Origin of the sequence: Bacillus sp. JJ1533 (assembly GCF_036965045.1) — a bacterium.
Taxonomy (GTDB): Bacteria; Bacillota; Bacilli; order Bacillales; family Bacillaceae_L; genus Ferdinandcohnia.
Genome location: NZ_JBALOV010000028.1, coordinates 1 through 57671 on the forward strand (window position 1 = coordinate 1; position 57671 = coordinate 57671).

Below are 57671 nucleotides of genomic sequence, written 5' to 3' on the forward strand. Positions count from 1 at the left end.
ATTGAGAAAGATGTACGAATAGAAGAAGCTAAGTTGAAAAATAAAGATGAGGATAATAAGCAAGAAGACAATTCAAAAGTAACTGAAACAGAAAAAAAAGAAGATGACACAAAAGTGACAGGAACAGAAAACGAAGATGGCTCTACAGCAACCGTCGAGCGGTCTACAGTAAACACTCCAACTGCTACGGTAAAAGTAGAGAAGAAGACTGAATCAACTAAATCACCGTCTACATCTACTTCTACTCCTGCTCCTAAAAAGGATAGCATTACAACGAAGACAACAACTGCTACGGAGTCTATCCCATTCCAAACAGTTACACAAAATGATGCTAACTTAGAGAAGGGCAAAACAGTGGTAGTACAAAATGGTTCTAATGGAACGAAGACAATCACGTATAAAGAAACTTACACAAATGGAACGCTAACATCTAAAGATGTGGTTTCTTCAAGTGTAACAAAGCAACCTGTCAATAAGATTGTAAAAGTGGGTACAAAAGTGGTTCAAGCCGCTCCAACTAAACTTTCTGCATCTCAAGCTCATAGCATCTTGGGTGGTTCAGGAATGAGTAAAGCAGGAAACTTCTACTCTCTACGTGATGACTTTGGTGAAATCATCGGAGTTGAAGTTGGTGGTGATGGCGTAAGTAATATCCGTTACAACGGTAGAGCATATCTCTCATACAGTGGCACAAAAGAGCAATTGATTGATTTTATGGGTCCTGAAGAAGGTCCAAAGCAATATGAATTCAACCAATCAAATAGAAGGAAAATCGAAGGGGCTGTGAGAGCTGCGGCGAATGCTGTATATGGTAGTGGAACAGCAAAAGCGAACTCTCTATATAGCCAAATCATTGGTAGCGACAGCTTCGGAAAGAACTTCTAATCCTCATACAATAAAATCCTTCTCCTTCGGGAGAGGGATTCTCTTTTGTTAAAAATTGATAATATAAAAATTAGTACATCTAATAAGACCCGTTACACTCATTAAGTGGTTTCCTTATGTTCATTTATTGGTGGAGGCAATTTAGTTATAAAACGTCCGTAACTTTTACTAGTCTTTAAGTAATTCAATGAATGATATTCAGGAAGGTTTAATAAATCCTCGACTGTATAAGGATGTAGTTCATCTTTTAATTCGTTGAAATTATCCTTATCTGATCCACTTATCAACATGTAGGAAGCATTTGCACCGCTTAATTCCTTTTTGATATGTTTCAACTGGTCTAAATAGTGACAGCTAACAATAGGCTTCAATCTAAACTTAGCAAGTCTACTTAATTTTTGAGCAAGAAACGCTTCTGTGTTTTGGACTTGATACATTTCATCAATGAATAGATTAACCTTCTTTCGTTTATCCTTATCAGGAATTAAACTTGCTCTAATCTGCAACGATAGCCAAATTTTTGTTATCCAGTAAGTTGTATAGATATCCCTTTCGTTATCTGTGTTGAACATATGCTCCGGCATTTTTATACAAATTAATTGATTCTTTTCCATTTCTTCAACTAAGTCAATATTATCCTCAGTAGACTTTTGTAGCATTAACTCCATGTAAGGATTTCTTTTTAACTTGCCTAAACGGTCAATGATTCCTGCAATTAGGTGTAATTTTGTTCCCATTACTTCACCAGTTTTTGAATCAATATCATCCAATTCATTAAGGCTTTCAATATATTCCTCTAAATACTCATACTGTTCATCTTTTACCCCACTGATAAAAATTGCCCTTTTTCTAAAGTTATTTAATACGGTAAACACATCTTTAATACTACCACCTTGAATAAATACAACGTTTGCTGCACTTTCAAAATACCTCTCCATTTTTGGGGCTAGTCTCTTATCATCTGTATTTATTGCATTAATTAAGTCCATTAATTGAGTAGTTTGTTCTTTTGCATTGGTATATTGTTCAAAAGGATCATCACTCATTCGTACTTCGTTGTAACCTAAACCCTGTGCTTTATCTTTATTGTCGCATACAATATTCAATACTTGGTCTTGAGGAAATAATGAAGCAACTTCTGTACTCATTTCACAATTCTCAATGTAATCAAATAGGATTACACACTCTCCAGTTTTTACTGCATCATAAGACAAATTACCGATTAAAGTTGTTTTTCCGCTTCTGGTGGGGCCGATTAAAAAGAGCGACAAATACTGATACTCTTTATGATTAGTCAAATACGCTTCTTGTTTGTTTCCTCTGAAAGTATTGACACCAATCCTCATAGTACCCTTCCGTAAATCTTCAGGTACTTGAGTCTCTTTTGTGTCTACCTTATCAATAAAGTTGTATTTTTCTAAGATGTCACGTCCTGCAAGTGATATAAAATTCTGTACTTCCTCATCACCAGTTTTATTTATTTCTGCACCAGGTAATGAGTAATCGGTAAATTCAAATCCTTTTTTATATGGTTTTGCAACCAGTCGATTATCACCTATTATTGTATCAAAACTTTGTGAAAGGCTTTTAGCATTATTTCGTTCTCTGAATTTATCCTTAGATTCACTTAATACGACAATTTGAGTATTTACTATGGTTGAATTAGCTTTTTTAGTTGTAGATGGACTGATTTGCTTACCACCGTTCATCCGTTCAAGAGTTCTTTCAAATAATAAGAATTGAGACTTTTCTTTTTTGGATTTGTTTTCACCTCCAATTGCTTCACCTAAAGAATCAACAATGGAAGATACTAACTTGATTACCAATCTTAAAGTATAACTAATTCCCATTTTATTACGGTCTACAGGGGCATTGTCCTTTACTTTGCGAACAGTATTTTCATAGGATGCCCTCCACGAAAATTGAGAAGTGGGAATGAAATTATAAAACACTCCCACACGGTCATCTTGTTCAAGAATATCGACAACGTTTAATTGACTGTTTAATAAATCGTTATTAGTTCTGTCTGTAGCAAGACTTAATCCGTCCTCTTTTATATAAGATAATTGATACTTAGTTGAGGATTCATTAAAAGTTGGTATCTGTTCAACCTGTTCGACTGTGACATTTGACCATACATCGCCAAGTTTCTCTTTTATAATGGATAGGTAATGTTTTGGTACAATGAAATAAAACTCCACTTTTTTCTTTTCGATGTAGATGTAATAACCTACTTTACTACTGACTTCAAATGAATATTTTGTTCCTAGAAAAAACTCTTTACGAAAAACCTTAATCATATTATGCTGCTCAGTTTTAATATTTTGGATTACATTTCGATATAATGAGGAAATTGTTTTCGCTATTTTATGAGTGGATTGATTACGGATTGAATTACTTGGAGTAAGCTTGAGATAGACATATTCAGGCTTAACAATACGAACAACTTCACTTAATCTAATATTCTTCAAGTTAATACACCCCAAAAAAGAATTTTAACAATACATTAGCAACTTGAAGCATTCCAAACCACTTTGTACCATCTTTATAACCACCTATTCTAAGTAGTATTAGGACACCTCCACCTATTAAGGCAATAGCACCTATTGATTCTACAATTAGATCACGTAGTCCCTCAAGGACACCTATTACTATTTCCTTTGTATTTTCCTTTGCTGTTTCACGAACTCCCTCAGTGCTTTTTACAATTAACTTGGTTAAAATACCTTGTGAAACACCATCGCCACTTATTGATGCTAATTGTACCGCTATTGGTGCAGGATCAACATACTCACCATTTTCTTTTAAAGCAAAATGCAAGTGACTGCCTGTAGAGTTGCCTGTATTACCACTTAAACCAATAACCTCCCCTGCATTTACATGTTCCCCTACTTTTACCTTAACCTCGTTTAAATGTCCGTAAATTCCAGTCGTACCATCCTCAAAGCGAATAGAAATACCTTTTCCAAGTGAACCTTCACCAGTATAAATTTTTTCAACTACACCTTCTTTTAAACTTCTTAATGTTGTATTGTCTGGCATGGCTAAATCAATACCAGTGTGGGGCTGCCAGTTTCGGATAGGAGAAACTTCACCAAATGCTGATGTTAGTTTGAATTTCATTTGTGACACTCCTTAACTTTGCATACTTCTGAAAACTTGATCCACTTTATCCATGCCGTAAGGAAGGCCTAGAAGGAATAGATAGATTAACAGATAACTAAAGAAATGCTTTTTGGCTGAATCAAATTCACCATTAGAAACTGACTTAATAATATCGATACCGCCCTTGAACACAATCAACCATTTTCCTATTCCAATTAATTCGTAATAAAGTTTTTTTGCTTCCCTGTCTATCCCACTACTCGCAAAAGCATAATCAAAACCGCCACCGCCTACAAAGATGATTATTGTAGTTCCAACAATCTTATAAACAATCCCATACTTGTCAAAGTGTCGTTTTAACTTTGTAAGGACATCTTCCTTCTCATTTCGGACGAACTGACCAATGGACATGTATTTAGTTTTTGAAAACATAAATTTTCCTCCTCAGATTCTCGATGTACATGCAAGTTTTCTAAAAGTCTCGCATAATCTGACATAGAAGAGTGTCAGATACCTAGCCAAACTCTTTTCTTTTTTTGCCTATTTTTAGTTCGGAAGTAGATAAGAAATAGATAGGAACTATTCAACTTTAAAACTAATACTACCTTGATTACGTATGACAGGCTTAGTCTGCCTAATTTTCTCATTTTGATATGCTCTATCTACCAGGAGACGGAGAAACGCTGAAGAATTACGTTTCTTTCCGTTTGGTAGATTTTTCACGAATTTATACAATTCTGCTTGTTCTGGATCATCAACGTTCAAGACTAAAGACACCTTTTTCAATCCCATCTCAAACCCTCTTTTCTACCACTGCTTTTTTAAGGAGATTTTTCCCTTCCTTAGATAGAAAAATTTTTCCGTTTAAGTTACCTCTAAGCAACTTCTCAGCATTACCGACATTTACCTTAATCTTTTTAGTTTTCATAGAACAAACTCCCTTTCCGAATTGGTTAAGAAGTAGGTGGTAAATAGTTCTTAACCCGCTTCTTAACATCAATATATGGGCATTCGCCTAAAACTTGCCTGTCTATCACAAAATTAGTTAAATTTCTTTACAACTATTTTTTGTAAAGGAATTTAACTAATTTTGTGGAATATTTGATAGGGGGAGTTGATAAGATTGTTAATAAGTAAGATTGGAGACTGTATTAAAGAATCACCTTACAGTCGTGAATATATTCGAAAAAAAATGAAGGTATCAACAAACACTTTAAGCAATTGGTCTACAGGAAAATCAATTCCATCGGCAATACAGTTATTTAAGCTATCGAGACTACTAGGAAAAACAGTTGAGGATTTGTACGAATATATAGAAGATGAGGAGAATAGATAATGTTCCTTGACCAAAAAATAGAATTTTTTTTAATACCAAACAAGACATATATAAGAGTAGATGTATACGATTTTGGGGATTGTTTTGAAGCACATGCAAGTTCTGATTATGGAATGTGTATTGAACGTGGGGAAACTAAGAGTGAATGTGTTAAAAGAAGTATAGAAAGAATAAAAGAGTTAAATGAGGGGAGGTAATTAAAATACGTAAAGGAATATTTTTATTATTTATAATCGCTTTACTATCAGCTTGTTCTTCAAGCCAAACTAATTTAAGCCCATCAGAATTAGATAGTGGAGAATTTGATAAGTTCATTAAAGATACGAAAACAATATTATCCCATTTACAAAGTGCCTACAATGATGAAAGAGAATTATCTTTTGCTGAAAAAAGTGATTTAGATGATTACTACATTTATTATGATAGTGAGAGTGACTTTTATAAAAAGGTTAATGCTGAAATAAAACTCATCGTATCAAAAACACTTTTACTTAGACATGATATTGGTGGAGAAAGTATTGGTGTCCAAGATGAGTTTGTAGAAAATTTAAGAGCAGTTCATGATGATATTAGGAAATTAGAAAGTGAAAAGTAAAAAAAAGAACATTACTAAGTCAATCAAGACTCGGTAATGTCCTTTGTATTTGTTTTGGTAAAATAGAAAGTTTAATCAACTGATTACGCCTTCTAAATTTACTACCCTTATTTTCTCCTCATTTTGAATCAAGTCTTTCCCATATGCTTCAATTTGAGTTTTTATTTCCTCGTCTGAAATTGCAGGTTCAAATTCAAACACCTTGGTATGATTGATATTTTGTTCTGCCGATGTATAATTCACCTTTACTGCTAAAATAGTAGACTCTCCAGTTTCGCTTTTTACAGTTACAGTTTGGGAGTCAATTACCTTATAAATCAATTATCTCCACCCCACAATTAATAAATCAATTTGAGCGTAGAACGCACTTCCGACATTTACATTATAATAAGGGCTTATGCGTAACTTTATCTTTTCTAAATCTCCACCCATTACACGCCCTCCTAAAACTTCATAAGCATAGAATTCACGATGTATTGACTGCGGTATGATGACTGCTCTTTCGCTTAACGCCACCCTTACATAGTCGGTAATGTTAATTGTTTTTTCAATATACCCACCTTCACTACTGAGTCCTCCAGCCTTGTAACTACCTGAAGGCACGTATATTTCCACCCGTTGCATATATATTTTTCCATATCCTAAAATTGCTGGGTCTACTTCGTTCCCATCATACAACTCTGTTAAAGTTGAGTATGCGTCAAATAGCTTCCTGGTGGAGTTATTGCTGCGTACATAAAAATCACTGCCCTCTATCTCCATATACGTGTTTGAACCATAACTTTGTAGCCTTTGAGTATATACTCCGCTACCAGTAATAGCTGTTTTATAAGTTTTTCCACCGTCAGAAGATATTCCCACTCCACCGGATGTGAATTTAACTCTTTCCAACGTATTTGACGGATTAATCGCCACAAATCCTTCAGGTGTCCATTCAAAACTAGATGATTGGTTGATAATGTCAGCTTTGTTCCATGTTTCAACATAAGGGTCAACTTTATTATCAGTGTATTGTTGAATATCTTCAGGTGCTGGTGTCCATTCTGTTGCTTTATTTCCTTTTTCAAGTTGTACGCCTGTGAAGTACGCAATAGTATTTGAAGCTGAATTTGTTTGACCTAAATAAATGTTAGTAAAATTATCTCGAGCGATAAATTGGTGTTCAACTCTATGCCACTTACCTATGACTTGACTTGTAGTTTGGCTATAAGAAACCGAACCATTGCCTTCTTGTAATTCAATTCCACCACTCTCAATTTTCACCCATGCGGAAAGTATATAAGGCTCTCCCTGAATAGTTGGAAGGGAATCCTGAGCATATCCCCACTCATTACTTGTATTCGCAACTATTTTAAATCCTTTTAAAAATCCAGGTAAATCTGTTATATCAATTAGTTCTCTCGTACCCCTGTTGGATTGCCAGTTTCTCCAATGTGTTAAAGCGTTAGAAAAGTCTCCGTTTCTCACAAGGTTTCTTCCACCGACTTCAATTTTAGTAGGATCATACCCATCTTCGTAAACCGTATCGGGGCCAACTTCAATTCTATTCGCTTTAAGACGACCGCTAATATGGGCATCAGTAATTTCAACATTTGCGATTTTTGCGAAGTCAATCTTTGCTAGTGGGGATATTAATTCATCCGTGATAATCGCCTTTTTAATTTGAGCAAAATCAATAATACCTTCACCCAGATGGAAGTTCTCAATTACTCCATTTGCTATGGCAGCCGTTCCAATTGCAGCTTCTCTAACTAACAACTGCCCATTGACCATTTCCATGTCTCCAGTAATAGAACCATCTGCCAACAGTTGAGCAGTCTTGCTTAAATCTCTTAGTTTAGCAGCCATTTCCTCACCGAACACCATGTCATCGGTCAATATTCTTTGAGTGTTGGCTTGAACTTCCACAGTGAAGGGACTTGGTGTTCCATGGTGATTTATAGTTCTTGCTCTAAAGTACCATTGTTGGTCTGTATCAGCATTAAAAACATAACCACCTGTCTTACCTCGATAAGTTAAATTAGATTTATCAGGTACAAATCCCTTTATTTGAGAAGCATACAATTCATAAGCAGCTATATAAGACGATAAGGCATAATCCCACTTTAAAGCGATTGCTTTAAAATAACCCTCAGCTGTAAAGTTTGTTGGTGTTGGTGGTACAATATCAGGATAATCGCTATCGTCTATTGGCTCTGCACCTTTATCCCATACTCCACCTTTGTCATTTAACTTTGATTCAATCTCATCTAAACGATCATCATCTGTAAAAAGTGAAATAAAATCACCTAAAACAACTTCATTCCGCTCAGGCTCGTTTATGTATTTTTTAATTTCTATTATTCTAGCTTCAATGAATAATTCAGGAGTGAACTCCTTATCTGAGATGAAAACAGTGTCACCTAATCTTACTTTCTCATGATCTAGTCCTATAATACTTGCTAAGTCAATAACTTTTAAGGTGTATTCAACAATTGGATACTTCTTTTTTTGTAGATTATTCCATGTTACCTCAAGAAGTGTTTCAGGGTCATCAATCTCAGGATAATCAATAAATGCGTATACGTGTTGTCTTTCTCCATCTTTTAATTTCCCTATACGTTGACGTACTTCCTCGTCTCCTACCCACTTTTGACCTAGCGGTTTATCGACTGGATCACCGTTTGCTTTAATCCAAGAAACATCTTCAAAATTAGTCTTACGAGTAAAACCACCTTCATCTGTAGGTAGAGATTTACCACGACCATATATAGCGGAAACAGGATTTGATAACACTCTTTTTGTTACAGACTTAATATCCTTACCAATTTCAAAACTCTTACCTGTGTCCGAGCCACGTCTCATAAGAATATCAATGTACCGTCCAGAAATTTTACCATCTGTAACTACAATTCGGTCTTTAATCTCACCGCCCCAAATTGTAAGTATCTTTTTAATGGCGGATACTACATTCTCAAAATAAAAGTTGGTACTAAATAAACCTAGTTCACCTACTTTACCAGCACTCCACCTTGTATTCTCTAAAATAGTTGTAAGTACTTCAAGGGCTGTTTTATTTTGAGGTCTTAAATCCTCTAATGGAGAACCACTTAATTCTGCTATCCAAGCCGCTTGACAATAAACTATTTTATATAAATCATCATTATGAATTTCATCCAATTCTTTAATTACAAACAGTCTCATTTCCCCATCATCATCTATAAATGCAACCATATTTTCCTCAATGATAAATTGACTATCGGGATGATTTGCAGGTACTTCAAATTCAAAATGATTTACATTGTTTATTTGTTCAGTATGTTTAGCGTCATAATAGGAAAGATTGCCTTTTGAGAGAAAGTTAGTCTCCCATGCGTAATAATATTCTCCAAGCAATGAAACAAGCCATTCTGTATCTACGGTAGATTGATCATCTGGTTTCAATACAGTCAATAATTCCTCGTCTTTATTAAAAATAAATAATTCTTTCAATTTCACACCACCATTTTTTACAAATAAAAAAAAGAAACCTATATATATCTAGGTCTCCAAAAGACTATTGTTTCTACTGCTTCTGCTGGTTCAACCCTTATTAATTGATTACCGATATCAAAACTGAATTGGTTACTATTGAACCAATCATAGATTTGCATTGTAATTTTTCCATTTAACAAGATTTTCCCATTAGAAAAGTCAAATTCTAGGACATCGCCTGCACTGAAATTTCTAATTAATCTTACGTATTTTCCAGTATTTTCATGGATAATTTTAAGTTCATCTGAGGGATTGAGGAAGAATACTCTAAATCGAGGTTGAGTTTTGTAAGTACCTTTTATATCAAGAGCAATTGGATCACCAGGATAATCTGGATCATGTTGGAACTTATACGAATTTTCAATTCCGTACCCAAAGGGATCAGGACAAACAAATACTATCGTCCCTTCTCCAAATACAAATAATTCATCTAAATCAACTGAGTTATCTAATACAGCAAAATAAGTAACATCACGCCTATTGGAGAAACTTAATTCACATTCCCTTTCTGTAAATAACCATTTTTTAATGTTATCTTTCAGTTCTTCGTAGTTATTAACACCATTTGAAATTAGTGTAATATTAATCTCAAAAACTTTTACACCTAAATTAGTGTTTCCTAAATACGCACCGGCTTTGCCAGGAATATTAATATAATTTCTTTTTATGTTGGGAAGTAGTGATTGTTTTACCTTATTAACAATTAAATATTGACCACTATCAATACCGTTAAAATTAAAAGTTCTCAAATTATACCCCCTCCTTGCCTTCCTTGAGTTGTCCGTTTTCTACTTTTGTATCTATCTTGATAATAAGTAACATCTTCATAGGTTGCTTTTGCAACTTCTTTACCATCAATTGAAACGGATATTGGTCTATCACTTAATGCAATTAATTGTGAGATTAATGTATCCATAGAATCATAATTTGGAGTACCAGATTGGTTTGGTCTCGATATTCCGGCATCAATTAACCTCATTAAATTTGCTTGTTGCGCTTGAGTTAATACCATTTCATCTTTTAACAAACGCACATCTACTTCGTTATGCATTGGTGTATTCATTTGCATCACTTGTGAAGCAAGACCGCCAGTATGTAATTTAGGCATTTGATTTAATGGATTTTCTCCAACAATTCCACCAGTATGATACGTCAAATAAGAACCTGATTTAGTTCGCTGAGTAACATAGACTGTTTTATTTATATTCTTTCCTAATTCACTGTTAAGAACGGATGCATCACTAATGATTTTCTTAACCCTGTCACGAACAGTTTCTAATGAACCAATTTGTTCATCAATCGCTCGAATCCCATCTTGATATTCGGTAGTATTCTTGAAGGCTTCATCAGTATTTGCAATCATGCTGTCTTTCTTGTGCTTTAATTTAAGAATCTCATTTTCAACTGTCTTTAGACCTTCACCCTTTTTAGTATTTAATCCAGCTTGAGCAAGTTCTAAGTCAATCATTTTATCTTTAACTTCGTCTAATTGTTTCAATTCTTCTTGAGTTAATCCAAGTTCGTCTTTTTTCTTCTTTAACTTATCAAGAATTTCTATATTTTGATCCTTTAGGATTTTAATTTCCATATTTGCACGGTCAATTTCTTGCTCGTATAAAGTGATGTATTCTTCTTTACCTTGCTTTTTGGCTTCATTAATTTTTCGAGTCTGGTCAAAGATAATCTTTTCGTATTCAGTGATTTCCTCATCGATTTTTTGACGGTCTGATTCTAATTTATTAATATCTTCCTTCAACGACTTTTCTTCTCTTAATAAGTCAGCCATTTTGGACTCTGCTTTTGCTTGTTGAATCTCTAACTCTAACCGAATGGCTTCAAGTTGTTCCTTGTTGAACTCCTTCACTTTATCAGTGGATTCAAGATAAGCATTACCTTGTTCCGATATTTTGATATTTGCGTCAGGAACAACTTCGATAATTTTTCCATTAAGGTCTACCATTCGTTGAAGTTCATCGGCAGATAGTCCTGATTTCTCAGCTAATTTTTCATGCTCTTGTCTTAACGCTTCTAAAATCTGTGGATCAGTTGTACGGTTCATTTCATCACTAATATCTAAGAATCTTGCAAACTCATCATTAGTTAGTTGTGAGCGAAGTTTAAGGTTATCGAATTCTTCAGTCATTGAAGATAATTCTTCTTGTTGTTTCATCATGGCTTCAGCATTTTCAAGGCTTACTTTATTAAAATCGTCATATTGAGATTTAGCACCTACAACAACACCTGCTAATAATGAAAGTCCTGTAATAACTAATCCAACTGGACTCAATGAAAGACCCTTCAAAGCAGTTACAACTTTCATAAGTGAAGTAGCTGCTAGTGCCACTCCGACAGATGCTCCTGCCATTTTTATACCTGTATCGTATACTTCAGGATTAAGTTTTCCTAGACTTTCAAATATTTCTGTTCCAGTCTCGACAATTTCTCTAAATTTAGGTAAGAACTCATTTCCTACTTTGATTCCAAGTGTTTCTAATGCTCCTTGAAACTCTTCAAAAGAACCCTTAAGATTATCCTTCATAATATCAGCAGTCTCTTTTGATGAACCTGCTGAATTTTCTAGTGCTTTAGTAAAGTCATTAAACTTTTCCGGGCCTGCCCCAATTACGGAAAGCATACCACTAGCCGCTTCAGTTCCAAATATGGTACTTAACTCTGCTACTTTTTGAGCATCTGTCATATCATTTAGACCATCAACAAATTGAGGTAGTATTTCGGATAAATCTAAAAAGTTCCCTTTTGCATCAACAGTGCTTACACCTAAGTCTTTTAATGCTTCTTTCCCTTCTTTTGTTGGGTCTGCAAGTCGTTGTAATGCCATACGTAATGTAGTCCCTGCTTGACTACCTTCCATTCCGGCATCGACCATAATTCCAGTAGCACTCGCAAGTTCTTCCATGCTTATTCCTAGTGTCTGAGCGATTGGTGCTGCATACTTAAACGCATAACCTAAATCATCCATACTCGCTGCTGAAACGTTAGCAGTCATTGCAAGAACGTCTGCTACACGATTAGCCTCACTAGCTTCTAAGTGGAATCCGTTAAGTGCTGCTGCAACTATACTTGCTGTCTGTGCTAAGTTTGCTCCCGCTGCTTCTGAAGCTGAAATTACACCAGGCATAGCCGCCAACATTTCATTAACATTGAATCCCATTGCCGCTAGGTCTTCAAAGCCTAATGCAACCTCAGAAGCACTCTTACTTGTGGAAGCACCTAAATCAAGTGCCGCTTGTTCTAAGAGTTTAAATTCAGCATCAGTTGCTCCTGAAATAGCTTTAACTCGACTCATTTGTTGTTCAAAGTCTGCTGCGATTTTTGTTGCAATTCCCACTCCGACAGCAACAGCAGTACCAATCGCTAGTGATGCTCGTTGAATTCCATCAATTGCCTTTTCAGTATTCTTTGCAGAGTTTTTCGTTTTATCAAGTTCTTCTCTTGCTTCGTTCATTCCTTTGTTGAAACTACCTTTGTCTAAGACTAATCTAGCCCTAATTTCTCCAACTTTTGCCATTTCCTCACCATCCAATTCATAAAAAAATAGGACGTTTAGAAACTAACGTCCTACATCTGGTTAATTTTATTGGTAAACGCTCTAAGTTCTTCGAACTTGTCACGATTGAATTCATCGTCATTGTTAAAATCTGAATATTGCTGTATAAATTTTGAATAACCTTCTTTGTCTAATGATCTGTCATTCGAAGCTATCATTAAATTCAGTTGCTCTAATTTTTCTATATTTTTTCTTTCTCTTTTTCGCTTAAGATAAATCGGAATATCAATCATGTAATAATTATTTTCAATCTCAAACTGACTAACATTTAATTCAAGGGATGCATCAATTAAAAAATCATCTAATGTATACGGTTTGTCCTCTACTCGTTTGGAGTTTCTTGTGGTTTGATTTGTTTTAGTAGAGGACTTAACATGTTTTTTATTGTTTCATCCAAATTATTCTTTTTAACTGTTTTGAATAAATAATCTACCATTTCATCAATACCAACATTCTTTTTTATGTACTCTTCGTCAATTCCACTAAGGATGGAAGTAACTTTTACAATCTCATCCATTACAAAATCACCAGCTACTAAAATCCATTCAAAAACATTCTTCTTCTCTTCACCAGAATAGAATTTAAGCATGGCATCAAATAAAATCCCAGGTAACATTTCAACCGAATTCATTACCTCTTTGTAAACATAAGGAGTTACTTTTTTAATTTTCACTTTCTTATTTCCAAGTTGGTGTACACCTTGTTTATCAAGAAATAGTTTTTTGATATTCATTTTTTAACCTCCAATTTAATTAAAATAAGGCTGAGTTCTCACTCAACCTTAGTGTTTTTGCTATTATCTACTCAGAGGGACTATCAGGATATGGTTACTAAAGAATCACCCATGAAGTACAAGAGTCCTTTTTCATCTGGATACGCAACGAAGGTAACATTTGCGATACGCTCATTGTCTGAGTTGTAAGTGTATTCAATATCTGCCATCGGTGCTGCAAGTGGGATAGTAACCCAATCGTTTTCGCTAGTACCCTTTGCAGTTGGTTTAATAACTAATTTCTTTGCAGTAGATGTCAAATCATCTCCGGCATTAGCGTAAACCTCTAATTTATGCAAAGGTTTTTCAGGGTCAACCACATCTTCACCAAACTTTGAATTAGGTGTGACCACAGATAATTTCTTGAGATCATATTCAGCCATTGGAACAGTAACTTGAGCAGTACGACCTTTGAAAATTGACTTTACTGGTGTATCACCGTATTGGTCAATTGTAATATCTTGCTTTGTACTTGAAACACTGAAGACAACTCCGCCTTTTGTAACATCAAAAATTGTTGGAGTTGAATCACCGAACTCTACTTTTGCAGGCCCGATTGGTACGTTAATCGTCTTTAAAGCCATATTTAAACATCTCCTTATAAGGTTATAAAATAAAAAAATAGTCCACTAAATTAGCGAACTATCATACTAAAATTCAAACTATAGATTGGTCTGTCATTCTCATCTGTGCCTAAAAATAAAGGAACGGAATTCATACAACGAATGGCAACAACTGAATACTCTCCAATCATTACCTCTTCTAAATTAGTTAGGGACTCATACAATTGATTAGCAATGTTCTCCGATTCACTCCAGCCTTCAGGTGTATTAGCACCCCTAACAAGAATTTGAAAGGAAGGTTGTTTAATTCCGGTATCTCTCGTAGGAAATCCACCAGTTAACTTTACGGAAGCACAATCATCAACGGATTCTTTAGGAATGCGATTCTTAAAATAGGTATAAGGAACTTGGGATTCAATAAAATCAATCAAACTATCTAACTTCATTTATTAATCCCCCCTACTACACCTTCTGCAAGCCATTTGAGATACTTCTCACTTTCCCCTTCAAGTGGACGTTGTAAATACTTGTTCCCTGTTTGGTATCCATCTGTTCCAGGTGAAGCTTGAGATTGTTCCCCTAACTCATAATCCATTTCATGAGTCCATAAAGCATAGTTAAACCGTCCCTTTCCATCTTGTTCAGTTGCAGAGAATGATACTTCACCAATGATTTTATCTCCCTCTTGAAAAACTTCCTTGTTGACTGAACGTCTCAAAGTTGTTTTATCAATAGGAGCAATATCAACAGAAATACGTGCTAAGTCATCTACAGAATCATGCATACGTTCAATGGATTCTTTTGTAATGTCACTCACTTTATCATTAAGTAGTCGTAAGAAATCAGAATCATCAAATTCAAAACTCATATAAACACCTCCGTCAAAATTGGCTTTCCACCAATATCACGTTTTACGTTAATCTTCTTGGGAGGCTGTTTAATCGTTTGATTCAATTCATTGGTGTATTCAATATCATCGAAGTAACTAATATCCGCTAATTTGTCATAAAGAATCTTAGCAGTAGCAACTACGGTTTCTTTTGAAGTAACTCCAAGCGAATTATTCTCGACAAGGAATGAACCCTCATCAACACGACAATTTAACCGAATAGTTTTATCAAGTTTGGGAAATCCATTTCTATCTAGAACAGGCTTTCCATTTTCCATTTTCACTTTATGTACAGCTGTCACTTGATTCATAGGAACAATAGCCATTAGATTGTTCTCCCGAATTTACGTTTTAGACTTACACCATTAACTTCTTCAATTAATCGTTTTGACTCGGCAGGAATAAATCTTTCTAATGACTGACCAACTGAACTTTGATTAAATGTATAGGAAGCAACTCCAGTAACGGAATATCCCGCTACACCGTAGTGTTGACCTTTATTAGCATCACTAAATAGAGCAGATAACACACCTGTAAAAGCATAAACTGCATCTTCAGGAATAATGAAGTCAGGATATTTTCTTTTTAGAGTTGTATAAGCTACATTCATAGTTCGCATTTGCTTCTCATAAGAAGAACTTTCCCATTCTTCATACTCTAAAGAATATAAACTGAGATAGGAATCACACATCATAACATCTGGTTCAAAATTTGGCTCTGCCATAATGTTAACACCTACTCTTTATCCGATTTACTTTTATTCTTCTTATCTTTCTTTGATTGATCTTTTTTTACTTCTTCAACTTTCTCAAGTTGTTCTTTTGCTTTTCTATGTCGCCTGAATAACATACCCATAGAAAACACCTCCTAAATAAATAGAGGACTAACTTAATAGCCCTCTACCTTTAAATAATCATTAAATTAAACAGTAGCAGTCATTTTAACTACACCAGACTCATTGTACAGGTTAGTAGTGTAGTATTGGTTACCCGCTAGTACAACAGTACGTGCAAGAATGTCAGCGTCTTTATTTACATTAACTCCACGCTTGTAAACAATTTCAACTGCATCTTGCTTTTGAAGGTAAGAAGTACCTTCTGGTAAACGTTTTGTTCTCACAATGTCTTTAACCCCAACAAGTTCAGAAACCTGTCCTTTAGATAATGCTTTATCTTGTGCATCTCCACCAACACTGAATAAAGACTTGACTAATTTAGTGTAATCCTTGTTATTAATGAATAGGATGTAATCCTCTTCGTCCTCGTCTCCAAATACGTCAACTGCATCAATAATGTTTGCAGCTGAAGTTGCAGCACCAGCGAAAGATAATTGTGCTGAAGCTAGAGTAGCTAAATAATCAATTTCCATCTTGTCAGCAAGTGACATAGTGATTTGCTTCTCAGCTTCATCTAGAGTACCACTTAAATTAGTTAAAACAGCCTTCTCAGTAACCTCAACGGATTTACCAGCTTCTTTAATAGTTACTTGAGTAGTAGTCATGCTTAACTTAGCAGGATCCATTGGAACGCCTTCAACTAAATCATCTGCTGCTCCAATGTATGCATAACGAGGACGAGTGATTGTATCACCTGGCTGTCCTTCTAGAGTGTCATCGATTTTCGCAAAAGGTGCGAATCGAATTTTCTGTGGTAAATTTGCTGAAACCTCATCTGCTAGTACCTCTGGATTAATTAAATCTAATGCTTTTGTTTGTGCCATAATATAAAAACTCCTTTATAATTTTATAGTTTGTTTTGCTTTCTTTTTGGCAAGGTCTAAGCGAAAAGACCAAATAAAAAAGGATACCTATTGGTTATCCTCTTAACTTTGCGTATAAAGTTGGATTCTCATTGGCTAGTTTTGTTTTCTCTGAGATAGACATTTGTTTAAATTGTTCTTTAGTGATTTCATTCTTAGTTGCATCGCCATTTGTCATATCACCGATGGCTTTTTGTTCTTTTTTACCGAATAGGCCTTTTGCAATGGCATTATTAATCCATTTGAGTTTATCTAGTTCGCTACCTTCTGGAATCAAATCATGAAATTCTTTAGGAACAGAGTTTAACTTTGTTTCAAAGTCTTGTTTAAAGATTTCTTGATATTGGTTCAATTGCTCTACAAGTGGATCATGTTTTGATTTCAAGTCTGTATAAAGAGACTCGAATTCACCTTGTTTCTTTTTGGCTTCTTCATCTGCTTGTTGCTGTTGCTTCAGAAGTTCCTCATATTTAGTTTTTAACTCGTTTCTTTCAGTATTTACCTTTTGGAAACGGTCATATGGAATCGTATTTTCGTTTTTTTGCGAGTTCGTACTCGATTGATCCCCATTAGTATTTTGATCTGTATTATTTACATCTTGGTTTTGATTTTGGTCTAACATTGATAAAATCCTCCTTAATTACGTTCGTAACGTGAACGATTCGAATTAGATATATTTAACGACCTTCTCAGGTCAAGTTTTTAATCTTCTAAAACTGGATTACGTTTACCAGTAGATAAAGCCTTAGAGCCTATTTCAGACTGTTTATTCGCTTTATCTAGCACACTACTAGGTAATGAATCTATTGTTCTTATAACGCTGTATGTATGCTTACAACGATGGTGAAATATCTGTCCACTCGCTTTTAGTTCGTCATATGTCGGATAGTCTCCAGGTGCTTCAGAAGTCAATTTGATAATTCTTCCCTCATGAAAACGACAAGCATCTTTTGCACCATGAGAAGAAATGACAGCATAAAAAGCCCCTCTTGAAATAGCTTCATTTGTATGGGCTTCATTGTAAATGTCCATCATCTTAGTTCTAACCAACATATCGACATAATCAGAAGGCTTTACCCTTCGACCATCTGCATAAATAATTGAACCTTCTAATGCATCTTTGAGAAGTTTTTCTAATGCTTGAATGGTATCTCGTTTAATCGTCTTGTATCCGTTGATACCAGCCGCCATATTTTCACGCATGGACTCACCAAATGCTTTACGAACCGCTAATCTTACATTGGTTTCGATCTTGTCTGTAACCGCTAATAAATCACTTTGAGTATCTGCAATCGCAACTTTAATCAATTCTTTATTCAATCGATTAAACTTAATTATTTGTTGGGCTTCCTCAATGGTATCAACTACATTAAGATTAATTAGAGTACGAATAGTACCATCACGAACAATAACAGGTATTACTTCCTCAACCCACTTCACAGACTCCTCATCAATTTCAGATAAGACTTCACTCAAATAGGCCAACATTGCAATAGTATTTGCTCTTGATAAGTCACTCACATCATATCTAGACATTTCTAGGATTAATGATTGAATGCCTTTTTTATAAGCATTTACAAGTTTATTAACTTTATAGTCGTACTCAGGAACAGGAACATTCAGACTCATTATTCATCAAAGCCTTTTCTTTTCTCATTCTGATTAACTATCGGGTCTTCTTGTTTATGTACACGTCCTCTATTTGTAGAAGATGGGATTAAACCGTCTGCTTCATCTTCAGCACGAATACGTTTAATTTCCTCTTCTGCTTGTTCCTCAGTCATGTCGTATTGCTCCATTAATGCAGTCTTTTGGGATAGTGTAGACTTACCATTTGTTCTCATATTAATGATCTGTGCCTTTTCTCTGTCATCGTCTGGAAGTCCGTCTTTGAAGGAAATATGAGGAGTAAATACTTCATAGTCAACATTGTCGTTATTTGCATGTTCTAAGAGTTGAGCAACATGTAGGATTTTCTTAATACCTTCGTCAAAATATTGACGTTTACGATTGATTTTCGCTAAGAGTGGTGACATTCTCCATTTAATAGATAGTCCTGAACCTCCACTTGTACCGGAATCCTGTAAGCCTAATGCAACACCAGGCATTTCAGTAACTAGCAAGATTTGATTCAAGATAAAATCTAATTCACGGAAAGCCGCATCAAGTGAAGCATTCCAAACAATGTACTCAGGCTTAACATCGTCTTTACCTTGAATACCAACTGCTTTCATTTCACTTGCATTCAAATAACGATTACCATTCGCATCTTCTTCTAACATATCTTCAGGAACTGCAAGAATAGGGTCAGAATGTTTATCTAAAATCATTGCAATCTTATTTAATCGGTTATTCAATTCTGCAAATAGTGAATGATGTTCGGTTAAATCATCAATCCCAAATAACATATCGTCAGTCTTGAGGTTTGGAATATGCACAATTAAATGCTCATTGATTTCTGTCTCTACATCTTCTCTGTCTGAGTATAATTCTTTAACAATTTTCCAAGATTCCACTCGATTCTCATAGGAACTGAATGTTAATGGAGACATTTGATATTTTGAATACTTAATGACTCCCACATAATGAGATTCAACATCTAATATCCATTCCTGATCACCTGTACCTTCAACAACTTTAGGAATTGCAATATGATAAGCAAGTACAGTATTTGAACCAGGAATTGTTTCTATAAAGACATATTCAGCTTTTTGTGGCTCAATAAATACTCGATAGTGGTCTAGTGTAGAATCAACAAGTCCACCGTACTTTTGTCCATATCGAATCTTATAGAATGTATCTCCACGATAAGAATTAGACATTGCAGATTCATAAAACTTTGTATAAAGTCCATTCTCATTCACTAAACCTTCAAGTCGTTTTTGTTCATTTGAATTATTCTTTTTACCACTTGTAAAAGTAGGCTTTTCACCAAATAAAAAGTCAGCAGATTTCCGACAAATTAACCCTGCAATATTTGAACTAATGTATAGTTTATTTAATTGTTCAGGTGTTAATAAATCTTGCTTTGATTGAAAAATACTATCATGATGACCTAAGAATATTTCACGGTTGACATGATACCGTTCAATTCTTGCTTCATCACTTGTTGGTGGAAAAAATTCACCTTTTTTAAATAATGTCAAATAGTACACCTCCTAAAAGCCCATAGGCTTCTTGTTTGAAGTTAATCGTTTACGCTTCATTCCACCTGCTAGTGAAACACAAGCGGAAAGTCCATCTGGAAGATCATCGTTAGTTCCACCAGGAAATTGCTCAAGTTGTTCATGCAATAATGCTTGATTTGTTTTTTTGAACAATAAAAAACCACTTTCAACAAGTGGCTCAAGTGCTGCAATTCTATCCTCTTTTTTCTTAATTTCGTGACTAGTTACAGCCTTAATTCTTGCTGAATAGATACCTTTCTTACGTAAAGCATCTCTTAATTGGCTAGGCACATCATGAGCCATACCTATTGTTTCTACACCAAATATTTTAGGTGAGTACATTTCAATCTTTTCAACTGCAATCTTTAAAGCTTCATTTAATTTACATTTAGAAGCCCAAGCATCGACAATATATAAGACTCCAGTCCTTCTATTCTTAGCAATCGTGACAATTGCATTATAGTCAGTACGTTTTAGATTCTTACCAAGTGCAACATCCCAAAATGTATAGAAGTCTAAAGGTTGATTTACTAAGTCAGCATCAGTAAAATAGGAAAATGCTTCAGCGTTGAAAATTTGAGATTCTTCGTCTCTAGGTTCATTCTGATATTCAGTATTAAATGCTTTACTACCGTAATCCCATTTCCACTTCATTAACTTAAAGATGGACTGCGCTTCCTTCCACAATACCTTAACACCTTTATCCATTTCGGATTGATTCAACTCATAAAATGTAATTGCTTGTTGTTTTCGTTCCTCTTTGGTTAAATCCTTATCCAAATAAATAGAACGGCATTGTTCCCAAAGTTCTTGTTTCTCAGGTGGATCAATAATCGCTTTATATTTGATTGACTTAAAGTCAGGATTTTCATTGATTACATTATTAAGAAGGCTGTCTTGATGTACAATTGTTCCCATATAGATAAATGATGTGATTAGACCTTTTGCATCACCTAATGGGATTACATCTGAAGCAAACCAATCCTTTAACTTTGCTCGTTGTTCTGCTGTACCTGCGTTTGAATGAATACCTTCCAAATCATCAAGTACAATATAATCTGGTCTTGATCCGTTCCAGTTTAATCCACGAATTGCTTGATTGGTTGAAGCAGATACAAGATAAGAAAGTAACTTTTTAGAATCGTTCCCTTCATCTTCCCACGTAATAAATTCTTCTTGATTATCTCTAACATTAATTTGTTGTTTAGGTGAGAGCAGTTCTCCAAAATCCTGTCTCAACTTCTTATTTGATTTGAGTTGCCAACTAATCCAATCTAAAATACCCTTTGCAACCTTTGGAGTTTCAGATATGAGTACAATAAATTTACGTTTACGAAAAACAATTTCACGAATAGGATTTGCTTTAGACAAGTAAGAAGATTTCGCATGACCACGGGGAGCTGCAACTGCTACTTTTGCATTCTTTTCAACGTTGGATACATTGTCGATAATGGAGCATATTTCTTTGTGGAAGTCTGCTGCAACTTCAGGAGATTCAATATCGAATCCTTCCCAGTTACCATTATTGAAGGGATTACGGAGTTCAGAAAAGTATTCATGTGCAAAGTAGAGTAAATCTACCTCAGACCGATGAATACGTTCTAATCGTTCAATTTCGTTGAGATATGTTTCTAATTCTTCTATTTCAGAAGGGGAAAGACTATCTATCTGAGCCGTCATTTTTTGAATTAAAATTCGAGTTGCTTTGATTAGTTCCTCACGTTGAGGACGGTCTAGCCATTTACCATTAACATAAGCAATAGGTTTTACCTCCCTTCATTCTTATATAGTTATAACCTTTAATTCCCACTAAATTTACAATTCCTAACATGTTAAAATTAGTAGTGAGGTGGTATTTATGTTTATTTCACCAATGTTACTGCAAAAATCAAATCAGCCATTTAATGATGAATCCTACATCACCGAATTAAAACTCGATGGATTCCGTATGATCCTCAGCAAATGGGACGATAAGATAAAACTGTATTCAAGACATAATAATGACATTACAGCAAAGTTTCCTGAGTTAACAACACTAAACATTCCAAATGGTACTGTCCTAGACGGTGAACTTGTCGTATCAGATGAAAATGGTAAACCGGACTTTGAATCTACAATGGAACGTTTTATGTCATCAAAAACTAATCATCATGCACAATTCTGTGTATTCGATATAATTTATTTCAAAGGTGAAAAAGTCGTTTCTCTTCCTCTTCTTGAGCGCAAGACCTTACTCCAAGATGTTCTACCTACAAATCATCCTCACGTTGCAGCTGTTCAATGGATTCAAGGCAATGGATCAGCATACTTTGATTTAATTAAACAAAACGGACTAGAAGGAATCGTGTTGAAGAAAATTGACAATTCACCTTATGAAATTGGTAAACGTAGTTATTCATGGTTAAAGGTAATAAATTATCAGTATGATGATAATATTCTTATATACGGCCTACGTAAAGATAAATTCGGCTTACTTTTATCATTCCAGGATGGAACTCACGCTGGATTAATGGAGTTTATGCCACCAGAACAGCATAAACAGTTGTATTCTATGTACAAAGTAGTTTCTGAGAATGATAAATTTAAATACATTAAGCCTATTCCTGTTCGTGTAAAGTACCGAAACTTAACTAAACAAGGTAAATTGCGTATTCCTTCATTTGTGGAGTGGTTATAATCTCCACATTACATAGTTCATTTTCGGAGATTAAATTTGATTTGCGGATTTAGAGTACACTAGATGTACGCCAATATTCGACACGCCCCCCTGTGTACGGTTCGACATGAATTTCTATACAATAAAATGAATAAAAATAAACTAAAATAAAGTTAAATCAATTCAATTTACTGTATAAAAACTTTCTTTTATTGTAAACTACAAAGTAAAATTACTTTATTCACCAAATGAAATGGATCAAAACAAAAGAATAAACAATAAATATTTATTCATCATTAGTTTGTGAACTTCACATAGTCTATGCTAGTATTCTAAGTATGCGTAACATGGTTCAAACCCTTATGCCATCTGCGGTTGAGGGCTACTTTCACCCTATTGTTTACATAATGTATGTTCTAGAACCTCGTTGATGTATCAACGTTTATGACGGGTAAGTTTGTGAATTATCTTTATAAAGTTTTTATGCAGTAATTATCTTGTATAAATCATTCAATAAACTAACTGGCCTTGTATATTCTGATATACCTATGACCCTTTTCAAAACTATACCGACATATTAATCAAACTTTATACAGGGATAATAATGATATACATTCATTATGCAGTGGGATCGAAAAATTTTGAGGCTTTCTCCGTGGGAGGTTTGCAGTCAATGTAATCATACTCATTTCACAGTTTTTCATAGCCTATTTACTACCTATAATAACCACTCAAACACCACTAAATATAGGCATTCCTAGCACTTTCTACTACAACATATAGTCTAATGTGTATAGTCCTCTTTTACACTACCTTGTACTGAACCATTAGAGAACTGCATAGCCCTCTCTTTTATCTTATCAATATCTATTGTATGGTCTTCATTAATTGTACGAACTTCTTTCTTATCCGTTAACATTTCATGCATCTTTAAGAATAATTCAGCATGTTTACCACTACCCTTAACAGCTTGTTCCTTAATAGCATTTAACACTTCAGGTAGATGTTTAGTCGTATGCTTTAACATTTCTTTTTTTAAATCACGTTCATCTAATGCTCCATCTTTTCTCCAACTGTACAGGGTATTTAAATGGACACCAATATAATCTGCTATATCCTGGTACGTATTAAGTAACTTAACCTTGTTTCCATTCTCATCTAATGCCCAACGTTCAGACTTAGGTAAAGCAAGATAATACATCGCCTGTAATTGTTCTGGTGTATATGTTTTCTTAGCGATTTTAACCGACTCCTTTCAATTCAATTAATATTTCCTCAGTAATCCTATTTAACACACTCTTAGTAATCTCAAACTCATTCTTCAAACGCTCAACTAATTCTGGTTGTTTCCTATTCCACCATATTTCAAACTGCAATCTTTCCACCTTATCGAAATAAGGATTGACATACTCATTCCAATATCTAACCGTATGAACATGGTCGCAACTTTTGCAAGTGTAATACCAGTGGAAAACAGATCTGTCCCTATAAAGTCCGATATAAGGCTTATTAAGCTTTTTTGGTACTTTAAATTTAGACGGACACGCTGTACACTTGATAGTCCTAATAGCCATCTAACTAATCCAAAACGAAAAGCACAAGGCCAATATTCCAGCAATACTGATACTTGAATAATGAACTTTATTTTCTTTAATCGGATCATCACAAACAAATAATACACACAATCCAATAATTACAAATAAAACTATCTGAAACGCTAATAACAATTATTTTCCCTCCAAAGGATCGAATTCAAATAATAATTCACCATCTAATGACCAATACTGAGTAATTATTCTTATTGGGTCATCTTTTCCGTTACCTTTTCTTTTTAAGATTGTTTCAATAACTTGAGTTACTTTAGCATAATCCATCTAATCAACTCCATATAAAAAAGCACTCAAATGAGTGCCTTCAAATTATTATTCAATTACACTATTTACATTAATATTTACGATCTCCCAATCTTTAAATATTAAATTCTTCCTTTTTTCGTCTAGCTGAATAATTATTTCCATGTTACTTTTTATTCTTTGTATATCAGACTTTCTCTTAGAACTAACAGTTGTAATTACCTTGTATGTACGATCACCTTCGTAGGTTGCTTGATACTCTTCTGCAACGCTAACGTCAATTTGTTCTTCAGTAAAACCCTCTAAACCCCACTGTTTATAAACATACTCCTTGGCATAATCGCTTGAAATTTGAAATGCCTTTTCTCTATAGTCATTCGATTTTAGGTCTTCATCAGAGATTGGAAGTATATAGAGACTCTGAAAAAATTGAACAATAAAATAAATAATAAGTCCGATTCCAATAATTAATCCAAACCCTATCAACCCTGCACTTGCATCATCATCCACTTTTCTTACTTCCCATTTCGCCATATTCCATCTTCACTCCTAGTACAAATATACTAGTTTATGATAATGCAATTTGAAATGATTGACAATTAATTAAAAATCTTTCTTTCATTAATAAGCACCCATTATTGAGCGCTTCAAGATTCTTTACTAAATATCATCCATATAAAATAAATAATTGCTACTACTATAGACGTATTCAAATATCCTGACCAATTAAAAAACAAGTCGGATATCGAATTTGCCGTATCATAATTATGACCATGCCAAAAAAATGTATGTATTCCAAATATGACAATATATAATATTGGTGGGACAATTACTCCAAAAATCAAACAGTATATTGAAGCACCTATTATCTTTTCCATATCGCACCTCCAAAATATATATCGGTTAAATATGGAATTCATTAAAAAAGACACCCACAACAATTTATGGATGCCTTAATTTCATTTATTTACTTTTTAGTAATTAAAGTAGTCAACTCTCATCAATACTTTTCAAAGTCGCTAACAATTCATCTTTCCACGCTTGATCTTCTTGTTGTTTTTGCTGCATAGCTTGTAAATTTTGTCTCATTGTATCGTTAAACATTTTCTTTTCACTCCAATAAAAAACACCCACAAAGATTTGTAGGTGAAAATCAAGAAATATATATTAATGTTCAAGAACTCTCAAACAGGCCAATCAAATTTTCTGTCTATTCTAGGGGTGTTATATTGGACAGATCAACTAAAATAATCCTATAGTTCATCTGTTCGTCCATGATTTCACAGTAACCATTGTCATACATAAAAAAGATTGTATACATCTTGTCTTGATACTCTACTCTTGTACCAACTTTCATCTAAAAAAAGACCCCCTAAGACCTGTTTGAGAGCCTATTTTAGAAATTACCAATTTATAACCTTTTTGTAAAGAGGTGATTATTTCTGTCACATTTTTGTCACATATCTCACATCTTCTTTTGACATATTTTGTCGAAAGTATTTTACTTATGTTAAAAATTTTGCATAATATTGTTTGTATTTGATTTTAAGTAAAGTTATAAATCTTTAAAGAGGTGTAATAATTGTTACAGGAAAGTACGCAACCGAATAGAGAAACTCTTATTTTATCAATAGTGCGAAAAAGAGATGAAATGATTCGCCTTGCTACTTCAAATGGTCTATTAAACAGTAAAACAATTAAATGTAGTCAAGAACTCGATAGGTTATTAAATGCTTACAAAAAGTTTCAAATCCATTAATAACCTATAGGTGTCCTACGTTTTCTACAATTGTATTTCAATAGTGACACCGTTTTTCATCTCCATATAAAAAAGCACCCTATTAAGGAGTGCTTAAAGTACTTTTGATACAATTGCTTTACCTTCGAACAAGTATTCAATTTTACTTTGATCACTTTTTTCTTGATTCCAGTAATTTGTCGCATCAATTCTTACATCATTTAACTTTTTTATTCCACCACTTACAAAAAGAGAATCACACTTAAACAACTTTCCATGTAATTCAAGTTCTAATAATTGACAATAAAATGAGTTAAAATTTAATTCATGTTTCCAATATTCGATTTCATTCCCACTACTTAGCCAAATACACTTCTGTCTTGAGGGTAAATCTTTATTTACATTTAACCTGATTTCTTCAAATATTGTTTCTCTTGCAAAATGCCAATAGTACGTAAGTCCTTGGCCTAATGACTCTATGGTATTTACGTAACGAACATCCTTAACATCATAATCCCCAAAGAAACGGTTATAACCATTTGTGGGTGTAATTATTTCCTCACCTTCGACATATATCTTGGAAACTTTATTTGTATTTATATGATACAATTTCAACCCAGTTACAATATCCATAATGAGAAGTCCTCGACTACTTAAAGAATAGGAGTATCATTAAAATATATTTTCATAAGCATTTAATTCAGCTTCTAATTCATCGATTGATTCTTGATAATCTTTTTGTAAGAATCTGTGATGAGTTAAAACCAGTAATAAACTATCCATTATTTGTGGAAAAGGTACATCTTCTAACAACTTTCTAAATGTAATATTTTTTGGTTTTTCTTTAGGATTGTACAAATCAACTATTACAGGCATACCTTGTTCAACATCGAAAACATAAAGTTCACTTTCTCTAGTATCATGATATAATACAGGGCCTCTAGCACTCATATAATCTGTATCTTTTCCTTTAAACATATAACCTTTTTGTTTAATTACATGCATTACCGGAAATAATTTTCGAACAGTATCTCTAATTTTTTCTTCCTGTTTATCGACTATTGCTCTATGAGATTGAGCTAATGATGATACTAAAACATACTCTTCCTCAATGTTGTCCATTAATTCTTTTACAACTACCTCTAACTTTTCCAGAACAAACACTCCCTCACCAAATATTTAATTACATTTCCAATATTCGCCAAGGAGTGACAAAAATCCTACTATTATTTTACAATTTTCTATAAAATATTAAATCTTCATCTTTCAATTTAATTAAGGAGTATAATTTATCAAATACAACTGTTGTATAACCACCATGACTTCCGCCGACAAATGCATGTTGTTCCATAAAGCAACCAGTTCTAACCATCCTAACGACCAAGGCTTTTAATTCATCAGGTGTAATTTTTATATCCCTATAAACTGTTTCCTCAAACTGTTTCCAATGATTTATTTTTGCATCATTGTGAAATCCACCTGTCTCTTTTTCAATTTCTTTTAACGTAAAGAGAAAATAAATTTCCCTAAAAGTTAATTCATCTAGAATTTTTAAATAATCATCATACTCGTCTGCTTTACTCAATTGCCCACTAGGTAATCCACTTTTGAACAATCTCGCAAAAAATCTAATTTTTTCTCTTTGCTTCGTAAATAGTGCCGCTTTAAAAGTAGAAAAATAAGCATGTAGAAATTCTTCAGACTCTATAATCTCTGTTGTTAACTCCACTGTACCTGAATTTAATTCATCATAGAAACATTTAGCACGCTCTATTAAAATATTATTATATGAATTAGTTAGCGCTAAATCTACAATTGAACCAAAAGGCACAATTTGTACTAAGCTCCTAATAACGGTATTTCCATTGTATTTCGCTAATAATTCTTTTTTTATGGTATTTTTAACTACATTATCAACAATACTTAATTCATTATTACTCAACTAAACACATCTCCCATCAAATATTCGCATTTCCAATATTCAACAAAAGGAGTTCTTTTCCTTCTTTGTATATGGTAAATTTTATATATGGAGGGGTATTTATGCTATATATTTACGGACGAATTAAGCCCACAATGGCAGTGTATTGGATAATGTTCGTATTTTCAATTATCGTCTTGTTTGCTTACTATTGGATGAAAATAGGTATTTTTGGACTTATTTTTGTTGCCATTTATCTAGGACTGCTATATTATTTTGTAATTAAAAAACTCTTGGACAAAAGTCTATACTTTTTTCTTTATTTTTATGTAATTGCTTATTTCTTTGTTGGTTTTGTTCCTTTTTTATTTATTGATCCATTTTTGTATTGTTCAAAACCCTACATGTTTTATGAACTAGGTGAAGGATACAATATACCTATCTTAACCAAAACATTTTATTCTATGGGTTTACTGAAAAATTGCGACCAGGATTTTACATTAATAGATTTCTAAATATCTAACATAAAACATTTACATGTATGTGACCTTGATGACTTTCCACCTTCAAGGTCTTATTTTTTATTCGTCATGCTAGTGAATTCGAACTCATAAGGGTCATATCATCACTACATTAAAAAGACACCCAAAACAATGTATGGATGCCTTAATGAATTATTTATGTTGATCTTCAATTGCTTCTACTAAGGTTTTATAATACTCTTCCTTAGTAAAAACACCTTTTTCAATTAACAATGCAACAATAGCTGTAATATGATCAACGAGCCCATCTTCATGAGAACGTCCCTCATTTAACTCATTTAGTCTTGCTAATATATCATCCAATATTTCCAACTCCTAATGATAGTTTCAACTAATCTTCTATGGTAACTTTTACAACATTGTTTAGATTAACCATAGTTCTACCCGAAACTTCAAACCAACCACCTTTATTAAGGTTACTCTTAATCTCTGGTATTCCCTCATATGGTGCAATAGTAAATTCTTCAAATTTACTATTTACATAAAAGAAAGTTACCTTGTATTCTGTCGGTTGACTCATTATCTCCACTCCTCTAACAAATACTATTAACACTTCCAATATTCGCCAAGGAGTGACAAAAGTCCTGCTAGAATTTATTTACCATACCACATTTCTAATTCATTTTGTTCTTCTTGATTTAATGCATCGTACTCCAATTTCACTTTTGTTAAGTTACGTTTTATTAATGTGTTTTTATAAATAAACAGAAAAATATATATAAGAAGATTGATGAACAAAACTAACCCAAAGAATAAATGAAACTGATTAATTATAATAAAATTACCAAGCATTTGCTGTAAAAAACCAAAAATTAAAAATAAAGTTCCAACTTTCCCGTAAGCTTGTTGTTCATTTAAACTATTGAAAATCAAAGGATGTATTCCCGCAATAGGAATTGTTTGTTTTACTATAACTTTATATTTCACTTTAAAGAACGCTATTCCTAATAAAATAGCACCTACCACATCCGATATAAGACCTGTAATGATTATATAGTTAATATCCAATACGTTCACATCCATTTTTTACGCTTATTATATCATTTATATAATAATTTAGTGAACTCGACCAGATTCGAACTGGTAATCCACTCTGTATTTCTACAGGTTGCTCTAACCATTAAGCTACGAGTCCAAAAAGTATGGTAAATGTATTTCAATTTACACTTAACTCATTTATCTTTCTTTTTACGTCCAAACATTTGCATATTCGTTTTCCATACAGAAAAGAAAAATATAGCAACAATCAACAATACTCCACAAATTAAACCAGCCAAGAATACAGGGTCAAAATAAATAAACGCCACTTACCAAAACTTTGTATAAGTCGTTGGGTCAATTGAATTACTAATAAATGTTTTTATCATTTAATTTCACACTCTTTTCAGTAATTTAAAGTTTTAAGCAAAATAAAAAAGCCTATTGACACACTACGCTTCAGTTAAATCTTCATATTCCTTTATCCATTGATAAACTTTTGCTCGATTTACTCCAAATAAATTTGCAATTTGGGTTTTATTCATTCTTTGCAATATTTCATCAAGCTGCTCTTTACTCGGTTTCTCATTTTTCTTTAATTCTCTATGTTTCTCAAGACATTCTAAATCACAGTATTTTGCATTCTTTACTAAATACTCATCACAGTAACCACATTTTCTAACTTTATGTGATTTATCTTTGCTTTCAAATACTTCACGTAAGCCTTCTCGATTAATCCACTCATGTAATTTTCTATGCTGCCCATGATCCATTACAAGCAAATTTTCATGTAGATTATTTGCGCGGTTAAAGTCGATATGATGAACATTTTCATTCTTTGCTAAGGGTCTACCTAACATCTTTTCAGCCACCAATATATGCTCATAAATTATCGGATAACCACTTTCAATGCTCATTGCTCTTGGATGTCCTTCTGGTGCTCTTATAACTATGTAATCATTAATTTTATGCAACAATTTCACTTCCAACAAATCATAATTTCCAACCGGAACAAACTCATAATCAATGTATTTATCTTTTATTAACTCTTCCTTTGCACAAAAACGAATAAAATTCATATCTAAATTACTGTCATCCTTGTTCTTATCTTTCAAGTAATCCAGATAGCTAAGTATACTAGGTGCATGAAATTAATTCAGAAAATAAAAAAAGACGCTTATTTAGCGCCGTTTACTTCAATCGATCTAATTCTGTTTTTGCATTTTTAATTGCTTCTTGGCCTTCTTTTAAATGTTTGTCCAAAAAGTATCCATAATTATCTAATTCCATTTGGTTATCTGCATTCAGTGATTTCATAGCAAACTCTACAGATTCTCTTAAATTAATTACTGCATCGCTAATATAACCAGATAAATCATATGTGTCTTTGGCTCCTTGTGCAACCTCGAATTCATCTAAGGTAAAATATAAATCTTCTAATTGTCCGTAAAGAACAACATAACCATTTGATTTATCATATTTACTAAAACGATAAACATCAAGAACTTCGCTATTCAAATCACTTATTTCATTATAGTTTTGTTCCAGTTCATATAAGTTATAATAGTTATTATAATTAATAGATGTTGTTTCTGCTTCTACCTCTTTATGTGATGTACGTTGCATTTCATTACCAACGCCACATATAACCATGATGGCAATTGCTCCAGCTATAAATGCTATTTTCTTTTTCCAATTCTTCGTCAATTTATTTAAAATCATATTTGATTGACTCTCCCTTTTATATTTTCTAAATTTATTTGTTGCTTGTTGTATTACCACATCTATTATAATTTGTTTTTCTTCACTTTACTTGTAACAGTTTTTGGCACAGAAAATTCTTCTTTTTTATTAGATTGCACTTCTAAGATCTCTGGATAATCCTTTAATGCTTACGGACTTCCAACTCAAAATAAGAATCCAGACACCAATTAGTCCCTTATTTAGTGAGGTGGAAGGCATACAAACGAGGGACTCGTGAAAGTCCCTGCAAGTTTATATGCGGAGGAAATATAAATGAATAATGTTACTGTTGAAGCAAAAGCATAATGTCCTGCACGATCAAATGAAAGAACTTACCATCTGAGTATGGTCAAGAAAACATCAATCACCTCATGCAGGTTAAAACTATATTAATATTGGAGGATCAAACAAATTATGCAAAATTGTTTGAATGTCTAACCTTATTATTTAAATGGCCGAGGAGAGACGGGGCGATCTAGATAAACTAGACCGATACGGCCAAGAATATTAATCTATAGGAATTGTTACAGTTCTATATTCCTTCGCTGTATCAATTATCTGTCTAAGTTTCATTTCTTTTTCAGAAGACAGTCCACATTGAAAATTAAAAAATTGTGAGATCAAACTAGGACTACACCCTATTGCTTGAGCAATCTTTTTATTTGAAAGGCCTTTTCTTCTTTTATCCATGTACAGTTGATTTATTTCATTTCTTGTCATTCAACTCCCCTCACTTTCAGAATTAGTAAATATATTCAGTAATTTATTTTAATAAATTATTTCAGTTTTATAACAAAAAATAATGAGTAAGGATATTTCTTCTCATTAACTATTAGATAAGTATGTACACTTTTTTCAAAAAAATAGAGATTATTTATTGACTTTATATATTGTGGTATGTTATATTTGATTTTTATATGTTTTTAACTGGAATAAAAAAGGGAATTACACTTAAGTAACCCCCTTCGCCAATAACTGTATTATTTATATGCCTTCTTAATTTCTCTCGCACACACTTTACAAATTGCTTTTAAGCCATGTTTACCCTTCTTATCAGGACTGAAATTCCTTTCATTTGCTAATTTATCTTTACCGCAACAAGTGCAAGTTTTCGTACGATATTTATCTACTTCAACCTGATCTAAATAAGCATGTGCAATCCTTTTACTAATCGTATTCTTCAAAGCGTATGTAATATCTCTAACACTCATTTCAACATTATGTACTTCCTTAATATAATTCACTGCTCTCATATACGGATGTTTATCTAATATCCTCTTATCATTCATCGAATAACCCTTCTCTTGTTTCACTACAGCAACGATATCCATCTCAACAGGAGAAAGTTCACCTAGCCTAAAAGCTTCGTTAATCGCTTCGTTAAACTGTTTTAAGAGCAGATAAATTTCACTTCCAGGTCTATTACCGTACTTGTCTTTCAGCATTGAATAAACAGGAAAATAATTAGATATTCTGATTTGCTTTTGCTTCTTTGAATCATTACCCTCTTCATCAACCTCAATTATATATCCATCATGCACCTTTTCACTTTCGGTTTGAAAACTTAATAACGAATAAACATGTTTTGGATTACTCATATCAAATGTATCTCTAATTATATTTAATGCAGAATTCTCAAATGTAATAGCATTTACCTTTGGTTTATATCCCCTAGATTCAATAGGTTTTACAAGTTGCTCTCTAACCTTATGCATTTCATATCCTACTTCATTTATCAATTTCTTTACTTTTGTATATTGACCTAGCCCATTCTTTGGCTTACCATAGTAATCAAGTACAGATTGAAATTTTCTTTCTAATTCGTTTTTGCCTTCTTCTGTTGCACCAGATAAAGGCTTAGTAACTGAGTTAATTCGGATTAACTCTAACTTTCTAGGATTCTTTAACACTTTAATTTCTTTTTTGGTATTTAATTCACAGTACCAATGGTACAAATGTGAAAGGTCAATTCTTGGTTTACCTTGCTCCCATGCTTGGTAAGCCTTTTTTCTTTCTATTTCTAATTTCTTATCCACTTTATGAATATATTCTTCTTTCTTTATGTCCTTCTCTTCACCAGTAACCCCTAATTCATCTTGAAGTAAAATTATTGATGCTTTCATTTCCAATAACTCTGGATATTTATATAAATCGCCATCTGATATCTGACGTTGTTTTCGTTTTACTTTTTCACTCAACCTTTTCAGAAGAATTTCTTTTTGATTATGATCCAATGATGCTGAGTCAAGCATATCCTCACTTATACCTTTACCTTTACCTTTATTAAAATCGCTTTCCTCATAGTTGATATATCGCTCACGTTGAATAATTTTCTCTTGTGCATCATTCGACAACCAAGTATAACCATTTAATTCATCCTTCTTAGTTGCTTTAAATATATAATCTTCAAGAGTAATTAATCCTTTTGAAAATGGATCATGCTCTGATAAAGGTTGACTTTTACTAAGATTCCCATGCCTTTCTGCATATGCTTTACTCATAATGTGACTATTGATAAAAGAATCATAACCATCCACAGTATCAACTTCACCAATTAATTGTTTAACCGCTAATACTCGTTCCTCATCTGAATTCAAATTATTATCTAACTGACTTCTATAATTCCTGAAACCTTGTACAATATCTGATTTACTTAAAGTGTTAGAATTATAATCTTTACTTCTAATTCGATTACCATTTTCAAGAAAACTTTCAGGACTACAATGTACCTTATCCTTTTTGACCATTTCATCAAATTCAACTTGAGATATATTATCACGTAATGGAACTAATTTATTTAAATTCATTCATTAACCTCCAATGTATATTTGCTTAACTTGCTTACTGATAAAAAAACAACAAAACAAAAACTGTTAAGTGGCAGAACACGATAGTGTTCAACAACCTGTGACGAATGGCAACAGGTTAATAAGATTCTAGCGAATCTTATTGAATAGTATTCTGAATCATCTTTTAAACTATCTGTTAATCAATCTTCTAAATTGTCTTATATATACTCTTATTAAATATCTTATAGCGAAAACGACACGGCTCTATCCCTTGTCGCTCTAAGGCTTATTTGTGGACACTGAATGATTGATGTCCAAGTTATAAGAATCACTGTCCTATTTATGTAATTGACTGTCCATTTTATTAAATTAGGTGTCCAATTTTAAAAAGTTGGTGTCCAATTTATTAAAGCGAGTGTCCTAAAATAAAAGGTTGGCGTCCATTTTATTAGAGTGAGTGTCCATATTATCCAAGTCACTGTCCACTTTTAAATCAATGTCCAATTTATTCGGGTTGGTGTCCTCTTTATTTTCCTCATCAACTGGATATGGATCAGGCTCTATATTATGTATCTTTTGAATCGTTGTATCATTATAGACAGGATAATAGTGTAATGATGGTTCTTGTCTGGTCATAAGTTTATGATTAAAATTCTTCGGCTTACTAGCATGTATTAATGGTAAATCCTCATTTTCCAAACAAAATCTATCCTTAACCCTAAGATTAATTAATTTATCCAATCTCCTCTGAATCACATCGACATCTTTCACATTTAGATTCTCTGCAATTTTGCTTGTAGTTTGAGCAATTCCTTTACTTTCTTTATCCGAAGAGTCGTAACACTGAACAAGATACAAATACAACGCAAATTCATGTTCATCTAATATTCCATTAATAAATAAATCTAAATCATATATCGATACCATGAAGTATTTATGGGCTTTCAATTCCACTTCTTTTGTTTCTGGATTAGTAACTTCTTTCAATTCACAGTCAAAAGGAGTGTACCAACGATAAGTTTTTACCTTCCTATTTCGTTCAAATCCTCTATCCTTATGTTTTTTTACTAACTGAAAACGCATAGGCTCTTTTAATAATTCGTTTTTCCCATCCTTCATTAAACGATTATTCATAAGTAAATTAATTTCCTGTAACTCCTCAAGTCTTTCTTTTATTCGCTTTACGGACATTCCCATAAATGCTGCAATTTCGTCTACATAGCACCAAAATTCCATTTTGTCTAAGAACTTCAAACCGATATAAAGAGCAAGATTTCTAGAATCAAATTTAACCTTCCTTACTTCATCTGTTTCAATATAATTTCCTTTTTCATCGGTTGTTTTTACTTTGTATTCGAAATATCCCCTTTGGTACAAATCCATAATTTTATTATTTATCATTACGTATTTAATCCCCTGCGATTCAAACAAACTTCTAATTTCTTCCTGACTTCTTAATTGTCTTTTTACTCTTGGCATTTTAATCTCCTTTGTATATGTGTTTATTTTGCTTACTAATCTGTATTAACCTTTCAGTACATTCTGTAATGCTTCAGTACGTTCGTATAGCCAATACTTCTTATTGCTTAATGAAATAGAACAAGTGATTAACTCAAATCCAAGTTCCTGTAATTTTCTATGTAATGCAACGTCATAACAAAAGAACAGTTTGTTTTTAATACTCATTGTTTTACCTCTTTTCATTATTTATTTCCTTCTATAAGTAAAACTTGGATACTCTAAGTCGAGATTTAGGCAATCTAGAAGTCTGTAATACTTCGACTTTGAAATTTCCGTTCAGCCATTAAGGAAACCGCTAAGACCACTGTATGAAAGTCCTACGGCTTCAAAGATATGTTTTTGATTAAAGCCTTTATGTATGATAATCTGTTTTAGTTGCTTTCCAGTTGGCATATTGTTTCACCTATAAGTTTCAATTTTCTTGTAAAGTATCTATATTTATAAGTTCAACTAGCTGTTGAATTTGTTCAATCAAATTATCAATCATTTCTGTGGTACTAATTTGTTTGTCTTTCATTAGGTTCACCTCCTCAAAATACGAATATTATCTATTCCTTATAATCTAACAGGATAAAATCAAGATCACCGTAATACATATCACCGCTACCTGATTCCTGTTCCTTCTTTAATTCCTTCAGATGCGTTGCAAATTATTTAAATAAGTCGTGTTTTTGAACAAATTGAAAAATGATACTGCTCCATCCATTACTTTCAAAACTTAGTTCCCTACTTTGTTCAAGAAGTTGATTTAATTCATCCTCATAAACTCTAACTACTTTGCGATTTTCCAATTCATTTTCCTCCTAAGTTTTGTAGTTTAGTAGAGAGTCAGTCCATGATATGAACCAACTCTTAAATAACGGTTTATTATTTATGTAATCGTGGTTGCATTTTTGCAATTCTTGCTGCTATATCAGCATATTGTTTCTGTTGTTGTTCTTTGGCTAATTCGGTTAAATCAATTTTGATGCTTTTAGCTAGTTCCTCTGGAAGTAAATTAACTTTCCCTAAATGATTCATTACTATCTCCTCAGTTGGTTTCATATCCTTTCACCTCCTTTCAAGAAAAACTAATTATCTATAAAACTTGCTTTATTAAAGGTTCATTTAATAGACCATCAACAAGTAACGATTTTGCATTAAACAAATTACCATTACCGATAGCAGATAAAAACCATTCACTATCCTTATTACTTAATCCATGAGCAAGACATTGACATGCATAAGTATCAACAATGAAGTAAGGGTCAAAATCGTGTTTAAGCTTAATGATGTTTTCTGCAATCAAATCTTTATTTAACTCCACTACTTCTTCAATAAATGCATAAAATTCATTTTTCTGACTGTTCTTAGTTGCTTCAAATGTTGCTAGGTCTACTACTTTGTCCATTAGTTTTACCCCCAATAAATTTTATAAGATGAACAGTTGTTTCATAGTTGCCTGAATTTCTTCTTCTGTAATTTCATACTCTTGCATGGTTTCATTGATTTCTTGATGAAATTCTAGCCAAGCTGAATCAAATTTTAATGTGTTAAGGAAATCCACATATTTGTCCTCTAAGTTGTTTGATAAAATAAATTCTGTTTGTATCATGAACTTTTTATAAATGTTAAGTGCTTTATTATCAATTGTTATACTAGGTGCATGCATTTGACTGCCTCCTAAAATTAGTTATGTAAGATATGTAAATTGAAAAATTTATGTATTACTGATTTCCGTTTAACCATGCAAGAAAAACATCCCTACCGACTTTAATTCGTCTCCCAATTCGTACCACATGAAATGCCTCAGAGTTTACAAGTTCATAAGCTTGCCGTCTCCCTATTGAAAGATACTCCTGAATATCCTCAACATCTAGAACTGGTTTATTTAAGATTTGATTTGACATTATTTCACCTCCTCTCACGTTCTTACTTAATTTTATTTTACATTTATAACATTTGGACAAATATATTTAATTTTATTTTACACTTATTAAATATTAATAATAACCATTAGCAACCTCAGGAGATTACGGGTAACTTGAATATAATTTTATTTTACATTTATAGATTCAAGTTGTCAATGTTTTATTTAATTTTATTTTACATTTATTAAAACAATGACAGCTCATTTGCTGCCATATAATAACTCTATATTTTCTTCATTTATAAATTGCCGTAATACACTATAGGAATATATTTCATAACCATTAACTTTTGTCTTATTTACACTAAAGCGTTCGGCAATAATCTTCAAATCTTCATTAGTAAGTTTTTTATTATTAACATAAAAATCATAAGCCATTTTCAGCATACCTGATCTTTGAATACTTTTGGCAGTAAGATTTTCATAACCAAAATATTCACTTATAAATGATAGTCTCCTATATATAAGATGGACATTTGCTCTTTCCTCATTAGTTGTTCGAGTTTTATTTGTTCTTAGAAGGAAATTATTTTGTACTAATAACGAATAGGCTCTACGTTCAATTTCAGCCTCACCATTTCTATTGTAATATTTTTCTTCAGTAAATGCCCTTCTAATAAAAGATATACATCTATCACTAACCGTAAGTTGTCTATTTCCTTTTTTATCATCTGTCAAACTTAGAATATTGTTGTCAAAGTTAACATCTTCATATTTTATATTTAAAATTTCACTTAATCTTTGTCCACTTATTCCTTCAAACAATAGACGAAGTATAATTTTATCTTGAAAATTAACAAGTTTATCTTCCATTCCAATGATTTCCGATTCAGAAAAATAAAGTTTCTTTGACTGATCTACATATTGATCAAACCAGTCATTCCTTATTTCTTTTAATGGATTTTCACCTGTGTGAATCCCTTTTTTTATTGACCATAGTATGTAAGATGATATTTTGCTGGCATTACTTCTGGCTACATTTACATTCAAGGGATCAGTGTACTTTATTACATTTCCAATTTCATTCAAATTGAACTCACATAAATCTTTTGCCAATGCTTCTTCCATCGGCTTGCTAATTTTAAATATATAAGAGTACACATTTTGAGATTCTATATTATCCGAGAACTCATTTAAAAAGTCATTCTTAATTTCATAATTGTATATATTTTTATTCGACATAATAAGACTGTTCCTCTTTACTTAATTTTATTTTACATTTATACTTGTGAATATAATTTTATTTTATATTTAAATAATAACAAATCTAACTTAAATTGAAAAGGAGATATTTAAGATGCCGATTTATCCGTACATGAAAAATGGAAAGGAACACTGGTATTATGCGTTTGAAGTTAAAGACAGCAACGGCAAGCGTAAAACAATTAAAAAACGTGGTTTTGACGGTAAAACAAAAGCTAGGAATGCAGAAGCTGAAGCACGTGTAGCATGGGAAAAAGGAACTTATATCGATCCTTCAAAGATGCTTTATTCAGAATATGTTACAAATTGGTTAGCAAATAAACAGGACGTATCCCCTGAAACAAGAGAAACAAATGAAGGTCATTTAAGGAATCATATTATTCCTGTTTTGGGACATATTCCTTTGCAGAAAATAAACGTACAGCATTTAGAGGAATTTATTAAAAAATTAAACGAAAAAAGTATTGCTGCCGGAACAGTAAAGAAAATATTTAACCTAGTACAAACATCATTCAAATCAGCAGAGAGAAAAGAGTTAATTTTAAAAAATCCTTTTAATTTACTTGGTAAAGAAGATAAACCAAAAGTTACAAGGAGAAAGTTTGATTATTGGACTACAGAAGAAGTGAAACAGTTTTTTAGTGTATTAGAGCATAGACAAAAAATCATGTTTGTATTGGCTATTTATACAGGTATGCGTAGAGGTGAAATTTTAGGACTTAGATGGAAAGACATAGACTTTAATAATAATCAACTAAGGATTACTCAAACACTGAAACCTCGAAATCGTATTAAGGAAGATGGTGGAAAGACAGAGAATGCAAGTAGATCAATTACCGTTTCCCCTTTTGTCATGTCTGAATTAAAAAAACACCGTCCTCTTATTGCAAAAGAAAAGTTAAAAGCAGAAAAATACCATGATAATGATTTAGTCGTATGCCAGGAAAACGGAAAACCTGTGTCACTAGGAAATTTCACTAAGTTCTGGAATAGAATTATTGAAAAAACCGGTATGAGAAGAATCAAATTCCACGACCTACGTCATACGTGTGCAAGTTTACTGCTCAGTGCAGGTGTCCACCCCAAAGTAGTACAAGAATTGCTCGGACATGCTTCAATCAAGATTACATTAGATAATTATTCACATATGATGCCAAATATGCAAGAAGATGCTGTAAAAGCATTGGACAAGCTTCTTAACTAATGCCCTTCTATATCCTTGAAGGGCTTTTATTTATTTCAAATTTCCTACCAAATTTCCTACCAAAATTAAATTAGGTGTCACAAACCCTTGATAACAAAGGAATTATAACACCTAATTCGGTAAGGAATTTCACCTAACCCCGAAGGAAAATATTTTATTCTTTTAGCGATGTAAAACAGTATAACATAAAGTACTCTTATTTTGTCGAATTTAATACTTTATGATACAAAATATGTATAAGAGACTCATATAAGATCCTTATTTAAACAATAAACAGCCAATAAATGACTCCCCACACAATCGAAATGAAGAGCAGAACAAAAAATACCGTCCATCTTCCTTTACCCATATCATTCACCTCAAGAATCATTATAGGACAAAGAAAAAGACACAACAAGAATGATTTGTTGTGTCTTCTTTCTTATTCTTCCCAAACTTTTACTTCTTTCATTACATCGCCCTGTTTAATGCGGTATACAGAATCCAATCCTTCAGTTACTTGACCAAATACAGTGTGCACCCCGTCTAAATGAGGCTGTGACTCATGCACAATAAAGAATTGGCTTCCACCGGTGTCTTTTCCAGCGTGTGCCATTGATAATGCACCTGGCACATGCTTATGTGGATTTCCTTCTGTTTCACACTTTATTGTATAACCAGGACCGCCTGTTCCATTTCCACGAGGGCATCCTCCTTGGGCAACAAATCCGGGAATGACACGGTGAAATGTTAGTCCGTTATAAAACCCTTCATTTGCAAGCTTTTCAAAGTTTTCGACAGTTCCAGGTGCTTCATTTGGATATAATTCGATTCCGATTTTTTCTCCATTTTCAAATTCGATGCTAGCTTTTTTCATTTGAAACCTCCACTTATTTTCTTTCGTCCATATGTATTGAACGAGTTCATTTTACTATAAATGGTTGTAATAATCCAATCTGAAAGGTGGTGTTTTTTCTCAATCATGGTCATAAAGGAATTTTTAGTACAGAATATTATATAATATGGACGATGGTATTCCTTGTTTTTTGAAAAATCAAAGGAGGAAACTAGTTTGAGATATAAACGAATACTCTCATTTTTACTGATGTTTTCACTCGTTTTTCCAACACTTAGCTTCGCAGACGCTGCACCTGGAGATGTGATTATTACACTCGGGGAAGACTTAACTCCAGCTCAAAAAGAAGCCATTTTAAATGAAATGAATGCACCAGAGAATCCGCAAATTGTTGTTGTCACCAACGCAGAAGAACATCAGTACCTTGGTAACTATATACCAAAGGCCAGAATCGGGAACAAAGCCCTTTCTTCAACATCGATTACGATTGGGGAAGAAGGTACTGGCCTAGATGTAACAATTTCAAAGCATATCACTTTAATTACAGAGGAAATCTATGCAAATGCATTAATTACAGCTGGTGTGAAGGATGCTAAAATCTATGTCACTGGACCTTTTGCTGTTTCTGGAACTGCAGCATTAACTGGAATTATTAAAGCCTACGAGGTTTCTTCAGACAAAGTAATTCCTGAGGATGTGAAGCAGGCTGCTAATGAAGAAATGGTCGAAACGACAAAATTAAGTGAGAAAATAGGTGCTGAAGATGCTGCTGCCTTAATGGCAAAAATCAAGGATGAAATAGCTAAAAACGCCCCGAAGAATGATGAAGAACTAAGAATCATTATTGTAAATGCAGCGAATGACTTAGGCATTACGTTAACAGATGCAGATATTGAGCGACTAATGGACCTATTTAATAAACTAATGGAACTAAATATCGATTGGAATCAGGTTGGAGATCAATTAAATTTGGCAAAAGAGAAATTTACAAACTTTCTTGAATCTGAAGAAGGGCAAAGTTTTTTAGATAAGATTAAAGAATTTTTTATTAGCCTAATAGATGCAATCAAAAATCTTTTTAAATAATGATTATTAAGAAAACCCACGAATTTTCGTGGGTTTCTTTTGTTGGACTATTCTACTACTTTTGATTTTAAAGGAATGTCTAATCTTACAAGGTCCTCGTAGCTTTCACGTTGAACCACAAGTTGCGCCTCTCCATTCTCTACAAATACAACTGCAGGTCTTGGAATCCGGTTGTAATTGTTGGCCATAGCGTATCCGTATGCACCAGTGCAGAATACAGCTAACATATCATCAGCGTTTGCTTTTGGTAATGGTAAGTCCCAAATAAGCATATCTCCAGATTCACAGCATTTACCGGCAATTGAAACTGTTTCTTCAACAGGGTCCTCAACGCGATTTGCCAAAACCGCCTCATATTTTGCCTGATAAAGAGCCGGTCTAATATTATCTGTCATGCCCCCATCAATGGCTAGATATTGACGAATATTAGGTACTTCTTTACGAGACCCTACAGAATAAATTGTTGTTCCAGCATCCCCAACAATTGATCGCCCCGGTTCAATCCAGATTTCAGGAATTTCAATTGAAAGCTCATCCGCATACTTTTTTACTTCCCCGATAATCGCTTCAACATACTCTGATACTGGAAGTGGTTTATCTTCTTCTGTGTAACGGATCCCAAACCCACCGCCAAGATTTAACACTTTAGGTGCAAATTCGAAGCGGTCTTTCCAATCTTTGAGTTTTGTAAACATTTTACCTGCAGCGACCAAAAATCCAGTCGTTTCGAAAATTTGCGAACCAATATGAGAATGAATCCCTAATAACTCTAAGTATTCTGAATGAATTGCCTGCTCGACTGCTTGGTCTGCTTGTCCGTTTCCAAGTCCAAATCCAAATTTAGAATCCTCTTGCCCAGTCGTAATATAATCATGAGTATGTGCTTCAACTCCTGGGGTTACACGCAATAAAATCTTCATCGATGCTTTATTTTCGATACAAACCTGCTCCAACAAAGACAGTTCATAAAAATTATCTACAACAATACAGCCAATCTTATTTTTAACCGCCATGTCTAGTTCTTCATAGCTTTTATTATTACCATGGAAGTGAATTCGCTCCACCGGAAAACCCGCTTGTAGGGCAGTAAATAATTCCCCTCCTGAAACGACATCTAGGGATAATCCTTCCTCATGAGCCAACTGAACCATTGCGATTGTTGAAAAGGCTTTACTTGCATATGCTACCTGTGCAGGAATATTTAATCGTTTAAATGTTTCACGAAAGCTTCTAGCACGTTCTCTTATAAGTGCAACATCATATACATATAAGGGTGTACCATATTGTTTTGCTAATTCTACAGTATCTACACCACCAATTTCTAAGTGGTTTTTTTCATTTACTTTGCTTGTTCCATGTAAAAACATTCAATTCCCCTCATTCCTTCATAGATAATCATCCAGACCTTCGGCATTTTTCGCCTTTTCAAAAAAAAAGACAGCTAATCACTTGTAGTCATCAGCTGTCATTTACATCTTTAACGCTGTGCTATGAAAAATAGATTAACACAACGTTTTATATGGTGCAACTATTGTTTGAAAGGTTTTTGGGGGTGGACGATACTGGGTCTTAACTTAGCTCCAGGCACAGAAGTCCGGATTACAATTTGCAATAAGGCTTTTGCGTTAAATGGTAAAAAAGGCCATAAATATGGGGTATTTAGGGATCGGATATTGGCTAAGAACAAGAAATAAACAGTACATCCAATTACAAAACCTGGGACCTTAAAAATAGCGACTAGGACTAATAAAAATAATCTTGCTATTTTATTTGCAGCACTTAATTCATAGCTTGGCGTTGCAAATGTACCAACTGCAGCAATCGCTACATAAAGGATTACCTCAGGGCCAAATAATCCAACATCGATTGCAATTTGACCAATTAATGCCGCTGCGATTAATCCCATCGCCGTTGATAATGGTGTTGGCGTATGTATGGCCGCCATTCTTAAAAATTCAATCCCCATATCCGCAAGGAAAATTTGGACAACAATTGGGATATTTGACTTTTCATTTGGACCAATATAATCAATTGCCTTTGGAATCATATCCGGTTCCAGAACCATTAAGAACCAAAGTGGTAAAAGAAATATGGAAGCTATTATCCCGATAAACCTCGTCCACCTCAGTAATGTACCAACAGCGGGAGCTTGTCGATACTCCTCAGCATGCTGCACATGATGGAACATTGTTGTTGGAGTGATAATAACACTTGGTGATGTATCAACCATTATAACAACATGCCCCTCAAGCAAATGAGTGGCTGCAACATCGGGACGCTCTGTATATCGAACCAATGGGTATGGGTTAAAACCTTGATGAACGATAAATTCCTCGATTGTTTTATCGGCCATTGTTAAGCCATCTACATTAATCTTACTCAGTTCCTCTTTGATAATCTTTACTAAATTTGGGTTGGCCACATCCTGAATATAAGAAACACAAATATCTGTCTTTGATCTCTCACCAATCTGCATAATCTCATTCCGGAGCCTTTCATCCCGAATTCTCCTTCTCGTTAATGCACAATTCACAATAATATTTTCCACATATCCATCTCGAGCACCACGAATTACTTTTTCGGTATCAGGCTCTTGTGGTGTTCTACCTGGATAACTCCGTACATCAACAGCTAATCCTGAATCTTCCCCTTCTATTAAAAAGAGGATAAGTCCTGAAAGGATTGTATCAACTGCTTCATCTAAGTTTTTTATGGTACTTACTTGCTGATGGACAAGGCGATTTTCAATGATTTCGATTGCTTGATTGGAGTTTTTCTCATTATCATTAATATTGACCAATTCTTCTAATATTTGAACAATAAATGCTGTATCACACAAACCATTTAAAAAATACAGATGAACTTCCTTATTTAAAATCTTAAACTTTCGAACACCAATATCAAAGTTGGTAGTACCTAATCCAATACGTGATTCGAAATATTGATCATTTTTACCTATTTCAGGAGAGATTGGAGTCATTTTCTTTTTTTGTCCGATCATAACCACTCCTTTCAAGTATTAATTCCACTGCTTTTCTCGTTACAGGAGCACCTAGCTTAAGATCATCTTTTCGTGCCATTTTTCCAATATCTCCGATACCCACGATTATTGGCACATCCAATTCATCTAAACAATACACTGTATCTCCATTAATTCGACCAATGTCATATTCGGGAATCCCACTCTTGTCTACACCGTATTCCGTTAAGTTCCCGTCCCTGTCAACACAAATATCTACCTTTGTCCATTCTGTTTGATGGGTTTTTGATGCTACAGCTATAACACCTAACACATCAATCTTAGGGTGATTTGCCACATATTTTAAGGCTTGTTCACCCTTTCCTTCACCCAACAATCCACTGTCATCAAACATCACAAAAACAGGACTGTAAGGCGTAGCAAGGATGAAATTCACTATTTCTTCTCCTGATAAGGTGGTTGGGTTTCCCTGTGAGTTAGAAATACACCGTCCCCCAACCTCTTTTGCGATATATTCTAATGTTTTTTGTGCATATTCATCCCCATCTGTTACTAGAATTACTTTCCTTCTACTTTCATCCATACATCCTATCCTTTCGCTCTGAAGATCAATGCAACTAAGAAAGAGAACAATATAGCCGAAGATATGCCAGCAGAAGTTAGTTCAAATATTCCCATTGCAATACCAATAAACCCGTGGTCTTCAGCACTTTGCATCGCACCGTGTAAAAGTGAATGACCAAAGCTTGTAATTGGAACAGTCGCTCCAGCACCTGCAAATCTGATTAAATTATCGTATAGATTAAATCCATCTAAAATTGATCCTGCTACGACAAACACACTCATTACATGAGCAGGTGTTAGTTTTGCAAAATCCAGTAAGAGCTGTCCAATCACACATATTGCTCCACCGACTAAAAATGCGTATAAATATTCCATTTCTTACTCACCACCTTGAACACGTTCCAAAACTACACCATGTGCGATTGTAGGAATGGTTTCCTTTTGCTGAATCATAGTTGGGCTAAGAAGTGCACCAGTTGCAACAATAAAAACCTTGTTTAAATTGCCACTAATAAGTTCTTTTACTATATGGCCATAAGTAACAATTGCTGAACAAGCACAGCCACTTCCACCAGCGAATACTTCTTGGTCTGAATTATATAGCATCAGCCCACAGTCATTATGTGTATTTCCCAAATCATAGCCTTCTTCTTTTACCATTTCCTTCAAAATTGGACTTCCTACACCTGAGAGGTCACCAGTCGCAATCAAGTCATATTCATCTGGACTGATATTTAAGTCCTTAAAATGTCGGGTAATGGTATCCGCTGCTGCAGGTGCCATCGCTGAACCAAGATCAAATGGATTTGTCATTCCTAAATCAGCAACTTTTCCAATCGTTGCAGAAGTAATGCGAATCGGCCCCTTCTCTTTACTCACTAAAGCAGTCCCAGCCCCTGTAGCAGTAAAAGTTGCTGTATCCGGCTTTTGTCCCCCATATTCAGTAGGATATCGAAATTGTCTTTCGGCTGTTGCATTATGACTACTCGTCGAAGCTAAGATTCTGTTCGCAAATCCGGCATCAACAAGTGCTGAACCAACAGCAAGTGTCTCCATTGAAGTTGAACAAGCCCCAAACATACAAAGTACTGGGATTTGATGATGTCTAGCCGCATAGTTTGTCGTTACGTTTTGATTTAATAAATCACCAGCTAAAAATAAGTCAATATCGTCATTTGTTATATTCACTTTTTGCAGACAAGAATCTATCGATTCAACCATAAGCCTTCTTTCTGCTGATTCCCAGGAATTTTCACCACAATGCAAATCATCATGCTTGATATCAAAACTAGTGCCTAAAGGACCTAGGCTTTCTTTTGGACCCACCGCTGTCCCTGTTGAATTCAAGAAAATTTGATTTTCAAATACCCATGTTTGTTTTCCAACTAGCCTCATGTTAGTCCACTCCTTTAATCATTCAAGAAATTGTGAGATTAAAGAAATAACGAATAATCCCGACAATATACGCAGAAACTGCTCCGAAAACAATAACGCTGCCTGCAAGCTTAAACATATTAGTGGCAATCCCTAAAACAATACCTTCGCTTTTATATTCCATCGCTGCACTTGTCATCGAGTTTGCAAATCCTGTCACAGGAACCGCAGAACCCGCACCTGCAAATTGCCCAAGTTTGTCATATAGACCGAACCCCGTTAGCAAGGCAGAAATTAATATAAGTGTTGCGACAGTTGGATTTCCAGCATCTTTTTCTGAGAAATGAAAAACTGTCATATAGAAATTCTGTATTCCCTGGCCAATACAGCAAATCGCTCCTCCAACCAGAAATGCTTTTAAGCAATTTAGAAAATACTTCGGTTTTGGCTGATACTTTTTAATACTGTTTTTATAATCGTCTTTTATTTTTTTCTTATTAGCCACTTCATGTTCACTCCCTATGTGCTAAATATAATCATTTCACGTAGTATATCCATTGAAATAAAGACCCTGCAATTTTTCCGAAAACAATCGCCATAACTAAAATAACGATTTTATTTTCGATTCCGATTCGTTTAGCTAATATCGGAAAAACATTCAGTACCTCTGTGAGTGCAGCCGCTAGCATTCCAACGAATATCCCACTTGCTAAACCTAGGGGAAGCACCAAAATATCCCAAAGATAAAAAATTTGATCATTTAGAGTAAACCAGCCACCAAATACTGCACCGAGTACAACCCCCCATTCATAAAAGCGAATATATTTCATGGTTTTCGTTAGTTGCGTGAGTCGAGGAATAATACCTAAGACAGCTAAAAAAGCGACAAAACCGCCTCCAACTGCAAGTCCACTTCCTAATCCTATAAAAATAATCAAAAGGACTTTAATTGTCATCGATGTGTTTCATGCTTTCTTTATTTTCTACAATAATTAAGTAATTATCTAAATCCTGCTGGTAGTTAAACATCTCAACTTCTAGTGGACTTGGTTCTTCATTTAGGCGTTTACGGAAAAAGTGATTAAAAAATAATATCATCCCTAGTCCTAAACCTATTGAATAGGGAATTTGAAAGAGCAATGGCTTTGGAACCTCTTCACCTGTTATCATGGTATAGATACGTAGGTGGACCTCTCTCATTGACACGTCTTCATGGAAGTTCATCATCGTTAGAGCTGCCCCTATAAATAATAAAAACCAAACGGCTATAAATAGTGCAGGTGCAAACCGTTTTTTCTCAATTGCTACCTCAATAATGGTTTGTGCGGGTCCTACCGTTTGAACATCAACTTGAGGAAATCGCCTCCTGATTTGATCGATAACCTTCATCACATCAATGACGATAATATTTTTATCCTGTTTACTTACTTGATGGATGACGATCTTTTTGATTTCCTGTGCAACATTTTCCTCTGCACTTATTTGAATGATTTCTCCAATTTTTACTGTTGCATTGGGTTGTACCAATATGCGATGGCGCATTCGAACATAAATTGATTTTTCCATCACTTTCACACCCTACACATTGTTTTCCTTATATATGTAGTATGTTAAATCTTATTTATCTAATGCGATTGGACTGCAAACTCCAACAATTACCACAGCTACAAAAAAAAGACCAAATGGATTATACGTCCATTCGGTCTTTCATTTGTTGTAATATTTTTTTCTCAAGCCTTGATACTTGTACTTGGGATATACCAAGCCTTGTCGCGACTTCGGATTGGGTTTGATCTTTATAATAACGCAGGAAAACGATTAATCTCTCACGTTCATCCAGCTCGCGAATCGCTTCCTTTAAAGCAATTTTATCGAACCACTTAGTCTCATTATTATCCGCTATTTGATCAAGCAAAGTAATCGGGTCACCATCATTTTCATATACGGTTTCATGAATGGATGAAGGTGCACGACTAGCTTCTTGGGCTAAAACAACATCTTCAGGAGTAATCTCCAAGTATTCTGCAATCTCAGCAATGGTTGGAACTCGACCAAACTGCTTGGACAGTTCATCCTTTGCTTTACGGATTTTATTTCCGGTCTCTTTTAATGAACGACTCACCTTTACTGTACCATCATCTCTGATAAACCGCTGAATCTCACCAATTATCATAGGAACAGCGTAGGTTGAAAATTTAACATCATAGGATAAATCAAATTTATCGACAGACTTTAAAAGTCCAATGCAGCCTATTTGAAACAAATCATCTGGTTCATAGCCTCGATTTAAAAATCGTTGTACAACAGACCAAACTAGCCTCATGTTCTTCTGGACGATTAAATCACGTGCTTCCTGTTGTCCTTCTTGGCTAAGTTTGATTAAATTCTTAACCTCATTGTCCTTTAAATACGTTTCACTTTTGTTGTTCTTGACCTCCACATCCATTGGCAAGTCTCCTTAATTGCATAACGCTTTACTCTTTGATAAATGCTTTGTTAGCCGTAATGTTGTACCTCGTGCTGAACCTGTTTCGACTTCAAACTCATCCATGAAATTTTCCATGATGGTAAAGCCCATCCCTGATCGCTCAAGTTCTGGCTTTGTTGTATACAATGGCTGCCTTGCTTCCTCAAGATTGCTGATTCCAATTCCTTCATCTCTTATGGTGATATATACAGTACTGTCTTCAATTTTGCATGAAATATAAACAATCCCACTAGGATCACTTTCATATCCATGAATAATCGAGTTTGTTACGGCCTCAGACACAACTGTCTTAATTTCAGTTAGTTCGTCTAGGGTTGGATCTAGTTGTGTAATAAATGCTGCAACAGCAACACGGGCAAATGACTCATTTTGGCTTAGTGCTGAGAATTGAAGGTGCATTTCGTTTTTCATTACGCCACCCCCAATGTCTGAAGCGCAAAAGACTCATTACGCTCTAATCGAATGATTTTGAAAAGACCAGACATTTCAAATAAACGTTCGACCTGAGGGGAAATAGAACAAACAACCATTTCTCCACCTAGATTTTTGATTTGCTTGTATCTTCCTAAAATTACACCTAATCCTGAGCTATCCATAAAAGTAAGCTTTTCAAGATTCAATAAGATGTGATTAATTTGATTGCTCTCAATCGTATCTGTTACCTTTAATCGCAATTCGTCAGCTGTATGATGGTCTAGCTCACCAGTAAGCCGAATACATAACACATTGTGTTTTACCTCTAGTTCAATTCCAAGACTCACTTTACAATGCCTCCTTTAAATCGTATAGAGAGTCTTTTCGCTATTCACATGAAAGATTCCTTCTAGATGACAAAACTAGTGCAGTTTCGGCAAAAAATACTGAAATGCGCAAGTGCCTTGAACAGCCCCGACAAGCACAAGACGAGCTGGCTAGAAGGTTGTTCTTTGACCTTCTTGACAGATTGGCTTGTGACCTCGAGGGGCTAGGCGCTGGAGCTGGACATCACGAGCCTTAAAAAACTAAGGAGTTTTATTAAAAGTTCCCATTGTACGCTTAAATAATTTCCACCAACTGGCAGCATCAATATCTTTTTCTGCTACTAATGGGCTCTCGCTTAAAACTTTTCCATCTTTTTTAATCACAAGTTTTCCAATCTCGTCACCTTTTTTAATAGGTGCATTAAGCTTATCAGCAACAACTACTTCTTTTTGAACATCATCTATTTTTTCACCTTTTTTTGTTAAAAGTGAAATAGGCTCAGATGTTACAAGTTTAATTTTCTTTTCACTGCCCTTGCTTATCTTCGCCTCAGCAACCTCCTGATTGCGCTCATATAAAGGGTGTGTCTTATATTGGCTAAATCCAAAATCAAGCATCTTTGTTACTTGCGCATTGCGTTCCTTTGGAGTTGGTGCTCCAAAAATAACAGATATTAAACGCATATCATCTTTTTCGGCAGTGGCTGTTAAACAATACTTTGCTTCAGTAGTAAAGCCTGTTTTTAACCCGTCTACACCTGGATAAAATCTAACAAGTCGATTTGTATTTACTAGCCAAAACTTTTTATCTGAATTTTGCCGTAAATAATCCTCATATTGGCCAGTGAATTTAGTGATTTCTTCGTATTTCAATAATTCTTTGGACATAATGGCCATGTCATGGGCAGAGCTATAATGATTTTCTGCAGGAAGTCCCGTTGGGTTTTGAAATTGTGTATTCTTAAGGCCTAATTTCTTAACCTTCTCATTCATCATTTCAACAAAGGCTTCTTCTGAACCTGCTATTTTTTCGGCCATGGCAACAGACGCATCATTTCCTGAACCAATCGCAATACCTTTTAACATTTCTTCAACAGTCATTTCTTCGCCTGGCTCAAGGAATATTTGGGATCCCCCCATTGATGCGGCATGTTCACTTGTTCTAACTTTCTCAGAATAAGTGATACTACCTTTATCAAGGGCTTCCATGATTAAAAGCAGTGTCATGATTTTCGTCATACTTGCTGGTGGAAGCTGTTCATCACTATTTTTTTCGTAAAGAATCTTTCCGGTATCACGTTCAATTAAAATTGCAGATTTTGCATTATTCGCTAGATCAACAGTTGACTCCTGTGCAGAAGCGAAAGGGCTAATCGTAAAAATCATGATTGTTGAAATTAACAGACTAATAAATACGCGTTTCATCTCCAAACCCTCCATTCTTTATACTTTCCCATTTTTTCCAAGAAATAAAAAATTATACAGAAAATAAAAAAACCGAGGAATTTATCCTCGGCATTTTGAATTATGATATTTTTTCTATGATTAATGTTGGTGGTTTTACTGGATTTGGCGATATTGAAATACTTTCAGATAGCTTCTTTTTGATTTCAGTAATATCTTCAAAATTGCTATGAATCGTTACGAGGCTTTCACCTTTTGAAACCTTGTCACCGATTTTCTTCTGTAAAACAAGACCAACCGCCAAATCAATCGATGACTCCTTTGTTGCCCTTCCGGCACCTAGGAGCATAGCCGCTGTGCCAATTGAATCAGCAATTATCTCTGAAACATATCCATCGGAATCTGCTTCAAATTCAAACTGATATTTTGCTTTAGGAAGTCTTTCAGGTGAATCCACGACAGAAGCATCCCCACCCTGTGAAGATAAAAAGGTTTTAAAGGATTCAAGCGCTTTTCCATTTTTGATGGAGTTTTCGAGAAGCCCTCTAGCCTCTTCAAGAGAAGTTGCTTTTTTCGCTAGTAAGACCATTTGACTTCCTAAAACGAGACAGAGCTCCTCAAGATCAGCTGGCCCCTCCCCTTTTAATGTATCAATTGCCTCTTTTACCTCAAGTGCATTGCCAATTGCAAACCCAAGGGGCTGACTCATATCTGAAATAATGGCCATCGTATTTCTGCCCACATTATTCCCGATATCAACCATTGTCTTCGCCAGCTCTTTTGCATCATTTAAATCCTTCATAAAAGCACCTGCGCCTGTTTTTACATCTAAAACAATCGCATCTGCTCCTGCTGCAATTTTCTTGCTCATAATGGAACTCGCAATTAATGGAATACTATTAACCGTTGCTGTGACATCGCGTAACGCATAAAGCTTTTTATCTGCTGGCGTTAAATTCCCGCTTTGCCCAATGACTGCAACCTTATTTTGATTGACAAGACGAATAAACTCTTCATTGGTAATCTCGACATGGAAGCCCGAAACAGACTCAAGCTTGTCAATCGTACCCCCCGTATGACCAAGACCACGTCCTGACATCTTTGCAATCGGTACACCTACTGATGCAACTAAAGGAGCAAGCACTAAAGTGGTCGTATCACCGACACCACCCGTGCTGTGCTTATCTACCTTGATTCCTTCAATGCCTGAAAGGTCAATCGTATCACCTGATTGAACCATTGCCATTGTAAAATCTGCTTGTTCCTGTTTGGTCATACCTTTAAAAAAGACTGCCATTGAAAAAGCACTCATTTGATAGTCGGGAATTTCACCTTTTGTAAACCCATCTACAATAAACGAAATTTCCTCTGAAGTTAACTCCATGCCATCTCGTTTTTTCTCGATTAAATCAACCATTCTCATCATTTTTCACCTTTTTCCAACATTCGTATGTGTGATTTACATTTTCTTCACAATTTGTTTAACAAGTGATAAAAAGTCTGCTTTTACTTTTTCTGTTGTTTCAATTACTTCATCATGGGTAAGTGGCTGGTCCAAAATGCCTGCTGCCATATTTGAGATACAGGATATACCAAGCACCTTTAGATTAGCATGACGGGCAACAATTACCTCCGGAACAGTTGACATTCCAACAGCGTCCCCGCCTAAAGTTCGAAGCATTTTAATTTCAGCAGGTGTTTCATACGATGGTCCCGTCATTCCAACATAAACACCTTCTTGTATTCCGATATTCAATTCATTGGCCACTTCTTTTGCAAGGATACGAAGTTCTTTTGTATATGCTTCTGACATATCTGGGAACCTTGCTCCGAGTTTTGCATCATTGGGTCCAATCAGTGGGTTTTGACCGAAATTAAGATGGTCTGTAATAATCATTAAATCTCCTGGCTGAAATGATTCATTCACCCCACCCGCGGCATTTGTAACAATTACCGTTGAGACACCAAGTTCTTTCATAACGCGTACAGGGAATGTAACCTTATCAAGGCTATATCCTTCATAAAAGTGAAAGCGTCCCTGCATAGCGATAACTGATTTTCCTTCCAATGTACCAAATACAAGTTGCCCTGCGTGCCCTTCCACTGTTGACACTGGGAACTTTGGGATTTGATCATATGGCACTTTCGTTGGATTTTCAATTTCATCTGCCAAAACTCCCAGTCCAGAACCTAAAATCAAACCAATCTCAGGTACTGCTGGGCTTTTCTCTTTTAAAAATTGTGCTGCTTTTTCGATAATTGATTTTTCCATTTCTATCTTCCCCCATTTATCTCTGAAAGAAAACTCTTTCCATGTTTAGGCAATGTTACATTAAAATTATCCGCTACTGTTGCACCTATATCCGCAAACGTTGTTCGTAATGGTAGTTCCTTACCACCACCCATTTTTTTGTTATAAACAAGTAATGGAACATATTCACGAGTATGATCTGTTCCAGGGTGAACAGGATCGTTCCCATGGTCTGCTGTAATGATTAATAAGTCATCATCCGTTAATTTTTCAAACACTTCAGGCAGACGTGCATCATACTCCTCAAGAGCATTACCATAGCCTTTTGGATCGCGGCGGTGTCCATATAAAGCATCAAAATCTACAAGATTTAAAAAGCTTAAGCCCGTAAAGTTCATATTAAGAGTTTGAACTAATTTATCCATTCCATCCATATTTGACTTTGTACGCAGTGATTGTGTAACTCCTTCACCATCATAGATATCTGAAATTTTTCCAATTGCAATCACATCAAAACCTTGATCACTTAATTCATTCATCACAGTACGCTCAAATGGCTTTAACGCATAGTCATGTCTGTTTGAAGTTCTTGTGAAATTACCAGGTTCCCCAACAAATGGGCGAGCAATGACACGTCCAACCATATACTTGTCATCAAGGGTCAGTTCACGTGCAATTTCACAAATTTTATAAAGCTCATCTAAAGGTACAATTTCCTCATGTGCTGCGATTTGTAAAACCGAATCAGCAGATGTGTAGATAATTAATTTTCCTGTTTTCATATGCTCTTCGCCGAGTTCATCAATGATTTCAGTTCCGGATGCTGGCTTATTTCCTAAAACTCCTCGTCCAGTCCGTTTTTCAAGTTCATCTAATAATTCCTTTGGAAACCCTTCTGGGAAAACTTGAAATGGTGTTTCGATATGTAAGCCCATGATTTCCCAATGTCCTGTCATCGTATCCTTACCATTAGAAGCCTCTTGCATTTTTGTATAGTATGCAAGTGGTTGATTTTGAATCGGAATACCTTTAATCTCACGAATATTGCTTAAGCCAAGCTTCGCCATGTTTGGCATATGTAAGCCATTCATTTCTTCCGCTATATGTCCTAAAGTATTTGAACCCTCATCACCAAATTCTTTCGCATCTGGTGCTTCTCCAATTCCAACAGAATCCATAACAATTAGGAAAATTCGTTTATATGTATAAGTAGACATGTATTTTCCTCCCAAAGTATTCTTTGTTTACGTAAATCTATTTTCCCCTTCAAGTTGCAACTTACTCAATTTTTCACACTTGTTCAATCGTCAGAAGTCTGACATCTTTGAGTATAAGTGTCAGTGATTGTCTTTTCAAGTAGATTACAAGAGTTTTAGCAAAAAAAAGCCAGACATCATTGTCTAGCATTCTCTTAATCAGTATTAAGCACGAGGATGATAGTTTTTATAGACATCCTTCAAACGGGTTTTTGTGACATGCGTATATATTTGTGTTGTAGATATATCAGCATGACCAAGCATTTCTTGCACAGCTCGAAGATCAGCCCCATTTTCTAAAAGATGTGTTGCAAATGAATGACGTAGAGTATGCGGGGTTAATTCCTTCTCGATTCGTGCATCTTTCGCGATTTTTTTTAAGTTCTTCCAGAAACCTTGTCGTGTCATACGATTCCCATGATGATTCACAAAAAAGGCGTCGGTTCTCTTTTGCTTCACTAGTTGACCGCGACCATAATCTAAATAAGCTTGCAAAGCCTTCGTCGCTACACTCCCAAGTGGAACGATGCGCTCCTTATTTCCTTTTCCGAGGCATCTGATAAATCCCATCGATAAGTGGATATCAGCTAGATTTAAGTTAATAAGCTCACTTACACGAAGCCCTGTTGCATATAAGAGCTCAAGCATTGCTTTATCACGTATGCCAAGTGGTTTGTCCAATTTTGGTGCATCCAATAGTGCCTCTACCTCATTAATATTTAATACTTTCGGCAATGTCCGTTCTGCTTGTGGTGTTTCAATCTGTTCGGTTGGATCATGATCGGTAATTTTTTCACGAAACAAAAACTTATGAAACGAACGGATAGATGCTATATGTCTTGCTAAGGTTCTTGATGAATTTCCTTGTTCCTTTAGAGATTTTAAAAAATGGATGACTAGCAATCGGTTCACATCATTAAAGGATGTAATGTTTTCAATCTTAGTCATATATTGATAGTATTTTTTAAGATCCCGTTCATAGGACTTCACCGTATTGGTAGCAAGTCTTCTTTCAACAACTAGGTAATGTAAATAATCTTTCAGTTGATCTTCCACTGGTCTCTACTCCCCATTTCGGTAAAAAAACAGTAATCTATCTAGAAGGCCTTCCTCCTTTTCTTCAATCATTGAGGTAGCCTTCACCGAGGAACCCTCTGGTTCATCATATTTGTGGTAATTTTGATATTCCTCATTAATCCATATAATACCATAGTAAAATAAAACCGTGCATCCAGTAAACAATACAAAAACCTTTAATGTGTCATATACAACTCGAAACCATTGTCTCATTTAATAATCCTCCAAAACCATCGTTATTAGAAGATATGCCAAATTTACATGGTTTTATACACGAGTTTTGCGATTTCTTTCGATTCTATTAAATTATGAAAATGAAAAAACCCTTTTCTCGAAAGGAAAAGGGCAGTTTATTTAAGATGATCTGTTTCTTCTTTAACCTCTTTATCATGACAACGATGACAAATACCATGGAAAGTTAAACGATGGTCTTTAATAATAAAATTCCAATTCTTTTCAACGATTTCTTCAACATCCTCAAGTAAGTCTTCCTGAATTTCGTCGACTGCACCACATTCGATACACACTAAGTGATGATGGAAATGTGCTGCCCCTTCTTGGCGAAGGTCATATCTGGATACACCATCTCCAAAATTTATTTTATCAACGATCTTTAATTCGGTAAGTAATTCAAGGGTCCGATAAACAGTTGCTAAGCCGATTTCTGGCGACTTTTCTTTTACAAGGAGGTAGACATCTTCGGCACTTAAGTGATCCTCTTCATGTTCAAGCAGTACCCGAACGGTCGCCTCACGCTGTGGTGTAAGCTTATAACTAGACGAATGCAACTGTTTTTTTATACGATCAATCCGATTTTCCATGTAAAACTTTCCCTCCCTCGCCGTTACCTCATTATTATAACAGAAGAAGGGGCACTGTCCAAATAAAATAATTATAAACAAGAGTAAACAATTCTTATTATTTAATAACAATTCTTATTTATTTACTACATCAATTATTTCCTTCATTAGAACGGGAGAAGCAAATGCCTCTATAGCTGAAGCCATTAAAATCACGAAACTTACAGCAACCATTAACAGCGAATAGCGAGTCAATAACTGTAAAATGGGCTCGTTCATACGCTTCATAAATTGCTGACGAATCATTTTCAATGAGAATGCGACAGCAACTGTACCGACGATGATGAAAGTCGGAATGATGAGTAGATTTTGAGGCAGTACGGAAACAAATGATAAAAGAAACCCGCTCCAGCCCATTTGATTGACGAGAAAACCAACTGTAAATCCGACGACTACCCCTTTTAGGAATAACAAAATTAAGATGATCGGCAGCCCGATGATGGAGATTCCTAATATCCACATGAGACCGACATATTTCAGATTGTGAAGGATGCTTTGTTTGAACATATCAGTTGAATTGGCATAGGTGCCCTCAGCCACCTCTCCGA

Annotated in this window: 68 protein-coding genes and 1 tRNA gene (1 of these 69 running past the window's edge); 7 read left to right on the plus strand and 62 right to left on the minus strand. The window is 34.5% G+C overall.

Features of this window, described 5'->3' with window-relative positions:
* A partial coding sequence (locus V7138_RS14860; protein ID WP_335398683.1) for a G5 domain-containing protein occupies nucleotides 1–885 on the plus strand: 885 nt, incomplete at its 5' end.
* Nucleotides 886–986: 101 nt separating this feature from the next.
* Here V7138_RS14860 and V7138_RS14865 read toward each other — a convergent pair.
* From V7138_RS14865 to V7138_RS14885, 5 genes are all read right to left on the minus strand, one after another.
* The gene (locus V7138_RS14865; protein ID WP_335398685.1) at nucleotides 987–3356 is read right to left on the minus strand and encodes a hypothetical protein; all 2370 of its coding nucleotides are present in this window, start codon (nucleotides 3354–3356) and stop codon (nucleotides 987–989) included.
* 1 nt (nucleotide 3357) lies between these two features.
* Complete coding sequence (locus tag V7138_RS14870; protein ID WP_335398687.1) at nucleotides 3358–4008, minus strand: M23 family metallopeptidase; 651 nt, start codon at nucleotides 4006–4008, stop codon at nucleotides 3358–3360.
* A 12-nt stretch (nucleotides 4009–4020) separates the two neighbouring features.
* Complete coding sequence (locus V7138_RS14875) at nucleotides 4021–4422, minus strand: hypothetical protein (protein ID WP_335398689.1); 402 nt, start codon at nucleotides 4420–4422, stop codon at nucleotides 4021–4023.
* A 147-nt stretch (nucleotides 4423–4569) separates the two neighbouring features.
* A complete protein-coding gene (locus V7138_RS14880; protein ID WP_335398691.1) occupies nucleotides 4570–4782 on the minus strand; it encodes a hypothetical protein in 213 nt (70 codons plus the stop codon).
* Nucleotide 4783: 1 nt separating this feature from the next.
* On the minus strand, nucleotides 4784–4918 hold the full coding sequence (locus tag V7138_RS14885; protein WP_335398693.1) for a hypothetical protein: 135 nt from the start codon (nucleotides 4916–4918) through the stop codon (nucleotides 4784–4786).
* A 195-nt stretch (nucleotides 4919–5113) separates the two neighbouring features.
* On the opposite strand from V7138_RS14885, the gene V7138_RS14890 reads away from it, so the two are divergent.
* Nucleotides 5114–5326, plus strand: a complete 213-nt coding sequence (locus tag V7138_RS14890; protein WP_335398695.1) for a helix-turn-helix transcriptional regulator — start codon at nucleotides 5114–5116, stop codon at nucleotides 5324–5326.
* Nucleotides 5326–5523 (plus strand): hypothetical protein, encoded by a 198-nt coding sequence (locus tag V7138_RS14895; protein WP_335398697.1) that lies wholly within the window; start codon nucleotides 5326–5328, stop codon nucleotides 5521–5523. Before V7138_RS14890 ends, V7138_RS14895 begins: the two co-directional genes overlap by 1 nt.
* Nucleotides 5524–5996: 473 nt before the next feature.
* Here V7138_RS14895 and V7138_RS14900 read toward each other — a convergent pair whose 3' ends face one another.
* The 15 genes from V7138_RS14900 to V7138_RS14970 all read right to left on the minus strand — a co-directional run bounded on the left by V7138_RS14900 (nucleotide 5997) and on the right by V7138_RS14970 (nucleotide 21831).
* The gene (locus V7138_RS14900; protein ID WP_335398699.1) at nucleotides 5997–6242 is read right to left on the minus strand and encodes a hypothetical protein; all 246 of its coding nucleotides are present in this window, start codon (nucleotides 6240–6242) and stop codon (nucleotides 5997–5999) included.
* Complete coding sequence (locus tag V7138_RS14905; protein ID WP_335398701.1) at nucleotides 6243–9392, minus strand: phage tail spike protein; 3150 nt, start codon at nucleotides 9390–9392, stop codon at nucleotides 6243–6245.
* Nucleotides 9393–9430: 38 nt separating this feature from the next.
* Complete coding sequence (locus V7138_RS14910; RefSeq protein ID WP_335398703.1) at nucleotides 9431–10183, minus strand: distal tail protein Dit; 753 nt, start codon at nucleotides 10181–10183, stop codon at nucleotides 9431–9433.
* On the minus strand, nucleotides 10180–12963 hold the full coding sequence (locus tag V7138_RS14915) for a phage tail tape measure protein (protein WP_335398705.1): 2784 nt from the start codon (nucleotides 12961–12963) through the stop codon (nucleotides 10180–10182). The genes V7138_RS14910 and V7138_RS14915 overlap by 4 nt, the downstream gene beginning before the upstream one ends.
* Before the next feature lie 361 nt (nucleotides 12964–13324).
* The gene (locus V7138_RS14920) at nucleotides 13325–13735 is read right to left on the minus strand and encodes a hypothetical protein (protein WP_335398707.1); all 411 of its coding nucleotides are present in this window, start codon (nucleotides 13733–13735) and stop codon (nucleotides 13325–13327) included.
* Between the two features lie 83 nt (nucleotides 13736–13818).
* Nucleotides 13819–14358, minus strand: coding sequence for a hypothetical protein (locus V7138_RS14925; RefSeq protein WP_335398709.1), 540 nt, complete (start codon nucleotides 14356–14358; stop codon nucleotides 13819–13821).
* A 50-nt stretch (nucleotides 14359–14408) separates the two neighbouring features.
* Nucleotides 14409–14783 carry a minor capsid protein gene (locus tag V7138_RS14930; protein ID WP_335398711.1) on the minus strand — a complete coding sequence of 125 codons (375 nt, stop codon included), beginning with the start codon at nucleotides 14781–14783 and terminating at the stop codon, nucleotides 14409–14411.
* Nucleotides 14780–15205, minus strand: a complete 426-nt coding sequence (locus tag V7138_RS14935) for a hypothetical protein (protein WP_335398713.1) — start codon at nucleotides 15203–15205, stop codon at nucleotides 14780–14782. Before V7138_RS14935 ends, V7138_RS14930 begins: the two co-directional genes overlap by 4 nt.
* Entirely contained in the window at nucleotides 15202–15552 is a 351-nt protein-coding gene (locus V7138_RS14940; RefSeq protein ID WP_335398715.1) for a hypothetical protein, read from the minus strand. The genes V7138_RS14935 and V7138_RS14940 overlap by 4 nt, the downstream gene beginning before the upstream one ends.
* Nucleotides 15552–15950: a hypothetical protein gene (locus V7138_RS14945; protein ID WP_335398717.1), complete on the minus strand. Its 399-nt coding sequence runs from the start codon at nucleotides 15948–15950 to the stop codon at nucleotides 15552–15554. The genes V7138_RS14940 and V7138_RS14945 overlap by 1 nt, the downstream gene beginning before the upstream one ends.
* A gap of 197 nt (nucleotides 15951–16147) precedes the next feature.
* Nucleotides 16148–16945 (minus strand): N4-gp56 family major capsid protein, encoded by a 798-nt coding sequence (locus tag V7138_RS14950; protein WP_335398719.1) that lies wholly within the window; start codon nucleotides 16943–16945, stop codon nucleotides 16148–16150.
* A 94-nt stretch (nucleotides 16946–17039) separates the two neighbouring features.
* Nucleotides 17040–17606 (minus strand): hypothetical protein, encoded by a 567-nt coding sequence (locus V7138_RS14955; RefSeq protein ID WP_335398721.1) that lies wholly within the window; start codon nucleotides 17604–17606, stop codon nucleotides 17040–17042.
* Between the two features lie 80 nt (nucleotides 17607–17686).
* Nucleotides 17687–18613 (minus strand): phage minor capsid protein, encoded by a 927-nt coding sequence (locus V7138_RS14960; protein WP_335398723.1) that lies wholly within the window; start codon nucleotides 18611–18613, stop codon nucleotides 17687–17689.
* The gene (locus V7138_RS14965; protein WP_335398725.1) at nucleotides 18613–20130 is read right to left on the minus strand and encodes a phage portal protein; all 1518 of its coding nucleotides are present in this window, start codon (nucleotides 20128–20130) and stop codon (nucleotides 18613–18615) included. Before V7138_RS14965 ends, V7138_RS14960 begins: the two co-directional genes overlap by 1 nt.
* A gap of 12 nt (nucleotides 20131–20142) precedes the next feature.
* Entirely contained in the window at nucleotides 20143–21831 is a 1689-nt protein-coding gene (locus V7138_RS14970) for a hypothetical protein (RefSeq protein WP_335398727.1), read from the minus strand.
* 178 nt (nucleotides 21832–22009) lie between these two features.
* Between V7138_RS14970 and V7138_RS14975 the strand changes: the two genes are divergently transcribed.
* The gene (locus V7138_RS14975) at nucleotides 22010–22828 is read left to right on the plus strand and encodes an ATP-dependent DNA ligase (RefSeq protein WP_335398729.1); all 819 of its coding nucleotides are present in this window, start codon (nucleotides 22010–22012) and stop codon (nucleotides 22826–22828) included.
* Between the two features lie 763 nt (nucleotides 22829–23591).
* On the opposite strand, the gene V7138_RS14980 is transcribed toward V7138_RS14975, so the two are convergent.
* From V7138_RS14980 to V7138_RS14995, 4 genes are all read right to left on the minus strand, one after another.
* A complete protein-coding gene (locus V7138_RS14980; protein WP_335398731.1) occupies nucleotides 23592–24008 on the minus strand; it encodes a phBC6A51 family helix-turn-helix protein in 417 nt (138 codons plus the stop codon).
* Between the two features lie 40 nt (nucleotides 24009–24048).
* Nucleotides 24049–24183 carry a hypothetical protein gene (locus tag V7138_RS14985; protein WP_335398733.1) on the minus strand — a complete coding sequence of 45 codons (135 nt, stop codon included), beginning with the start codon at nucleotides 24181–24183 and terminating at the stop codon, nucleotides 24049–24051.
* Between the two features lie 351 nt (nucleotides 24184–24534).
* The gene (locus V7138_RS14990; RefSeq protein WP_335398734.1) at nucleotides 24535–24681 is read right to left on the minus strand and encodes a hypothetical protein; all 147 of its coding nucleotides are present in this window, start codon (nucleotides 24679–24681) and stop codon (nucleotides 24535–24537) included.
* Nucleotides 24682–24729: 48 nt separating this feature from the next.
* Nucleotides 24730–25194 (minus strand): hypothetical protein, encoded by a 465-nt coding sequence (locus V7138_RS14995; protein WP_335398736.1) that lies wholly within the window; start codon nucleotides 25192–25194, stop codon nucleotides 24730–24732.
* 1099 nt (nucleotides 25195–26293) lie between these two features.
* Between V7138_RS14995 and V7138_RS15000 the strand changes: the two genes are divergently transcribed.
* Nucleotides 26294–26419, plus strand: a complete 126-nt coding sequence (locus tag V7138_RS15000) for an aspartyl-phosphate phosphatase Spo0E family protein (RefSeq protein WP_335398864.1) — start codon at nucleotides 26294–26296, stop codon at nucleotides 26417–26419.
* Between the two features lie 93 nt (nucleotides 26420–26512).
* Here V7138_RS15000 and V7138_RS15005 read toward each other — a convergent pair whose 3' ends face one another.
* From V7138_RS15005 to V7138_RS15090, 18 genes are all read right to left on the minus strand, one after another.
* Nucleotides 26513–27031 (minus strand): DUF2441 domain-containing protein, encoded by a 519-nt coding sequence (locus tag V7138_RS15005; protein WP_335398738.1) that lies wholly within the window; start codon nucleotides 27029–27031, stop codon nucleotides 26513–26515.
* A 39-nt stretch (nucleotides 27032–27070) separates the two neighbouring features.
* Nucleotides 27071–27562 (minus strand): hypothetical protein, encoded by a 492-nt coding sequence (locus tag V7138_RS15010; protein WP_335398740.1) that lies wholly within the window; start codon nucleotides 27560–27562, stop codon nucleotides 27071–27073.
* A gap of 67 nt (nucleotides 27563–27629) precedes the next feature.
* Nucleotides 27630–28340, minus strand: a complete 711-nt coding sequence (locus V7138_RS15015) for a hypothetical protein (protein ID WP_335398742.1) — start codon at nucleotides 28338–28340, stop codon at nucleotides 27630–27632.
* Nucleotides 28341–28993: 653 nt separating this feature from the next.
* A complete protein-coding gene (locus V7138_RS15020) occupies nucleotides 28994–29164 on the minus strand; it encodes a hypothetical protein (RefSeq protein WP_335398744.1) in 171 nt (56 codons plus the stop codon).
* A 28-nt stretch (nucleotides 29165–29192) separates the two neighbouring features.
* A complete protein-coding gene (locus V7138_RS15025) occupies nucleotides 29193–29381 on the minus strand; it encodes a hypothetical protein (RefSeq protein WP_335398746.1) in 189 nt (62 codons plus the stop codon).
* 74 nt (nucleotides 29382–29455) lie between these two features.
* Entirely contained in the window at nucleotides 29456–29869 is a 414-nt protein-coding gene (locus V7138_RS15030; protein ID WP_335398748.1) for a hypothetical protein, read from the minus strand.
* Between the two features lie 52 nt (nucleotides 29870–29921).
* Nucleotides 29922–29996, minus strand: a tRNA-Phe gene (locus V7138_RS15035).
* A 295-nt stretch (nucleotides 29997–30291) separates the two neighbouring features.
* On the minus strand, nucleotides 30292–30918 hold the full coding sequence (locus V7138_RS15040; protein ID WP_335398750.1) for an HNH endonuclease: 627 nt from the start codon (nucleotides 30916–30918) through the stop codon (nucleotides 30292–30294).
* 112 nt (nucleotides 30919–31030) lie between these two features.
* On the minus strand, nucleotides 31031–31561 hold the full coding sequence (locus V7138_RS15045; RefSeq protein ID WP_335398752.1) for a hypothetical protein: 531 nt from the start codon (nucleotides 31559–31561) through the stop codon (nucleotides 31031–31033).
* Nucleotides 31562–32089: 528 nt separating this feature from the next.
* On the minus strand, nucleotides 32090–32302 hold the full coding sequence (locus V7138_RS15050; RefSeq protein ID WP_335398754.1) for a hypothetical protein: 213 nt from the start codon (nucleotides 32300–32302) through the stop codon (nucleotides 32090–32092).
* A gap of 260 nt (nucleotides 32303–32562) precedes the next feature.
* Entirely contained in the window at nucleotides 32563–34389 is a 1827-nt protein-coding gene (locus V7138_RS15055) for a hypothetical protein (RefSeq protein ID WP_335398756.1), read from the minus strand.
* Nucleotides 34390–34791: 402 nt separating this feature from the next.
* Nucleotides 34792–35850, minus strand: coding sequence for a hypothetical protein (locus V7138_RS15060; RefSeq protein ID WP_335398757.1), 1059 nt, complete (start codon nucleotides 35848–35850; stop codon nucleotides 34792–34794).
* A 692-nt stretch (nucleotides 35851–36542) separates the two neighbouring features.
* Nucleotides 36543–36683 (minus strand): hypothetical protein, encoded by a 141-nt coding sequence (locus tag V7138_RS15065; protein ID WP_335398759.1) that lies wholly within the window; start codon nucleotides 36681–36683, stop codon nucleotides 36543–36545.
* A 76-nt stretch (nucleotides 36684–36759) separates the two neighbouring features.
* The gene (locus V7138_RS15070; protein ID WP_335398761.1) at nucleotides 36760–36936 is read right to left on the minus strand and encodes a hypothetical protein; all 177 of its coding nucleotides are present in this window, start codon (nucleotides 36934–36936) and stop codon (nucleotides 36760–36762) included.
* 34 nt (nucleotides 36937–36970) lie between these two features.
* Nucleotides 36971–37282 (minus strand): hypothetical protein, encoded by a 312-nt coding sequence (locus tag V7138_RS15075; protein WP_335398763.1) that lies wholly within the window; start codon nucleotides 37280–37282, stop codon nucleotides 36971–36973.
* A gap of 21 nt (nucleotides 37283–37303) precedes the next feature.
* Nucleotides 37304–37543: a hypothetical protein gene (locus V7138_RS15080; RefSeq protein WP_335398765.1), complete on the minus strand. Its 240-nt coding sequence runs from the start codon at nucleotides 37541–37543 to the stop codon at nucleotides 37304–37306.
* 55 nt (nucleotides 37544–37598) lie between these two features.
* On the minus strand, nucleotides 37599–37781 hold the full coding sequence (locus tag V7138_RS15085; protein WP_335398767.1) for a helix-turn-helix domain-containing protein: 183 nt from the start codon (nucleotides 37779–37781) through the stop codon (nucleotides 37599–37601).
* Nucleotides 37782–38002: 221 nt separating this feature from the next.
* Nucleotides 38003–38983 carry a site-specific integrase gene (locus tag V7138_RS15090; RefSeq protein ID WP_335398769.1) on the minus strand — a complete coding sequence of 327 codons (981 nt, stop codon included), beginning with the start codon at nucleotides 38981–38983 and terminating at the stop codon, nucleotides 38003–38005.
* 115 nt (nucleotides 38984–39098) lie between these two features.
* Between V7138_RS15090 and V7138_RS15095 the strand changes: the two genes are divergently transcribed.
* Nucleotides 39099–40208 (plus strand): tyrosine-type recombinase/integrase, encoded by a 1110-nt coding sequence (locus V7138_RS15095; protein ID WP_335398771.1) that lies wholly within the window; start codon nucleotides 39099–39101, stop codon nucleotides 40206–40208.
* Nucleotides 40209–40629: 421 nt separating this feature from the next.
* Here the strand turns inward: V7138_RS15095 and V7138_RS15100 are convergent, their stop codons facing one another.
* Entirely contained in the window at nucleotides 40630–41064 is a 435-nt protein-coding gene (locus tag V7138_RS15100) for a peptidylprolyl isomerase (protein WP_335398773.1), read from the minus strand.
* Nucleotides 41065–41259: 195 nt separating this feature from the next.
* Between V7138_RS15100 and V7138_RS15105 the strand changes: the two genes are divergently transcribed.
* Complete coding sequence (locus V7138_RS15105; RefSeq protein WP_335398775.1) at nucleotides 41260–42129, plus strand: DUF1002 domain-containing protein; 870 nt, start codon at nucleotides 41260–41262, stop codon at nucleotides 42127–42129.
* A gap of 47 nt (nucleotides 42130–42176) precedes the next feature.
* On the opposite strand, the gene lysA is transcribed toward V7138_RS15105, so the two are convergent.
* The 19 genes from lysA to spoIIM form a co-directional block, all read right to left on the minus strand.
* Nucleotides 42177–43496 (minus strand): diaminopimelate decarboxylase, encoded by a 1320-nt coding sequence (gene lysA, locus V7138_RS15110; protein ID WP_335398777.1) that lies wholly within the window; start codon nucleotides 43494–43496, stop codon nucleotides 42177–42179.
* A gap of 161 nt (nucleotides 43497–43657) precedes the next feature.
* Nucleotides 43658–45130, minus strand: a complete 1473-nt coding sequence (locus V7138_RS15115) for a spore germination protein (RefSeq protein ID WP_335398779.1) — start codon at nucleotides 45128–45130, stop codon at nucleotides 43658–43660.
* On the minus strand, nucleotides 45090–45692 hold the full coding sequence (locus V7138_RS15120; protein ID WP_335398781.1) for a stage V sporulation protein AE: 603 nt from the start codon (nucleotides 45690–45692) through the stop codon (nucleotides 45090–45092). Before V7138_RS15120 ends, V7138_RS15115 begins: the two co-directional genes overlap by 41 nt.
* 5 nt (nucleotides 45693–45697) lie before the next feature.
* Nucleotides 45698–46048: a stage V sporulation protein AE gene (spoVAE, locus tag V7138_RS15125; RefSeq protein WP_335398783.1), complete on the minus strand. Its 351-nt coding sequence runs from the start codon at nucleotides 46046–46048 to the stop codon at nucleotides 45698–45700.
* Nucleotides 46049–46051: 3 nt separating this feature from the next.
* A complete protein-coding gene (spoVAD, locus tag V7138_RS15130) occupies nucleotides 46052–47068 on the minus strand; it encodes a stage V sporulation protein AD (RefSeq protein ID WP_335398785.1) in 1017 nt (338 codons plus the stop codon).
* A 22-nt stretch (nucleotides 47069–47090) separates the two neighbouring features.
* A complete protein-coding gene (gene spoVAC, locus V7138_RS15135; protein ID WP_335398787.1) occupies nucleotides 47091–47552 on the minus strand; it encodes a stage V sporulation protein AC in 462 nt (153 codons plus the stop codon).
* A 31-nt stretch (nucleotides 47553–47583) separates the two neighbouring features.
* Nucleotides 47584–48003: a stage V sporulation protein AB gene (locus V7138_RS15140; protein ID WP_335398789.1), complete on the minus strand. Its 420-nt coding sequence runs from the start codon at nucleotides 48001–48003 to the stop codon at nucleotides 47584–47586.
* The gene (locus V7138_RS15145) at nucleotides 47993–48613 is read right to left on the minus strand and encodes a stage V sporulation protein AA (RefSeq protein WP_335398791.1); all 621 of its coding nucleotides are present in this window, start codon (nucleotides 48611–48613) and stop codon (nucleotides 47993–47995) included. The genes V7138_RS15140 and V7138_RS15145 overlap by 11 nt, the downstream gene beginning before the upstream one ends.
* Nucleotides 48614–48734: 121 nt before the next feature.
* Complete coding sequence (gene sigF, locus V7138_RS15150; RefSeq protein WP_335398793.1) at nucleotides 48735–49493, minus strand: RNA polymerase sporulation sigma factor SigF; 759 nt, start codon at nucleotides 49491–49493, stop codon at nucleotides 48735–48737.
* 12 nt (nucleotides 49494–49505) lie between these two features.
* Nucleotides 49506–49946, minus strand: coding sequence for an anti-sigma F factor (gene spoIIAB, locus V7138_RS15155; RefSeq protein WP_335398795.1), 441 nt, complete (start codon nucleotides 49944–49946; stop codon nucleotides 49506–49508).
* Nucleotides 49946–50296: an anti-sigma F factor antagonist gene (spoIIAA, locus tag V7138_RS15160; protein WP_335398797.1), complete on the minus strand. Its 351-nt coding sequence runs from the start codon at nucleotides 50294–50296 to the stop codon at nucleotides 49946–49948. The genes spoIIAB and spoIIAA overlap by 1 nt, the downstream gene beginning before the upstream one ends.
* Nucleotides 50297–50536: 240 nt before the next feature.
* Nucleotides 50537–51700, minus strand: a complete 1164-nt coding sequence (locus tag V7138_RS15165; protein ID WP_335398799.1) for a D-alanyl-D-alanine carboxypeptidase family protein — start codon at nucleotides 51698–51700, stop codon at nucleotides 50537–50539.
* 100 nt (nucleotides 51701–51800) lie between these two features.
* On the minus strand, nucleotides 51801–53102 hold the full coding sequence (locus V7138_RS15170; RefSeq protein ID WP_335398801.1) for a pyrimidine-nucleoside phosphorylase: 1302 nt from the start codon (nucleotides 53100–53102) through the stop codon (nucleotides 51801–51803).
* A 36-nt stretch (nucleotides 53103–53138) separates the two neighbouring features.
* Entirely contained in the window at nucleotides 53139–53951 is an 813-nt protein-coding gene (locus V7138_RS15175) for a purine-nucleoside phosphorylase (RefSeq protein WP_335398803.1), read from the minus strand.
* A 2-nt stretch (nucleotides 53952–53953) separates the two neighbouring features.
* Nucleotides 53954–55147, minus strand: coding sequence for a phosphopentomutase (gene deoB, locus V7138_RS15180; RefSeq protein WP_335398805.1), 1194 nt, complete (start codon nucleotides 55145–55147; stop codon nucleotides 53954–53956).
* A gap of 204 nt (nucleotides 55148–55351) precedes the next feature.
* Nucleotides 55352–56242 (minus strand): site-specific tyrosine recombinase XerD, encoded by an 891-nt coding sequence (gene xerD, locus V7138_RS15185; RefSeq protein WP_335398807.1) that lies wholly within the window; start codon nucleotides 56240–56242, stop codon nucleotides 55352–55354.
* A gap of 6 nt (nucleotides 56243–56248) precedes the next feature.
* Nucleotides 56249–56476 (minus strand): YqzK family protein, encoded by a 228-nt coding sequence (locus V7138_RS15190; RefSeq protein WP_335398809.1) that lies wholly within the window; start codon nucleotides 56474–56476, stop codon nucleotides 56249–56251.
* 137 nt (nucleotides 56477–56613) lie between these two features.
* On the minus strand, nucleotides 56614–57084 hold the full coding sequence (gene fur, locus V7138_RS15195; RefSeq protein WP_335398811.1) for a ferric iron uptake transcriptional regulator: 471 nt from the start codon (nucleotides 57082–57084) through the stop codon (nucleotides 56614–56616).
* Between the two features lie 114 nt (nucleotides 57085–57198).
* On the minus strand, nucleotides 57199–57671 hold the 3' portion of the coding sequence (gene spoIIM, locus V7138_RS15200; RefSeq protein WP_335398812.1) for a stage II sporulation protein M. 175 nt of this gene lie beyond the right edge of the window; only the last 473 of its 648 coding nucleotides appear in the window; its start codon lies off the right edge, out of view — the gene reads right to left on this strand; the stop codon is at nucleotides 57199–57201.

Excerpts from the sequence above, each read along its gene's own strand:
- V7138_RS14870 (WP_335398687.1), bottom strand. The coding sequence starts at position 4,008 with ATGAAATTCAAACTAACATCAGCATTTGGTGAAGTTTCTCCTATCCGA.
- V7138_RS14875 (WP_335398689.1), bottom strand. The coding sequence starts at position 4,422 with ATGTTTTCAAAAACTAAATACATGTCCATTGGTCAGTTCGTCCGAAAT.
- V7138_RS14880 (WP_335398691.1), bottom strand. The coding sequence starts at position 4,782 with ATGGGATTGAAAAAGGTGTCTTTAGTCTTGAACGTTGATGATCCAGAA.
- V7138_RS14885 (WP_335398693.1), bottom strand. The coding sequence starts at position 4,918 with ATGAAAACTAAAAAGATTAAGGTAAATGTCGGTAATGCTGAGAAGTTG.
- V7138_RS14895 (WP_335398697.1), top strand. The coding sequence starts at position 5,326 with ATGTTCCTTGACCAAAAAATAGAATTTTTTTTAATACCAAACAAGACA.
- V7138_RS14915 (WP_335398705.1), bottom strand. The coding sequence starts at position 12,963 with ATGGCAAAAGTTGGAGAAATTAGGGCTAGATTAGTCTTAGACAAAGGT.
- V7138_RS14920 (WP_335398707.1), bottom strand. The coding sequence starts at position 13,735 with ATGAATATCAAAAAACTATTTCTTGATAAACAAGGTGTACACCAACTT.
- V7138_RS14925 (WP_335398709.1), bottom strand. The coding sequence starts at position 14,358 with ATGGCTTTAAAGACGATTAACGTACCAATCGGGCCTGCAAAAGTAGAG.
- V7138_RS14930 (WP_335398711.1), bottom strand. The coding sequence starts at position 14,783 with ATGAAGTTAGATAGTTTGATTGATTTTATTGAATCCCAAGTTCCTTAT.
- V7138_RS14935 (WP_335398713.1), bottom strand. The coding sequence starts at position 15,205 with ATGAGTTTTGAATTTGATGATTCTGATTTCTTACGACTACTTAATGAT.
- V7138_RS14940 (WP_335398715.1), bottom strand. The coding sequence starts at position 15,552 with ATGGCTATTGTTCCTATGAATCAAGTGACAGCTGTACATAAAGTGAAA.
- V7138_RS14945 (WP_335398717.1), bottom strand. The coding sequence starts at position 15,950 with ATGGCAGAGCCAAATTTTGAACCAGATGTTATGATGTGTGATTCCTAT.
- V7138_RS14950 (WP_335398719.1), bottom strand. The coding sequence starts at position 16,945 with ATGGCACAAACAAAAGCATTAGATTTAATTAATCCAGAGGTACTAGCA.
- V7138_RS14955 (WP_335398721.1), bottom strand. The coding sequence starts at position 17,606 with ATGTTAGACCAAAATCAAAACCAAGATGTAAATAATACAGATCAAAAT.
- V7138_RS14960 (WP_335398723.1), bottom strand. The coding sequence starts at position 18,613 with ATGAGTCTGAATGTTCCTGTTCCTGAGTACGACTATAAAGTTAATAAA.
- V7138_RS14970 (WP_335398727.1), bottom strand. The coding sequence starts at position 21,831 with ATGACGGCTCAGATAGATAGTCTTTCCCCTTCTGAAATAGAAGAATTA.
- V7138_RS14975 (WP_335398729.1), top strand. The coding sequence starts at position 22,010 with ATGTTTATTTCACCAATGTTACTGCAAAAATCAAATCAGCCATTTAAT.
- V7138_RS14980 (WP_335398731.1), bottom strand. The coding sequence starts at position 24,008 with ATGTATTATCTTGCTTTACCTAAGTCTGAACGTTGGGCATTAGATGAG.
- V7138_RS14990 (WP_335398734.1), bottom strand. The coding sequence starts at position 24,681 with ATGGATTATGCTAAAGTAACTCAAGTTATTGAAACAATCTTAAAAAGA.
- V7138_RS14995 (WP_335398736.1), bottom strand. The coding sequence starts at position 25,194 with ATGGCGAAATGGGAAGTAAGAAAAGTGGATGATGATGCAAGTGCAGGG.
- V7138_RS15005 (WP_335398738.1), bottom strand. The coding sequence starts at position 27,031 with ATGGATATTGTAACTGGGTTGAAATTGTATCATATAAATACAAATAAA.
- V7138_RS15025 (WP_335398746.1), bottom strand. The coding sequence starts at position 29,381 with ATGAGTCAACCGACAGAATACAAGGTAACTTTCTTTTATGTAAATAGT.
- V7138_RS15040 (WP_335398750.1), bottom strand. The coding sequence starts at position 30,918 with ATGAATTTTATTCGTTTTTGTGCAAAGGAAGAGTTAATAAAAGATAAA.
- V7138_RS15045 (WP_335398752.1), bottom strand. The coding sequence starts at position 31,561 with ATGATTTTAAATAAATTGACGAAGAATTGGAAAAAGAAAATAGCATTT.
- V7138_RS15050 (WP_335398754.1), bottom strand. The coding sequence starts at position 32,302 with ATGACAAGAAATGAAATAAATCAACTGTACATGGATAAAAGAAGAAAA.
- V7138_RS15055 (WP_335398756.1), bottom strand. The coding sequence starts at position 34,389 with ATGAATTTAAATAAATTAGTTCCATTACGTGATAATATATCTCAAGTT.
- V7138_RS15060 (WP_335398757.1), bottom strand. The coding sequence starts at position 35,850 with ATGCCAAGAGTAAAAAGACAATTAAGAAGTCAGGAAGAAATTAGAAGT.
- V7138_RS15070 (WP_335398761.1), bottom strand. The coding sequence starts at position 36,936 with ATGAAACCAACTGAGGAGATAGTAATGAATCATTTAGGGAAAGTTAAT.
- V7138_RS15075 (WP_335398763.1), bottom strand. The coding sequence starts at position 37,282 with ATGGACAAAGTAGTAGACCTAGCAACATTTGAAGCAACTAAGAACAGT.
- V7138_RS15080 (WP_335398765.1), bottom strand. The coding sequence starts at position 37,543 with ATGCATGCACCTAGTATAACAATTGATAATAAAGCACTTAACATTTAT.
- V7138_RS15085 (WP_335398767.1), bottom strand. The coding sequence starts at position 37,781 with ATGTCAAATCAAATCTTAAATAAACCAGTTCTAGATGTTGAGGATATT.
- V7138_RS15090 (WP_335398769.1), bottom strand. The coding sequence starts at position 38,983 with ATGTCGAATAAAAATATATACAATTATGAAATTAAGAATGACTTTTTA.
- V7138_RS15095 (WP_335398771.1), top strand. The coding sequence starts at position 39,099 with ATGCCGATTTATCCGTACATGAAAAATGGAAAGGAACACTGGTATTAT.
- V7138_RS15100 (WP_335398773.1), bottom strand. The coding sequence starts at position 41,064 with ATGAAAAAAGCTAGCATCGAATTTGAAAATGGAGAAAAAATCGGAATC.
- lysA (WP_335398777.1), bottom strand. The coding sequence starts at position 43,496 with ATGTTTTTACATGGAACAAGCAAAGTAAATGAAAAAAACCACTTAGAA.
- V7138_RS15115 (WP_335398779.1), bottom strand. The coding sequence starts at position 45,130 with ATGATCGGACAAAAAAAGAAAATGACTCCAATCTCTCCTGAAATAGGT.
- V7138_RS15120 (WP_335398781.1), bottom strand. The coding sequence starts at position 45,692 with ATGGATGAAAGTAGAAGGAAAGTAATTCTAGTAACAGATGGGGATGAA.
- spoVAE (WP_335398783.1), bottom strand. The coding sequence starts at position 46,048 with ATGGAATATTTATACGCATTTTTAGTCGGTGGAGCAATATGTGTGATT.
- spoVAD (WP_335398785.1), bottom strand. The coding sequence starts at position 47,068 with ATGAGGCTAGTTGGAAAACAAACATGGGTATTTGAAAATCAAATTTTC.
- V7138_RS15140 (WP_335398789.1), bottom strand. The coding sequence starts at position 48,003 with ATGACAATTAAAGTCCTTTTGATTATTTTTATAGGATTAGGAAGTGGA.
- V7138_RS15145 (WP_335398791.1), bottom strand. The coding sequence starts at position 48,613 with ATGGAAAAATCAATTTATGTTCGAATGCGCCATCGCATATTGGTACAA.
- sigF (WP_335398793.1), bottom strand. The coding sequence starts at position 49,493 with ATGGATGTGGAGGTCAAGAACAACAAAAGTGAAACGTATTTAAAGGAC.
- spoIIAB (WP_335398795.1), bottom strand. The coding sequence starts at position 49,946 with ATGAAAAACGAAATGCACCTTCAATTCTCAGCACTAAGCCAAAATGAG.
- V7138_RS15165 (WP_335398799.1), bottom strand. The coding sequence starts at position 51,700 with ATGAAACGCGTATTTATTAGTCTGTTAATTTCAACAATCATGATTTTT.
- V7138_RS15170 (WP_335398801.1), bottom strand. The coding sequence starts at position 53,102 with ATGAGAATGGTTGATTTAATCGAGAAAAAACGAGATGGCATGGAGTTA.
- V7138_RS15175 (WP_335398803.1), bottom strand. The coding sequence starts at position 53,951 with ATGGAAAAATCAATTATCGAAAAAGCAGCACAATTTTTAAAAGAGAAA.
- deoB (WP_335398805.1), bottom strand. The coding sequence starts at position 55,147 with ATGTCTACTTATACATATAAACGAATTTTCCTAATTGTTATGGATTCT.
- V7138_RS15190 (WP_335398809.1), bottom strand. The coding sequence starts at position 56,476 with ATGAGACAATGGTTTCGAGTTGTATATGACACATTAAAGGTTTTTGTA.
- fur (WP_335398811.1), bottom strand. The coding sequence starts at position 57,084 with ATGGAAAATCGGATTGATCGTATAAAAAAACAGTTGCATTCGTCTAGT.